Here is a 57,671-nt window from a genome sequence, read left to right as displayed (position 1 = left end):
GTGGTCACCATCCTGGTCATGACGGTGTGGTTGACCGTGTACAACCACCTCTGGGACAGGCCTTCCGAGGCGGGCGAGCGACGCAAGGCGCTGCTGTACAACGTCTCCACGGCAACCACACTGGCGATCGGGGTCGCGTGCATGTACGCGATCCTGTTCGTGCTCGCGCTGCTCGCGGCGGCCGTCCTGGTCGACAGCGGCTATTTCGCACAGACGCTGGGTCATCCGGTCGGTGTGGGCTCGTACCTGAACCTGGTCTGGCTGTGCAGCTCGGTCGGCATCGTCGCCGGTGCGCTCGGGTCGAGCCTGGAGGACGAGGAGACCGTCCGCAACGCGACCTACGGCCGCCGCGAGCGGGAGCGCCAGGAACGAAACCAGCGCCGGCGGGAACAACGGAGGTCCGCGGACAGGAACCACGACAGCTGATGGTCGTTCACCGGGCCACGATGGATTCCTACCGCCCACCGCCGCGGCCGCCCTGGCGAGGTTGGGCGGCGTCTACGCCTCCCGCAGGGCGCGGAGCACCTCCGGGAACATGCCGGCCTTGATCGCGGCGAGCGTGCGGGGGTTCTTGGCGGCCAGCGGGCGGACCCGCTCGACGGCCGTCGCCAGGACCTCGGTCTCGGGGACGGCGGCGTCGACCAGGCCGGCGGCAGTGGCGTCGGTGCCGCCGAACCGGCGGCCGGTGGTCATCGCCTCGACGGCGGCGGCCGGGGTCAGCTTGGCCTGGATGAGCGCGGACATGCCCGGCGTGAACGGGATGTCGATGTCCACCTCGGGCAGGCAGAAGTAGCCGCGGTCGGCGCGCATGACGCGGAAGTCGTGGGCGAGCGCCAGCATGGCGCCGGCGGCGAACGCGTGGCCCTGGATCGCCGCGACCGTGGGTGCCGGGAACTCGAGGACCCTGGCCAGCAGCTCCTGCACCCGGCCGACGTAGCTGGTCAGCTGGTCGCCGTTGCGGCCGAGCCATTCCAGGTCCAGCCCGTTGGAGTAGATCTTCCCGGTCGCCGTGGTGACCAGGGCCCGCGGCGTGGTCTGCTCGACCGTGGCCAGCGCCTCCTCCACCTCGGTCAGCCAGTCCGGGTGGAAGCGGTTCTCCCCGTCGCCCAGGTCCAGGACGAACACGTCGGCATCGCGGGTCAGCGTCGGCATCGGAACACTCTCCTGGGTGGCGGGGCAGGTACGAGCGGTCAAGATACTGGCCGGTAACCTAGTCGGAGCTTATCGTCCCCTGTGTGGTGGGGCCGCCGATCGGGATGGCGCTGGCCAGGGACGAGCGTGACGTCCCCGGGCCCGACCCGCGCTGGAGCTACGAACCGAAGTTCGACGGGTGGCGTGCGGCGGTGTTCACCGCCCCCGGGGTTGTCCAGTCCCGTCGGGACAACGACCTCGCCGCGCGGTTCCCCGAGGTGGTCTCGGCCGTCCGCGGTCTCGGTGACCTCGTGCTCGACGGCGAGCTGGTGGCCCTGCGCGAGGGCCGGCTCGACTTCGGGTCGCTCACCTCGATGCCCCGCGGCCGGGCCGAGGCGGGTATCGCCGTCTACTACATCGCCTTCGACCTGCTCGCCGAGGACGGCGTCGACCTGCGCCCCCAGCCCTACTCGGTCCGCCGGGCGCACCTCGAGCACCGGCTGGCCGGTGTGCGGCCACCGCTCCAGCTGGGCCCCGCCACCACCGACCGAGCTCTCGCCCTGGGCTGGATGCGCCCGGAGCTCGCCGACGTGGGCATCGAGGGCCTGGTGGCCAAGGACGTCACCAGGCCCTACCGCACCGGCCGCACCGGCGACTGGCTCAAGGTCCGGCAGAAGATCGTCGTGGACGCGGTCGTCGTCGGGGTGTCCGGCGCGGTGTCCCGGCCGGAGGCGTTCGTGCTCGCCCGCCCGGACGCCACCGGCGAGCTCCAGCAGATCGGGCTGTCCCTCCCCCTGCCGCCGGCCGTCCGCGACGCCGCGGCGGCGCTGGTCACGCCGACCGACGAGCCGCGCCGCCGGCTGCCGAACGCCGTCCTCGGCCAGCCGGGCACCGAGTACCAGCCGGTGCGCGCCGCCCTGGTCGTCGAGGTCGAGGCGGAGGCGACCGTGCTGAGCTTCAGCGCGCGGCTGCGTCCCCGCGTCCACCGCCTCCGTCCCGACCTCAACCCGGCCGACGTGGCGGTACCGTCACCCGAGACCGAGGGGTGATGGCTGTGCGCGGTGACGGCTCCGTCGAGGTGATCGAGGTGGCGGGACGGGCGGTGCGGATCACCAACCCGGGCAAGGTGTTCTTCCCCGAGCGAGGGGAGACCAAGCTCGACCTCGCCCGGTACTACCTCGCGGTCGCCGAGCCGCTGATGGCCGCCATGGGCGGCCGGCCGGTGCTGCTGGAGCGCTTCCCCAACGGGGTGGGCGGCTCGTCGTTCTTCCAGAAGCGGGTCGCGGCGACCAAGGCCGATCCCTGGCTGACCACCAGCAGGGTGGCCACGCCGAACGGCACCACCGCCGACGCGCTGGTGGCCGCCGACCTCGCGCACGTGCTCTGGGCGGTGAACATGGGCTGCCTCGGCTTCCACGTCTGGCCCACCACCGCCGCCGACCCCGAGCACGCCGACGAGCTCCGCGTCGACCTCGACCCCGGGCCGGGGGTCACCTTCGCGATGATCCAGGAGGGTGCCGCGGAGACGAGGGCGCTGCTCGACGAGCTCGGCATGGCGGGCTTCCCCAAGACCACGGGCAACCGCGGGATCCACGTCTACGTGCGGCTGGCTCCGCGGTGGGACGGCTACGCCGTGCGCGCCGCGGCCGTCGCGCTGGCCCGCGAGCTCGAACGCCGCCGGCCGGACCTGCTCACCGCCGCCTGGTGGAAGGAGGAGCGCGGCGCCCGCGTGTTCGTCGACTTCAACCAGAACGCCCCGCACAAGACGGTGTTCGGCGCCTGGTCCGTGCGGGCGAACCCGCACGGCCAGGTGTCCACCCCGTTCGGATGGGACGAGCTCGCCCGGATCGAGCCGCGGGAGCTCACCCTGGCGAGCGTGCCGGCGCGGCTGGCCGAACGGGGAGACCCGTGGGCGGCCATGGCCGCCCAGGACCTCGAGCCGTTGCTGGTGCTGCACGAGCGGGACCGGGCCGCCGGGTTGCCGGACGCGCCGTGGCCGCCGGTGTACCCGAAGATGCCCGGCGAGCCGCCCCGGGTCGCGCCGAGCCGGGCCAGGAAGCAGTCCTGACGCGCGAGGGCGCCCGCGGTCGGGTGACCGGGCGGGCGCCCTCGTGTGGAGCGGGTCAGGGCTTGGTCTGGAACCCCCCGACGAGCTCGTTGAGCCGGTCCGACATCGCCGACAGGTTCGCCGCCGCGGTGCGGGTCCGCTCCGCGCCGTCGGCGACCGACTCCGCGACCGAGGCCACGTCGTCGATGTAGCCGGTGATGTTCGCCGAGCCGGTGGCCGCGGTGGACACGCTGCGGTCCATCTCCCGCGTGGTGGCGCTCTGCTCCTCGACCGCGGAGGCGATGGCCATCTGGAACTCGTTGATGTTCTCGATGATCTCGCTGATCTCCGCGATCGCCCGGACCGCGTCGTCGGTGCCGACCTGGATGGCCTCGACCCGGCGCGAGATGTCCTCGGTGGCCTTGCCGGTCTCCTGGGCCAGGTCCTTGACCTCGCCGGCGACCACCGCGAAGCCCTTGCCGGCGTCGCCCGCGCGGGCCGCCTCGATCGTGGCGTTGAGCGCGAGCAGGTTGGTCTGCTCGGCGATCGACGTGATCGTCTTCATCACGTTGCCGATCTCCGAGCTCGACGCGCCGAGCCTGCCGATGGTCTCGGTCGTGGACTGGGCCGCGGCGACGGCCTGCTCGCCGACCTTGGCCGCGGCGCTGGCGCTCTGCGCGATGGCACCGATCGCCTGGTCCATCTCCTGCGAACCCGTGGCCACCGAATGGACGTTCTCGGTCACCTGGCTCGCGGCGTCGGCGACCGTGCCGGCGCGCTGACGGCTGGAGCTGGCGTCGGCGGCCAGCTGGTCGCTGGTGCCGGTCAGCTCCCGGGAGGCGCTGTCCAGCTCGGCGAGCGAGGACTCGATGTGGCGGATCGTGTCGTTGAGGCTCTTCGTCGCGGTGTTCAACGCGACCGCCATGTGGCCCACCTCGTCCCGGCTCTCGACGGTGACGTGGGTGGTGAGGTCCCCGCGGGCCATGTTGTCGAGCGCCTGCGACACGTTGCCGAGCGGGCGCACGATCCGGCGGGCGACGGCGAGGGCGAGCCACGCGCCGGCGGCCAGGGCGAGCAGGATCACCACGACCATCGTGGTCCGGCCCGTCGACTCGGCGTTCGCGGCGTCGTCGTGCTGCACCTTGCCCTGCTCGGTCCGCCACGCCTCGAGGGCGTCGAGGTCGTCGGCGGCCTGGCTGATCGCCGGCTTGACCTTGTTGGCGTAGGCCTCGCGCCAGGACGCGGAGTCGCCGGCCCGGGAGGCCGGGATCAGCAGCTCGTTGTAGAGCGAGCGCACCTCGTTCCAGCTCGCCACGAACGGCCCGAGCTCGGTGGTGTTGCCGACCAGCTCGTTGTACGCCTCGACGGCGGCGTCGAGCTCGGCCTCGTCGTCGACGATGTCCTGCTCCCAGCCCGCCTTGCCCTCGGCGGTGGGCTCGTCCAGGTGGGCGAACAGGTCCATCCGGACCTTGATCTCCTGCTGGTGCACGAGGGACTCGTGGAAGCCGGCCGCGATCCCTTCCTCGTACAGCGAGTCGACGTTCTCGCGCATGGTGCCGAGCGCCAGGTGCGTGGTGATCGCGACGGCGATGACACCCACGCTGGCGACGGCCAGCACGGCGAGGATCTTGACACGTACCGGGCGGTCGGCGAGGAGGTTGAACCGGCCTCGCTTGTACTCGCCTTGTGACCGAGGCATACAGCCCTCCCACGGATCTCAGGACACTTGTTGGTGCCTCCATCGGCGTGACCGCGGTCGTGCTGAGAAGTTCGTCTCATCCGATGGCCGCGCGGTATGGCGGGGCACCGGTCTGCCCGAGCGCGGAGGGGTGAACACGCACAGGCGATTGATCACCTGATCGGGTGGTTCTTTCTTACCTCGGCGATGTCTTCTTCAGTCCTGACTCGACAAGTCGGGCGATCCGAAGCAGTGGAAAGTGGACATCTAACTCACGGTCGGTTTACTTCCAGCATTCTGCCCAAAAAGCACGAGGCAGGGGTTGACCAGGGCTTTCGGTATCGGGCGGGTGATTCTCACCGACCGGGCAGGGTGTGGAATTCCAGTCGTCGGCCCGAGCCGGGGTGGATCTTGAACGGCGCTGGGGAAGACTTGCGGCGTTTCGGGTGCTTACTGAACGCTCTCGCCCATGGTCAAACCCACGCTCACGGCCTCCGGACTGTGGCTGCGCACCGGGGAGATCGCCGGACTGCCGCTTCGTGTCCGGGAGGAGGGGGCTTTCCTGCCCAGGCCCCTGCCGGGCGAACTGCCGGTGAGCCTGCGAACCCAGAACCTGCTCTCCCGGGCCCACCACCTCGCCGGCCGGCTCGACGAGGCCGCGGTCCGCCTCACCGACCGGCGCATCCTGGTGCGCACGACCCAGCTGCGGGAGGCGCAGAGCATGCTGGCCCTCAAGCAGGTGATCGTCGCCTTCCGCGAGGTGCTCGCCGCCGAACTCTCCGGCCGCGTGCCGTCCCCACCCGAGGTGCTGGCGGTCCGCCAGTTCCTCCGCGCCAGCGACGAGGCCGCCCGCCGGGTCCACGACTCGCCGGTCGGGGAGACGGTCTTCAGGCTGGCGGCCGCCGTCGCCGACCCCCTGCGCGCGGAGCAGACCGTCCACAACCGCCTCCCCTGGCGATCGGGCCCGCGCTGGTTCGGTGGCGGCCGGGCCGAACACGCCTACCTGCTCGCCGCGCCCCCGGGCGCGGACCTGCGCGGTGCCGCCGAGCAGTGGAAGGTGTGGGTCGACACCACCACCGACATGCAGGTCGTCGCCAAGCTCGCGCTCGGCGCCTACCAGCTCTACACCCTGGCTCCCCTGGAGCACGCGGACGAGCTGGTGTACTCCTACGTGTCCCTGGAGCTGATCAAGGCCGGGCTGGTCGAGGACCAGTGCGTCCCGGTGTCGGTGTTCGTCGACCGCAACCGGGCGCGGTTCGAGCGGCTGCACCGGCAGGTGGTCGACACCGGGGACTTCGACGACTGGGTGGGCTTCTTCGCCGAGGCGATCATCGAGCAGTGCGAGAGCCAACTGATGCTCGTGCACGCGCTGGAGCGGGAGCGCCACCGCCACTTCGAGCGCCTGCCGACCCGCAACGACGCCATCGCGCGCGTGGTCAACGCCCTGTCCGGCAACCCGATGCTGACCGCGCAGCTGGTTGCCCGGCTCTGCCAGATCTCGGTCAAGCAGAGCCGCACGCTGATCCAGAAGCTGGAGGGCTACGGCCTGCTCAAGGAAGTGGGCAGCCGCAAGCGGAACAAGCTGTACGAGGTCCCGACGGTCATGCGCCTGCTCAACCTCTACGACGGCCGGGTGTCCCCACAGGACCGGTCCCTGCCCGACCCGGCCCGCCGCTGAGCCGGCTCGACCCGGGCGTCCGGCAGCGCGGCCTGGCGGGTGCGGACCCGCTCGGCCGCCTCCTCGTCCAGGTCGACGACCAGCGTCAGCGCCTGCCGAAGAAGGGTTCGGGCGGTGTTGATCGTCCCGCGCGCGACGTGGGCCCGGGCGAGCTCCTCCAGAACTGAGGCATGCAGCGGCGCCACCGCCGGGTCCGTGGCCGCGCGGTCGCCGAGCCCGGCGAGCTCCTTCTCGGCGCGCCCGAGGTAGTCGATCGCGGCGTCGGGCCGCAGGGCGTCGGTCAGCGTGCGCCCCACCGCGGCCAGGGCGTCGGCGTGCCCGACCGGGTCCCCGTCGCGCTCCCGGGCCGTAGCGAGCTCGAGCAGCACGTCCACCGTCCGGTGCGGGCGACCCCACGCCTGGTAGGTGGCCCCGAGCAGTGGCAGGGTGGCCTCGAACCGCCGCTGGTCGCCGGTCTCCTCGGCGATCGCGAGGACCCGCAGCCAGTCCAGCTCGGCGCGGGCCCACTCCCCGGTCGCGGCCGACGCGCTCGCCCGCCGGTGCAGCAGCTCGACCACCGGTTCGTCGACACCTTGCACGGAAACCACCCACCACCATCCGCTCGCCGCTCGAGCCACCTCCACGTCCGGAGGGGAGCCATCTGGTGGGAGACGGCGAGCACGTCGCGATGACGCGTCCCGCCGGACGGGTGCGGGTTGCCGGCTGGACGAGTGAACTCGGATCCGGTGGGTATTCGCGGTCCAGGAGAAACGGAGAAGGGAGACAGTATGGCCACCGGTGAGACAGGGTTCGACGATGTGTCCTACGACCTGATCTCGGTGCAGTACCACGCCCTCAAGGCGGGGCACGACTACGGGCAGTACGTCCGCGACGCCGAGAACGCCAACCGCTCCGACATCGCGGACTTCTTCCGCAAGGTGATGGAAGAGGACTCGGCGCGCGCCAAGCAGTGCCACGAGTTCCTCAAGGAGCTTTCCGGCACCTCGGAGTCAGGGCCGGCTCTCTCCTGACGGTCAACCCTGCCGGAGCAGCGTGAGCATCTCGGGCAGGTCGAAGAACTGCGCGATCTGTAGCGCGGAGCGTGGTCCGAGCGCGGGGTCGGCGCCGGCGGACAGCAGGTGGGTGACGCTCTCGGTGGAACGGCGGAAGACCGCCGCCCCGAGTGCCGTCTGCCCGCGGTCGTTGATCCGCCCGGTGTCGGCTCCGCGCTCGAGCAGTGCCAGGACCGTGTCCGGGTGGTCGTGGTAGGCGGCCAGGATGAGCAGGGTGTCGCCGGCGTCGTTGGCCAGGTTCGCCGGTACGCCCGCGTCGAGCGCGGCGGCGAGCTCCTCGGTCCGGCCGGCGCGAGCCAGGTCGAACATCGAGCGGAGGAACTCCAGCTCCGCCTCGGTCAGCGCTTCCGGCACCGCTCGATGGTAGTCCAATGCATGGTCCTCGACACCAGCCAGGAGGGCCCCGCCGGTCGGCGGGGCCCTCCTGGCTGTCCTGGCTGGTGTCGTCGGTCTGGTGGGTCAGGCGACCGAGGTCGGGAACCGGTCCCAGACCCGGTGCTGGCCGAGCAGCGTGACGACCTTGCCGAGCACGCCGGTGCCGGACCGTCCGGTGACCACCCCGGGCGCGCCGGCGCAGCCCGCGAGCTCCAGCACCGCCGTGCCGGGGCCCCACGCGCCGATCGCCTTCGAGTGCCGGAAGCACTCCTGGACCATCAGCAGCACCCGCGGGTCCACGGCGGACGGGCCGGGGTTGCCGGCCTTGGCGTCCCGGCTGGGGATCGCGTCGGCCGCCGGCGGCGGGCTCGCGGCCAGCAACAGCGCGTCGAACTCGACCGAGCGCGCGGTCAGGAAGGTCCGCTGGGCCATCAGGTCCGCGCCGTCGACCGGGCCGCCGGTCGGCGCGACCAGCAGCGGCACCATCCCCGCGGACAGCACGGCCTCCCGCACCTCGCGCACCCCGTCCAGCGAGCTCGGGTCCACGACGATGCCGATCATGCGGCCGTCCGGCGGCCAGGTCCCGCCGACCTGGGACAGCGCCGGGCTGGGCTGCACCTTCCTCGGCCGTACGGCCGGGGCCGGGGCTGGCAGCCCGAGACCGGCCGCCACCTGGGCGCACAGCTCGGCGTCCACGTTGGCCAACACCCTCAGCTGACGCTCCTTGATCGCCTGCTCGTAGCACTTGCCGAGCTCGAAGGTGAACGCGCGGACCGTGTGCTCCTTCTCCACCGGCGACAGGCTCTTCCAGAACAGCCGGGGCTGGCTGAAGTGATCGTCGAACGAGGCGGGGGAGCGCCGCACCTTCGCCGCCTTGGCCACCGGCTGGGCGACCTCCACGAAGGCCCCGTGCTCCAGGTCCGCGGTGAACGGGTTGCCGCCGTCCAGGGTGTTCGGCTTGTAGGGCGCCACACCGCCGTGCACCGCGTGCTGGTGGAACCCGTCACGCAGCATGTCGTTCACCGGGGCGTGCGGCCGGTTGATCGGGATCTGGTGGAAGTTGGGCCCGCCGAGCCGGGTGAGCTGGGTGTCCAGGTAGGAGAACAGCCTGGCGTGCAGCAGCGGGTCGTCGGTCACGTCGATCCCGGGCACCAGGTGTCCGACGTGGAAGGCGACCTGCTCGGTCTCGGCGAAGAAGTTCGTCGTGTTGCGGTTGAGGGTGAGCATGCCGATCGGCTGCACGGGGGCGAGCTCCTCGGGCACGATCTTGGTCGGGTCGAGCAGGTCGATGCCCTCGAAGGTCTGCCGCTGGGTGTCCGGGAACACCTGGATGCCCAGCTCGTACTGCGGGTACGCGCCGGCCTCGATGGCGTCGGCGAGATCGCGGCGGTGGAAGTCGGGGTCGACGCCGTTGATCAGCTGCGCCTCCTCCCAGAGCAGCGAGTGCACGCCGGCCTTGGGCTTCCAGTGGAACTTCGCCAGCGACGTGCCGCCGTCCGCGTTGACCAGGCGGAACGTGTGGACGCCGAAGCCCTCCATCGTCCGGTAGGAACGGGGGACCGCCCGGTCGGACATCTGCCACATCACGTGGTGGGTCGCCTCGGTGTGCGTCGAGACGAAGTCCCAGAACGTGTCGTGCGCGCTCTGCGCCTGCGGGATCTCCCGGTCCGGGTGCGGCTTGGCGGCGTGGATGATGTCCGGGAACTTGATCCCGTCCTGGATGAAGAACACCGGGATGTTGTTGCCGACCAGGTCGAAGGTGCCCTCGCGGGTGTAGAACTTCGTGGCGAAGCCGCGGGTGTCCCGCACGGTGTCCGCCGAGCCCCGCGACCCCACGACCGTCGAGAACCGGACGAACACCGGTGTCTCGGTACCCCGGCCGAGGAAGTCGGCCCGGCACACCTTCGCCGCGGTGCCGTACCCGACGAACACGCCGTGCGCGCCGAAGCCGCGGGCGTGGACGACGCGCTCGGGGATGCGCTCGTGGTCGAAGTGCATGATCTTCTCGCGCAGGTGGTGGTCCTGCAGCAGCGTCGGACCGCGCTCGCCGGCCTTGAGCGAGTGGTCGGTGTCGTACAGCCGCAGGCCCTGCGCGGTGGTGAGGTACTCGCCCTGCTGGCTCTTCGACGTGGCGGGCAGGCCCGTGTCCACCCCGGTCGGCGTCACGGTCCGCGGGGCGGCCTGGTCGGCCTTGGGCGGCAGCGGTTCGCGGGGGAGGACCGGCAGCTCGAGATCGGGTGGTTCGCTCCCCGGAGCGCCGGGGACGGGCGGATCGGTCAGCCCGCTCACCTTCTCGACCGCCTTCTCCAACGCCGCCTTGACGAGCTTTCCGGGCTTCTTGGGGTCCACACATGCCTCCTCGTAGAACGTGGAGGACGACGTACCCCCGCTTGGCCCTTCTCACTCCTTATTGGCCTCTCCTCCGGCCCGACCAGCACGTTCCCGGTCGTACCGCAGGGCCTTGGCGGCCAGCGCGATCAGCGCCGCGGCGTCGACCCGTTCCTGGTAGGGCAGCGCTCCCGGCTGCCGCCGGAAGCCGGTCAGCAGGGCCGGGGCGCCCGTGCCGTCCGGAACCGGCCAGGCGAAGACCGCCGCCACCCCCAGCTCACCGGCCAGCGCGCGGTACCGGGGCCAGCGGTGCCGCGCCTCGTCGAGGTCCGGTGCGCTGACCTCGCCGCCGAGGATCAGCGCGTCGTGGCCCGGCCCCTCACCCGCCGTGGCCTCGAGCTCGGCGGCCCGCGTCGCCCAGCCGTCGGTGGCCGCCGCCAGTTCGCGGGTCCCGTGGGTTCCCCGTGCCGAGATCGCCACCGCGTCGACGTCGAGGCACTCGATCGCGACCTCGCACACGATCCGGGCGCAGTCCCAGGAGGGTGATCCCGTCGAAGTAGGTGCTCCCTCGTCGTGTCCTCCCATGCCTTCCTCCCCGAGAAGTGGTCTTCTTCACCCGTTCGGAGTTGGTTCGGAACGAGTGGGCCGGCGGACTGGCCAGCAGGGGAGGAAACCGGTTACTCAACTGGTTGATGAGGACGCCCCGACCCTCTGTCGTCCACTGTAGAGGGACAACGGAGGGTCGGGGTGAGACGGGAGGACGATCCGTCCGGTAGGGCCGAGTCAGATTCGGCCAACCCCGGCGCCGGCCGTCACCCGTGCCTTGACGCTCGCCGGGTCGTCCAGCGGGTAGTCGTAGTAGTTCCGGGCTTCCTCGACGCTGCCGTCGCACTCGGGCTCGCCGGGTTCCTCGCCGGTGAACACGTTGTTCCGCGCCACGCAGCGGCCGGTGGGACCGGCGTAGTGGTTGCTCACCGGTTCCTCGACGTTCTCGAAGTAGTTGCCCTCGACCAGGCACCCGGCGTCGGCCTGGCAGGCGACGCCGACGTCGGTGTTGTGGAAGTAGTAGTTGTTGAACACGTGCACCGGCTCGCCGAACCGCACCCGGGGGTTGCGCTGCGGGGTCTCGTCGAACCAGTTGTGGTGGTAGGTCACCTTCAGTCGGCCGACGTCCTGGGCGTCGTTGTCGTCGTCGTGCCCGAGCAGCATGTTCTTGGTGTGGTCGTGCGTGTGGTTCCAGGACACGGTGACGTAGCTCGACCCGCGCTTGATGTCGATCGCACCGTCGTAGCCCTCGGCGAGGTCGTTGTGGTCGATCCACACGTGGTGGCTGAACATCTGGACGTTGACGGCGTCGTCCGGCCAGTCGCGGAACACGAGGTTGCGCACGATCACGTTGTGCACCGCGTTGGCCGGCGGCGCGGTGACCCCGTCGGCGACCGGCAGGCCGATGGTGAGCCCGCCCCCGGTGAGGCCGGCCCCGGTGCCGCCGCCGACGATCGTCTTGTCCGAGGTGACGTCGTGCATGGGGCCGGGCAGCGCGATCGTGCCGAGCACGCAGACGACGCGCGGCCCGCTCGCGGCGATCGCGGCGAGGAACTCCGGTGCGGTGTCCACCTCGACCACCGGCCCGCCGGCGCCGCCGGTGGTGCCGTTCTGGCCCCAGGCGTCGACCGAGGCGAAACCGATTGGCCGGTCGGTCGAGTCGCAGGCCGCCGCGGGCCGCGCTCCGTGCGCCCCCGGCGGCGCCACCACGAGGAGCGCGAGCAGGCTCGCGCCGGTCGCCACCAGCGCGGTGAGTTGCCGGCGGGTGGGTGCTGGGTTCGCCACGACGGCCTCCAGTTTGTCCAATGTGGACTCGCTGGTTCCAGGATAGGTACGCCGACGTGGACTATCGCGGACAGTGGGTGGACTTTGCGGGTGGCTTGACAACGGTGGCGCGACAATGCATCCTTTCACTACTTCATTAGTGAAAGGGGGAAGACGTGATCGAGTTTCGCCTCGACCGCGGCTCGGGCGTCGCGACCTACCTGCAGCTCGTGCACCAGGTCAAGCACGCGCTGCGGCTGGGGGTGCTGCGCCCGGGGGACCGGTTGCCCACCGCCAGGGAGGTGGTGGAGCTGTTGGCGATCAACCCGAACACGGTGCTCAAGGCGTACCGGGAGCTCGAGCGCGAGGGGTTGGTCACCGGCCGACCGGGCCTGGGAACGTTCGTACAGCGCTCGCTGGGCGGCGCCTCGGGTGCCGAGCAGACCCGGTTGCGGGAGGGCCTCGCGGCCTGGGTGCGCGACGCCCGGGCCGCGGGGTTGGACCACGAGGACATCGAGGCGCTGGTCGCGTCGGTGGTGCTCGACTCGTTTCGGCTAGGGGAGGACACGGCATGACGGCGCTGACGGCGACCGGGCTCGGCAAGAGGTATCGGCGCAACTGGGTGCTCGAGGGGTGTTCCCTGTCGGTGCCACCGGGAAGGGTCGTCGCACTGGTCGGGCCGAACGGCGCGGGCAAGACGACGTTGCTGCACCTGGTGGTCGGCCTGCTCGAACCGGACGCGGGGAGCGTCGCGGTGCTCGGCGGTGCGCCGGGCGAGGCCGACACCCTGCGGCGGATCGCGTTCCTCGCCCAGGACAAGCCGCTTTACGAGGGGTTCTCGGTCGCCGACATGCTCCGGTTCGGAGCGCGGATGAACCCGCGGTGGGACGGGGAGCTGGCGCGGCGCCGGCTCGCCGAGCTCGGCATCCCGCTGGCGCGCAAGGTGGGACGGCTCTCCGGCGGGCAGCAGGCGCAGGTCGCGCTGAGCGTGGCACTGGCCAAGCGCCCGGACCTGCTGGTGCTCGACGAGCCGCTGGCGAACCTCGACCCGCTGGCCCGCCACGACGTCATGCGTGGCCTGATGACCGCTGTCGCCGAGTCCGGCATGACGGTCGTGCTGTCCTCGCACGTGGTGTCAGACCTGGAGGACACCTGCGACTGGCTGGTGCTGCTCAACCGGGGTCGCATCCAGGTCGCCGGTGACATCGAGGACCTGCTCGCCGAGCACCGACTGCTCACCGGCCCGGCCGACCTGGCCGACGGCCTCGCCGCCCGCGTCGACGTGGTCGACGACAGCCGGACCGACCGGCAGGCGACGCTGCTCGTGCGGACGCGCGGGGAGCGGCAGCCGCTCGACCCGAGGTGGACGACGCGGGGTGTCGACCTCGAGGAGCTGGTACTGGCCTACCTCCGCCGCCCCGACGCGGCGTCCCTGCCGCGCCCCGCCCTCGCCCGGGCCTGAGTCGCATTTTCCGAGGAGATGGTCGAGATGGTGTGGTTGACGTGGCGGCAGCACCGCGCGCAGGCGTTGGTGACGGCCGGTCTGCTGCTGGCGCTGGGGGTGTTCCTGCTCGTGCACGCGCTCGGCACTTCCGGCGCCGGACCGGAGGCGTTGCGGGACCGGTACGAGTCGGTGCAGGTCTATCTGAGCTGGCTCCCGGCGGTGCCGTTGCTGGTCGGGGCGTTCTGGGGAGCGCCGGTGCTCGCGCGGGAGCTGGAGCGGGGGACCCACCGGCTGGCGTGGACGCAGTCGGTGCCGCGCCGGCGCTGGCTTGGGGCGAAGCTCCTCTGCCTGGGGCTCGCCGTGACGGTGGCCGGCCTGGCGCTCGGCATGATCGTAGCCGGCTGGCAGTCGGCGTTCGACGGCGTCGCCGACCGTTTCGGCGATGCGGCGATGTTCGGTGCCACGGGGGTGGCGGCCGGGGCGTGGTGGCTGTTCGCGTTCATGCTCGGCACCGCGGCGGGCGGGGTGCTGCGCCGCACCCTCCCCGCGCTCGCGGTGACGACGGCGGTGTTCCTGCTGGCGCTGTTCGCGGTCCTGGACGCCCGCCCGGCGTACGCGGAACCGGAACGCCGCGTTGTCGAGGACAAGAGCGCGCCGAGCGCCGGTCTGCGTACGGGCTCGATGTGGCTCTCGCCGTCCGGGGTCGAGGTGGAGACGGTCCCCGAGTGCGCCGACGCGTCCGGCGAGGCCTGGCTGTCCTGCCCGCTCGAGGCGGGCTACCGGATGGTGGAGTACTTCCATCCCGCCGACCGGTACTGGCGCTTCCAGTGGACCGAGACCGGCATCCTCGCCCTGGCGACCGTGCTGCTCGCCGGCCCGGTCGTCTACCGGGTGGCGCGTAAACCAATCTGACGTTTCGACGCCGCATTCGGGCGGGAAATGTCGGGGCTCCCCGTGTTTGGGGCCGCGGGGAGCCCCGGAACATGGCCCACTTCCCTGAGTTGAATCACCTCCCCATGCTGGCGAGTAGTTCGCTGCCGAGCTGGCCAACACAGACCGGGCAGCGTTCCAGTCCTTCTGGCGGTTCCCCCGGAAAACACGGTGCGTTGTGGACGGACCAGAGCAGACCGAGTACCGTGTCCGGCGTCGGGTCAGCGCAGTAGTGGACGTATTGAGTTGACGCCACTCCCTGACGCCACATCACCGCGCTGGCCTTCGACGTGAAATGATTCATGACCTCTCCTGCCGCGACTCCCTGTACAGAACGCTAGGCTTTCTTCGGAAAAGGCGCTGGCGCTTACGTGGGTGGAAAGGTAGGTCATGCCGAACAAGCGACAGTCCCCACGTCCACGGGACCGCATTGTCGGTGCTCGGCTCCGCGCCATGCGCAGGGGACGTACCGAGCTGAGTCTCGAGGCGGCTGCCGCTGTACTGGGTTGGTCAGCGGCGACCATGTCCCGCATCGAGAACGGCCAGCGGCGGATCAGCACGGAGTGCGTGGCGATGATCCTCACCGCCTACCACATCCCGTCCGCGGAGCGGGAGGAGATCATCGCCGAGGTCCGGGCGGACAACGCTTCTGGTTGGTGGGACCGGCCGTTGCCCGGGGTTCCGACCGAGATGGGCACTCTGGCCAGCTATGCCGTTGACGCTAATGGGCTGACCAGTTGGGCTGCCACCCTCGTACCCGGACTCTTGCAGGTCGAGTCCTACGCGATGGCGCTCATGCTCTCCGAGGATGTTCCGCGCGACGCGGCCGAGTTGCGTTGGGTCGCGCGGCGCCGACGGCAGAAGATTCTCGGCACCGTGGACTACGTCGCCTTTATCAGCGAGACCGCGATACGGACTCCCTTCGGTGGTCGAAGTGGACATCGGGAGCAGCTCATCCACCTGTTGAACGCGCGGGAGCGTGGCATACCGGTACGGGTGGTGCCAGAACACGTGCCACTCGGATTGATCAGCCATTCCTGGCTCTACATGACGTTTCCTCACACCACGCCGGTGGTCAACGTGGAAGTAGCCGCAGGAGGGGTTTATCTGCACGATGAGCAAGCTGAGCCGTACCTGGCGATGATCGCGAAGCTGGATCGCGTCTCCCCCTCCGTCTCGCAGAGTTGCGATAGGCTGCGATCGATTCTCAAGGAGGCATGACATGGAGTGGCGCAAGTCGAGTTTCTCCGGTGACAGCGGGGCATGTGTCGAGATCAGGCGGGACCTGGCAGCGGTCCGCGACAGCAAGTGCCACACCACTGTCATGCCGGTGTCGCCGGCCGCGCTGGCCGAGTTGCTCGAGGTCGCTCGGCGCCGGTAGTCGCCTGGGCCGAGGTATCTGGGGGGCCGCGCCAGTACTCATGTATGCGTGGATCACACCGGGGAACGCCGCCATCGGCCGTGGGGGGTCGGATGGGCGGACCTGCCGCGGCCGCTCGACGTCGAGGTGCCGCGGCTGCGCCTGGTTGAGCTCCTCGCCAGGCGGTGGGACCACCCGGTCACCCTGCTGGTCGCCGGACCGGGGTTCGGCAAGACGACTGTCCTCGCTCAGGCGGTCCGGTCGCACCTGCTGGCGCCGCGCGGTGTCGACGCGTGGGTGAGCTGCTCGCCAGCCCACGCCGACCGCGCCGAGCTCAGCGCGGCCGTCCTCGACGCACTGCCGGGTGCCCGCGCCCGGACCGTGCTCGACGCGGTGATCCGGCTCGCGCCGCTCGAGGTCTGTCTCGTCCTCGACGACGTGCACGAGATCCCCGCCGGCTCGCCCGGGGCCGAGCTCCTCGGTGAGCTGGTCCGGTCGCTGCCGGCGACCGGTCATCTTGTCCTCAGTGGACGGATGGTGCCCGAGCTGCCGCTCGCCCGCCGCGAGGCCGCCGGCGGGGTACTGCGCATCGGCACCGACGAGCTGTCCTTCACCGACGTCGAGGTGCGTGCGCTGGGGCGGCGGCTCGGGCGGGAGGCGGCCATCGCCGAGTCGCTGCGGGGCTGGCCGGCGCTGGTGCGGCTCGCGTTCGCGGCCGGGCCCGGCGCACCCTGGCGGTACGCGCGTGAGGAGATCCTCGCCCGCGTGCCGGACGGGTGGCGGCTCGCCCTGGCCGCGCTGGCGGCGCTGGGAACGGCCACGGCGGCCGAGGTCACCGAGGTCACCGAGGAACCGGTCGACCTCGACGAGCTCGCGAGCACGATCCCCCTGGTCGGAGTGCTCGACGACGGCCGCTACCGCGCCCACGAGCTGTGGACCGAGGCGCTGTCCCGGACACTGCGCGCCGAGCAGGCGCGGGAGCTGCACCGCCGCGCCGCCGCCGTGCTGAGCGCCAGGGGCGATCTCGCCCGGGCCGGCGACCTGGCCCGCGACAGCCGGGACTGGGCGCTGCTCGCCGACCTGTCCGTCGAGCTCGTCGCCACGACGCTCTCCGCGCTCCCGTCCGCGATTGCCCGCCGCTGGCTCGACGCGGTTCCCCCCGCGGACGCCGACACCCCGGCGTTCCTGCTGCTGCGGGCCGCCGTGCTGTACGCGGCGGACTTCGCCGACGGGCGGATCGACACCCTGCTCGACCGGGCCTGGCAGGCGATGCGCGAGGCCGGTACCGCCGGTCCTGGCCCGAGCGCCGTCCTCGCGCAGGCCGCGATCGCCGCCCACTCCCGGGCCGACCTGGCCCGGCTGGTCGAGCTCGGCGAGCGGGTCGACCAGCTCGCCGACCCGTCCGCCCCCGTCGTCCGTTGCCTGCGCCACGGCGTGGCGGCGATCCTCGCCGAGGTGCGGGGCGACCCCGAGACCGCCCTCACCGAGATCGTGCGCGCCCCCGTGCTCGAGGTCCCGCGGGCGCTGGCACTGGCCACCGTCCGGTTCCACTACCACTGCCTCGACATCTGCGGTCTCGGTGCCGCCGCGGCCGAGCTCGCCGACCACACCGCCGGCGACACCGCCGACGAGAACGTCCGGCTCGCCGGTCCCCTCGCCCGCTGGTTCGACGGCGACCCGACCGACCTGGCCCGGCTCCGCGAGGCGGCGGCGCGTCCGGGGTCCGATCTCGGCACGGCCCGGGACGCGTTCGTCACGGCGGCCTTCCTGGCCGTGGTCGCCACCTGCCTCGGCGAGGACCCGACGCCGTGCGGAGACCCCTCCGACCACGACAACCCGCGCGACGCCGTCCTCGCCTGCGCGGCAAGCGCGGCGGCGGCCGTCGTGGGGGGCGACGAGGCGGCCGCCCGCCGCGCCTACGCGGCCCATCTCGCCCGGTGGCCGGTGGACGAGCCGTTCAACGAGCGCCACCTGCGGCGCTTCCTCGCCCTCGGGTACGTGCTCAGCGAGCGCCTGCGCCGACGCTGGGAGCGGGCCGAGCTCGGTCCGTCCCACCGGCGGGCCCTGGCGGCGGCGCGAGCCCTGGTCTCGGCCCGGGCCGGGCAGCCGGACGCGGCTCTCGCGCCCGCGCACGCGCTGTGCCACCTGCCGTTGCCCTGGTCGGTGGAGCTCGCCGCGCGGCTCGCCGGCGCCGACGAGGCCGCCGGGGTCGAGCTCGGCCGCTCACTGGCCGACACGGTGGGGCCGGCGGTGCACCGGTGGCTGCGGTGCCACGGGCAGTCGTCCGACCGTCCGCTCGCGACGGGCGCAGCGCGCCTGCTCGCCGCGCTGCCGGCCCCGCCGACGTCGGGCACCGCGATCGAGGTGCTCGGTCCGATGCGGGTGAGCCGGGGCGGCCGCCCGGTCGACGCCCCGCAGCTGCGGCGGACCAGGGTCCGCCAGCTGCTCGCCGCGTTGGTGCTGCGTCCGGTGCTGTCCCGGGACCAGGCGGTCGAGCTGCTCTGGCCGGACCTCGACCCGGTCGACGCCGCGCGCAACCTGCGGGTCACGCTGACCCACCTGCGGCGCCTGCTGGAGCCGGACCGCTCGGCTCGGGACGCGAGCGTCCACCTGCGCACCGACGGGGAGCGGATCCGGCTGGTGCGCTCGCGCTGGCTGCGGGTCGACCTGTGGATCTTCGACGAGCTGGGCGGGCGGGTCGACCGGGCACGGGCCGCCGGCGACGTCGACCTGGCGGCCGAGCTGCTCGCCGGGGCGGTGGCGTTGTGGCGGGGCGAGCCGGTGCCGGACCTGCGCTGTATGCCCGACCCCGAGGTCGCCATCGAGATCGACCGGGTCCGGGTGCGCCACGTCCGCAACCTGCTCGAGCTCGGCGAGCTGCGCCTGGTCGCCGGTGACCCGGCCGAGGCGGCCAGGTTGGCCGTCCGCGCGCTCGCCCTCGAGCCCTACGAGGCCCGTGGCCACCGGTTGGCGCTCGCCGCGGCCATCAAGGCCCGCGACCCGGCCCGGATCGAGGCGGTGCGCACCACGGTGCTGACCGCGCTGGGGCAGCTCGGCGCCGCACCCGACCCGGCGACCGAGCTGCTGCTCCGGCAGGCGCCGCCCCCGCGCCCGGTGCGACGGGGGCGGCACCCGGACCGGGTCAGCAGCTGATCACGAATTCCGTGTTGGGGCAGCTGTCGGCGTCGGCGCCGCCGTTGCCGCGGTCGCCCTCCAGGTGCGACTGGCCGTTGAGGACGTCCTTGCCCAGGCCACCGGCCATGTCGTCGTCGCCGCCCTGGCCGCGGACCTCGTCGTCGCCGGGGCCGCCGGTGACCCGGTCGTCGCCGTCCCCGGCGCACACCAGGTCGTTCCCGCCCTGCGCGTGGATCGTGTCGACACCGGAGGTGCCGACGATGACGTCGTCCCCGGCGTTGCCGAAGGTGACCATGTTCGGTGCCGCGACGACGATCGTCGCCGGGACGCCGGCGCAGAACTCCTGGGCCGGCGCCGCGGCGGCCGCCCCGGCGGTCACGAGCAGCCCGAGACCCAGCGCGGCCGCGCTGGCGATGGCGGTGAGCGGGGTGTTCAGACGCATGAGGGATACCTCCGTTGCCGTGTCGGTGCCGTCCGTCCGGACGACCACGGCGACGACCCTCCGCGCCGGCCGTTAACCCGGCGCTACCGCCGGCGTCGGCTCCCGCGTCGTCCGGACAGCACCCGGTTAACGCCGCCCTGCCACCGTCGCCGGCACCATTCGCGACGACGAGGAGGAACGACGATGGCGACACTCGAGCTGGTCAACCTGCACTGCCACCGCAAGCAGGACGTCAGCGGCTCGGACGAGCCGCGGCTCAAGGTCGACGGGGTTCCGGTGTGGAACGGGGTGATGGACAAGGGCGACGACCGGAATCTGCGCCCGACTAGCGTCGAGTTCGACGACACGACGAAGGTCGCCCTGGAGGAGCTGAACGGCAGCAAGGCCAAGCAGATCGGCGCCGATGTGACCATCCGGGAGAGCGGCAACCCGAACACGGTCCACTTCAAGACCTCCGGCGCCTGGTACGAGCTGTCCTTCGAGGTCTCCTGACCGAGCGCCCAACCGGCCGGGCACGACGGTCCACAAGGCCGTCGCGCCCGGCCGGTACCCCCAGGTTCCCCCCGGGTACTACGGACGCTGGTCCACCGCGTCCACGACGGCCTGCTCGACGACCGCCGACTCGCCCGCGATGCCCAGCAGGGCGTGGGACTCACGGTCGAAGACGAGCATCACCTCGTTCTGGTCGGCGGGTTGCGCCCAGGTGAGACCGATCCCCGGCCGTCCGGCGCCGTCGGTCGCGTTCTCGTCGATGGTGAGCCCGGGGAAGTCGGCCATCACCTCGAACAGGGCGGCCAGGGCCCGCGGTGGCAGGTACTTCTCGGTGAGCCCGAAGTGGACGAGAACGTCGAAGTCGATCTCGCCGCGCTCGGGCTCGAGCTCGGCGCGACTCAGGTACTCCCGCATTCCGGCGGCGTCGGTGGGCAGGTCGGACCGGTCGGCCGGCTCCGGCGTGCACGGCTCGGTTCGAGTGGTGTCGACCTCGCCGCGCATGACCGCCCGCCGGCCGTCCCGGCATCCGGGCATCGGGATGCGCAGACCGTCCTGGCGGATCAGCCCGTCGTGGGTGCCGTCCGCGGAGAACCAGCTCTCCCGGACGCTGCCGTCGCCCTGCCGGGTTCGCGTGTAGACGAACTGTTCGGGCCGCGGTGGCGTGGCCGGCAGCACCCGGGCCGCGTCGGCCGCCTCGTGCAGGAACGCCACCGCCTCCGCCTGGGGCGGTGCGACCCCGAAGGGCTCCAGCCCGCCGAAGGCGACGACGGCCGTGATCGCGGCGGCGAGACCCGTGGCGGTGAGGCTCGGGATCAGCAGCCGCCGTCGCCGCCTAGGTACGGCCGTTTCCGCGGCAGCGACGGGGAACACGGCCGCCAGGCGGGCGCGGGCCGGCGCGAGGTCCGCCGCGGGCGGCAGCGGGGTCTTCTCGCCCATGTCCTTGAGCAGTGCGAGCTCATCCACGGTTGGCGCACTCCTTCCGGGTCGATGCGGTGAGCGCGGCGCGAACCTGGCGCCGCGCGCGGTTCAGTCGGGATCGGACGGTGCCGATCGGGATGCCGAGCACCTCGGCGACCTCGTGGTAGCTGAGCGCCTCCCAGGCGACGAGCAGCAGCACGTCCCGGTCGCCGGCCGAGAGCTCGGCGAGCGCGGCGGCCAGTGGCCGGTGCATGGCGCCGGCGCTGACCTGTGCCACGACCCGGTCGGCGTGGCCGTCGATGTCGGGTTCCGGTGCGACGGACGCGCGCAGCCGGTACTCCCGGACCTCCTCGCGCTGGTGCTGCCGAACGAGGTTGGTGGCGATGCCGTACAGCCAGGGGCGGGCGTCGGGCCGGCCGAGGTCGTAGCGCGACCGCTTGCCGAACGCGACCAGGAAGGTCTCGGCGACCAGGTCGTCCGCGACCTGCCGGCCGAGCCGGCGGGCCAGGTAGCGCTGGATGTGCGGGGCATGGCGGTCGAAGATCGCGGCGAACCGTTCGGGTCGGCGCAGCGATCCCCCGATGATCGCCGCGTCGTCCTCGTCGGGTTGGTGCATGGGCTCCTCTTTCGCCGGCTGCGGGGTCACCAGCTATCCGCGGTTTGCCGCGGATGAGTTCACGCTGGACTCCCGCCCCGCCGTGATCAGCGAGTTTGCCCTCCGCTGCAAGGGTTCTACCCTTCCGCGCCGCCCGGCCCGATGCTGGTGGGGCGCGCCGACCCCGAGCGGTGTGGCGTCCGGAGCCCGCCTGGGGGTGGGCTCCGGACGTCACCCCCGGTCGGCGTCGAGCAGTGTCCTGCCGAGCGGGGTCACCGCGTGCAGCACCGCGGCTCCGTCGCGGTCGCTGCGCACCAGGCCCGCCTCACGCAGGACCGCCGTGTGCCTGCTGACCGAGGCGAGTGAGATCGTCAGCCGCCGCCCGAGCTCGGTGGTGGTGGCGCCGGCGCCGATCCCCCGGAGCACCGCGCCCCGGGTCGGCCCGAGCAGCTTGTCCAACGCACCTGGCCGGCGCTCGACCGTGCTCCAGGCGAACTGCTGGGCGATCGGGTAGACGAGCACCGGCGGCAGGTCGGGGTCGGCGAGCGAGACCGGGACCCGGTGGCAGAAGTAGGACGGCACGAACCGCAGACCGCGGCCGCCCAGGTGGAGCTCCCGGTCGACGCCGTAGTCGACCTCGAGGACGGGCGGGCGCCACCGCATCACCGGCCGCATGCTGGCCAGCAGGCCGTCGACGCCCCCGTTGACCAGGCTGTGCACCCGCAGCGCGTGGTCGGCGGCGATGCTCTGCTCGATGAGCTCCGCGAACGGCGCGACGGCCGCTTCGTGGTACGCGCGCAGGGTGCCGGCGAGCCGGCTGAGCGCGTCCTGGTCACCCTCGGCGAGCGGCCGGACCCAGCCCGGAAGGGGCCGCCGGGTGCCGAGCCGCTCCAGCTGCCGGTACAGCTCGCGGCGGGAGGTGCCGCGCAGCGAGTCCAGACCCGCGGCCAGGCCCTGCCGCCCCTCGGGCGGGGTGAGGAAGTCCGGGAAGTACGGGCCCATGGGGGCGAGCACGTCCAGCACCGTGTAGCCGGCCCGCACCGACGCGGTGCGGGCCTGGGGGATCGACCTCAGCGCCCGCGCCCACGGCCGGTGGATGACCGTGCGCTGGCGCTCGCGCAGCCGGAACCCGCTGAGCAGGATCTCCCAGAGCGGGTCGGGGCTCGGGGACACGGTCGTCCGCGTGAGGTCCTCCGCCGTGAAGTGGATCCGGAGCACGGGTGGTCAGCGGGCGGGCCGCGCCGTGGGCGCGGCGGGTCTGGTGCCTCTCATCGCGCTCCTCAACGATCGGGTGCGATGTCGATTATGGTCCGCTCCGCGGTCCGCCGGTACCGGAATCGCCCTGTCCGGCCCGGGACCGAGCCGCTCAGCGTCCACCGAGGATGCTCCTGGTCAGCGTCTGCCGTTCGGCCATCAGTTCCGCCAGGACACCGTCCACGACCGCCTCGTCCAGCGGACCGCCCTGGTCGGCCTGGCGCAGGACGGCCCGGCGCACGAGCTCCTTGATGAACGAGGCCGTCACACCGTCGGTCGCGGCCACCAGCGCCTCGGCCGAGGGCAGGTCCAACGGAGTGTCCGCGGCGTACAGCCGCAGCAGGCGTTCGCGGCACTCGGCGTCCGGTTTGGGCACCTCGACCGCCAGGTCGACCCGCCCGGGGCGCTGGGTCAGCGCCTCCTCCATGCTGTCCACCCGGTTCGTCGTGAGCACGAACGTGACGTCCGCCTCCGAGCCGATGCCGTCCATCTCGTTGAGCAGCTCGAACAGCACCGGGTTGCCCTCGGTCATCGCACGGTGCTGCGCGATCAGGTCCACGTCCTCCACGACGACGACCGACGGCGCCAGCCGGCGCGCCAACGCCGTCGTCGTGGGGAGGTAGCGGATCATCGCGCGGCCGCTGAGCACGAACACCGTGCACTCCGGCACCCGGCTGAGCAGATACCGCACGGTGTGGGTCTTGCCGGTGCCGGGCGGACCGTAGAGCAGCAGGCCCCGCTTGAGGTGCTGTCCGTACCGCCGCAGCACCTCGGTCTGGGCGGCGGTGCGCACGATGTGCCGCTCGATCGAGGCCAGCACACCGTCCGGCAGCACGACTTCCTCGGCCCGCAGCGCCGGCCGGGGGAGGAACGTCAACAGCGTGTTGCCGTGGTGCTCGTTCATCCCGAGCGAGAGCACCTGACCGCGGAAGGCGTCGTGCTCACGCGTCAGGCGCTCGATCTCCTCGCGGACCGCGGCGGCCGTCGCACGGTCGGCGGCGAGCACCTGGAGGTGGCACCGGTGCTCGCCGCGGTCCTCCAGGGCGCCCTGCACCCCCAGCACCACCGGCGCGCCGTCCGGCGCCGCCGTACACACCAGACCGACCTGCACCGCCTCGGTCCAGGTGTTCGGGCCGGTGGCCACCGTGGTGTAGTCGACGGCGCCGAGCTGGTGGCTGCCGCTGTTGGCGGCCTCGGCCAGCATCTCGATCAGCGTGCTGAAGTACCGCGTTCCGGAGATGCCGAACCAGCCGGCGTCGGGCGTGTGCTCGGCGAGGTACGCCTCCACGCCGCGTTGCAGGTTCACGTGCTCGAAGCTCGGCAGGTGCAGTGCGACGTTGGGGATCTCGCTCAGCGGGCATCCGAGATGATCGGTGACCCGCTTGGTCAGCGTCGACTCGGCCGTGTCGCGCAGCGTCTGCTGTGCGGACTCGAACAGTCCCTTGACAGCGCGTCCCAGTTCACGGGCTTCGGTGGGGTCCACCTCTCCACGATGCCCGGTTCGGCGACGCTCCGCTTCCGGGATCGACCCTAGGGGAATCCCACGTTCGGTCAGCAGATGTCCACCTGAAGGGGTCTTGCGAGGCTACTGAGGGGTGAAAGCGCTCAAAATACTGCACAGCGTCGCCAAAACTGCGCCTGCTCGTGTGATCTGTAATTTCTCGGTTTCTCCTTAATGTCTTGGGATATGTGTGGTCGCGTAGCGGTTTCGTCATGACCGCGAACCATGGCGCTCACGGAGCGGGACGGTTGGTTCGGGCGACGGTGTCGGCCTTGGCCGTGGCACTGGTGGCGAGCGTGGTGTCGCTCGTCGCGCCCGGGGTGGCGGAGGCCGCGGTCCGCGAGCCCTTCAACGCCGTCTACTCGGCCGAGGAGAACGGGGCGATCACCCTCATCGGCGCCAGCTCGATGACGTGTCCCACGGCCGCGTCCGGGTGCGCGGCGGCGAGGACGGCCACGGCGAGCGGCACGCAGAACAACAACAACGTCTACAACATGGTGTTCGCCGACGTCGACGCGGACGCGACGACCTCGAACTCCTCCACCGCCACGCTCGCCCTGCCCAGCGGTTCGACGGTGCTCCACGCACGCCTGGTCTGGGGCGCGCGCACGGGCGCGGGCACGAACGGGACGGGGGCGGCCACCCCCATCAACTCGGTCAGGCTGCGCACCCCGGGCTCGAGCGGCTACTCCACCGTGACCGCCACGACGGTCAACCAACCCGCGGCGCTCATCTCCTCCACGACCGACCGGGGTCCCTACCAGTCCTCACTGGACATCACCCAGCGGGTCCGCACCGCCGGCAACGGCGCCTACACCGTCGCCAACATCTCGGCCGCGACCGGGCAGGACAGGTATGCCGGCTGGTCGATGGTCGTGGCGTACCGCAACCCGGCGTTGCCGCTGCGCGACCTGCGGGTGTTCGAGGGGTTCGCGGACGTGACGCCGTTCGAGGGCAACGACGTCGTGGACATCCCGGTCTCGGGGTTCCTGACGCCGACGACCGGTCCCGTCAACGCCTCGGTCGGTGTCGTCGCGTGGGAGGGCGACTTCGGCACCACCGGCGACAGCCTCCGGCTGGCCGGCACGACGCTGAGCGACCCGACCCACCCCGCGACGAACTTCTTCAACTCGCGGATCAGCGACGGCGGCGTCGAGCAGAGCGGGCGCAACCCGGCCCACGTGAACAACTTCGGCGTCGACATCAGCCGCATCGCCACGACCGACGTGCTGCCGACCGGCAGCACCTCGACCACCATCCGGCTGTCCACGACGGGTGAGGCGTACTACCCGGGCATCGTCACGAGCCAGATCGACCTGTTCACCCCCCAGTTCGACCCGGTGAGCAAGTCGGTGGTCAACCTGTCCGGCAACGCCCCGGCCCGTCCCGGCGACGTGCTCGAGTACCGGATCTCCTACACCAACTCGGGCGGGGACGCGGCCGACGCCTCGGTCATCCGTGACGTCGTCCCGGCGAACGTCACCTACGTACCGGGCAGCCTCGCCGTCATCGCGGCTCCCGGCGCCACCGCCGGTCCGCGCACCGACGCCGCCGGGGACGACACGGCCGACTACACGGCGGGCGACCGGACCGTCCGCTTCCGGGTGGGAACCGGGGCGAGCGCCACCGCCGGGGGCACCCTGGTTCCCGGCGCCACCGCGTCGGTGCGGTTCCGGGTGACCGTCGCCAGGGCGGCGGCGGGCGGCACGATCACCAACGGCTCGTTCCTCGACTACCGGGCCCGCACCATCAACCGGTCCTTCACCTTCGCCGGCAACGAGGTCAGCACCCAAGTACTCGAGGTGGCCGACCTGGTCGCCGCCAAGACCGCCTCGGCGGCGACCCTCGAAGCCGGCCGCCCGCTCACCTACACCGTCTCCGCCAGGAACGACGGGCCGAGCACCGCCACCGACGTCGTGCTCACCGACCAACTGCCAGCCGGGACGACTTTCGAGTCGGCGGCGGCGCCCGCGGGCACCACCTGCACCCCGAGCGGCCAGACCGTCACCTGCCGGGTGGCCTCGCTCGCCGCGGAGGCGACCGTGTCGGTCCCGATCGTGGCGCGGGTCGGTCCGGGCACCGCCGAGGGTGTGCTCACCAACGCGGTCCAGGTCTCGGCCGCCACCGCCGACGACATCGCCGCGAACAACGTCGCGACGGCGTCGACCAGCGTCACCCGGGCGGCGGACCTGGCGGTCACCGCCTCGCTCGCGCCGGACCCCGTGGTCCCGGGCACTCCCGCGACGCTCACCACGACCGTCACCAACCGCGGACCCTCCTCCGCGCGGGCCGTGGTGCTGAGCACGCCCCTGCCGGCGGACATCACCTCCGCGTCGGGGGAGGGCTGCTCGGTCGCGGCCGGCACGGTGACCTGCACCGTCGGCGAGCTCGCCCCCGGTGCGAGCCGCACCGTGCGCGTGCGACTGGACGTCCCCGCCAACGCCCAGGACACCACCCTGACCACCAACACCGTCGCCTCGTCCGGCACGCCCGACGCCGAGCCCACCAACAACGCCGCGACCGCCGCGGCACCGTTGGCCCCGCTCGCCGACGTCCAGGTCGCCACGAGCGCGCCGGCCGGCGCGGTCGCCGGTACCGAGACCACGGTCACGGTCACGGTCACCAACGCCGGCCCGTCCGACGCCGCCGACGTCAGGCTCACCCACTCCGTCCCCGAGGGCGCCGAGGTCGTCCTCGCCACTCCGCAGGCCGGTTCCTGCTCGGTGTCCGAGGGCGTCGCGGAGTGCCTGCTCGAGACCCTGCCGGCGGGCACGTCCACCACCATCGTGCTGCGGATCCGGATCGCGCCGGACGCCGAGGGCCTGCTCGTCAACGAGGCGCGGGCGACCACGGCGACCCGTCAGGACGTCACCGGCAACGACTCCGCGTCGAGCACCGTGACCGTCAGCAGGGTGAGCGACCTCGAGCTGGACGTCACGGCCACGCCGCGTCCGGTGATCGCGGGTGAGCCGCTGACCTACACGGTCACGGTGACCAACCACGGCCCCTCTGCGGCCGACGCCGTGACCGTCGAGGACATCCTGCCGGCGGGCCTGACGCTCATCTCGGCGAACTCGACCCAGGGCAGCTGCGGCGCGGTCGACGGGGCCGTCTCCTGTGCGCTGGGAACGCTCGCCGCCGACGCCGTCGCCACCATCACCGTCACCGCGGCCACCCCGGGCACGGTCCCGCCCGGCGGCTTCGCCAACACCGCCACGGTGCGGTCGGCCAGCACCGACCCGGAGTCGACCACCAACGCCGCGACCTACGTCGCCTCGGTCGACATGCAGGCCGAGGTGTGGGTGAGCACGACCGCGGGCGACGACCCGGTCGTCGCCGGGGAGTCGAGGACCTTCGTGGTGACCGTCGGCAACGAGGGCCCGTCCACGGCGCGGTCCACGGTCCTCACCCAGACGCTCGCCCCGGGGCTCAGGGCCCTGACGGCAACCCCCTCGGCCGGCAGCTGCACGGTCGAGGACGAGCGGGTCCGCTGCGAGCTCGGCGACCTCGCCGACGGCGAGGAGGTCACGGTCTCGATCACGACGGCTGTGCCCGCCGGCCAGCCGGAGGGAGAGGTCACCGAGTCGGTCTCGGTCACCTCGGACACGTTCGACCCGAGCGAGTCGAACAACGTGACCGCCGCCAGCACCGTCATCCGGACCGCGGCCGATCTACGGGTGACCGGGGTCCAGTACCCCGAGCCGTTCACCGCCGGCGAGGAGTTCACCGCCTCCGCGACGTTCACCAACGCGGGTCCCTCCGACGCGCGGGACACGGTGTTCGTGTTGGACCTGCCCGAGGGGATGTACGAGATGGTCGCCTCGGTCGGGGGCGTGCCGTGCACCATCTCCGGTCAACGGGTGTTCTGCTCGGTGGGAACGGTCGCCGTCGGCCAGACCGTCGTCGTGGAGGCGGCGGGCCGGGTCGACCCGTCCGGTCGCAGGGAGTCCTCGCCCTTCGGGCTCACGCTCAGCTCGGCCGCCCCGGACCCGGTTCCGGAGGGCAACCACATCTCGGGCGTCGCTCACCTGGTCACCGCCGCCACGGTGGACCTCGCCATGCGGGCCGACCAGGAACGGCTGGTGGCTGGTGCCCGGGCCATCTACCGGATCACCGCGACGAACGCCGGACCGTCCGACGCCACCTCGGTACGCATCACCGACACGGTGCCCGAGGGCGTCACCGTGGTCTCCGCGACCAGCGCCCTCGGCTCGTGCACGGTCGCCGACCGGGTGGTGACCTGCGACGTCCCCCGGCTGCCCGCGGGCGCCGTCGCCGAGGTCGTCCTGGTGGTCGACGTCGCCGCGGACGCCGAGGGGCCGCTGCTCAACTCGGCCGAGCTGACCAGCGCGACCCCCGCTCCCGGCGGTACCCGCACCGCCAGCGTCGAGTCGCCGGTCGAGTGGCGGGCCGACCTGGTGCTCACCGGCTCCGCGACGCCGGCGCCGGTGCGCGCCGGTGCCGCGGTGACCTACACCCTGACCGTCACCAACGCCGGGCCCTCGGCGGCCGAGGACGTCGTGCTCTCCGACGTGCTGCCCGAGGGGGTGACGCTGCTGCCGGGCGGCGCGCAGGCGGAGAACGGCACCTGCACGACCGCCGGCCGCGACGTCTCCTGCGTGCTCGCCGGTCTCGAACCGGGACAGTCGACGACCGTGGTGCTGACCGCGGCCGTACCGCAGGCCCTCGCCGCGGACACCGTCCTGACCAACACGGCCACCGTGGCCTCCCCGACACCGGACCCGACGCCGGCCGACCGGCGGCTCGAGCTGGCCACCTCGGTGGTGACCGAGGCGGACCTGGCGGTGGTGGCGAGCACGGCGACCAGCAACCCCGAGGCGGGACGCGAGCTGCAGCAGGCGGTGACCGTGACCAACAGCGGACCGTCGCTCGCGCGCGCGGTCACCGTCACCGTTCCGATCCCGGCCGGCAGCACGTTCGTCGAGGGGACGACCGGCTGCACGGCCGACGCCGACGCCGTGCGCTGCGAGCTGGGCAACGTCGGTCGTGGGTCCATCCGCACCGTGCGGTACACGCTCCTGCTCGCACCCGACTACCCCGGTCCGACCCTCACCAGCGAGGTGACGGTCCGGTCGGCGACCGCCGACGCCACCCCGGCGGACAACACCACCACGACGACCCAGACCATCAGCGCGAGCGCGGACCTGGTGGCCGGGCAGGAGCTCACCTCCGGGACCCCCGTCGCCGGGCGGCAGGTCACGTACCGGATCAGCGCCGTCAACGCCGGTCCCTCGCAGGCGCCGCAGGTCATCCTGACCGACTCGCTGCCGCAGGGCGCCACGCCGCTGTCGGTGGCCCCCTCGGCCGGCGGGGAGTGCGTGGCCGACGCGAGCACGGTGCGCTGCACCTGGCCCACCCTGGCCGTGGGCGCGTCGGTCGCCGCCGAGGTCACCGTGCTCCTCGCGAGCGGCACGCCGGCCGGCTCCACGCTGACCAACACCGTCACGGCCACCGCGGCGGTCGCCGACGTCAACCCGAGCGACAACGTGGCCACCACCACCGCCCCGGTCGCCACCGTCGCCGACGTGTCGGTGCTGACCCGGCTCAGCTCCGGCCCCCCGGTCGCCGGCGGGCGGGCCACCTGGCAGGTCGTCGTGCACAACGGCGGTCCCTCCGCCGCCGCCGGGGTCGTGGTGGACGACCGCGCGCCGGCCGGGGTGCGGTTCGACCGGGTGGAGACCACTCTCGGCAGCTGCACCAGCTCCGCGACCGCCGTGCGGTGCACGGTCGGCGCGCTGGCCGCCAACGAGTCCGCCACCATGACCGTGTCCGGGGTGTTGGCGGCGGACTACGTCGGCACCCGGGTCACCAACACCGCGTCGGTCACCGCGACGACGACCGACCCCGACCCCTCGAACAACTCCTCCTCCGCCGACTCGGACACCACCAGCAGCGCGGAGCTGGCCCTGACCATGGCCGCCACCCCGGACCCGGTCGTTCCCGGCCGGGCGGCCACCTGGACCATGACCGTCGACAACGCCGGCCCGTCCGCCGCCCGCGACGTGGTCGTCACCACCGAGCTGCCGGCCGGGGTGACGGCCCGACCGTCGGCCGGGTGCGAGATCGCCGGGCAGCGCGTGACCTGCGCCCTCGGCGACGTGGCGGCGGGGTCCTCCGCCGCGGTCGAGGTGTCCGGCCTGGTGTCCGCGGGCTTCGTCGCCTCCGCCGTGACCGCCACGGCGACGGTCACCAGCGGGACCGCCGACCACGACCCCCGCGACGACACCGCCACCACCTCCACCTCGGTGCGCCCCGAGGTCGACCTGTCGGTCGACGTCATCGCCCCGGAGAGCATCGCCGCGGGTTCGGTCAGCAGCTGGACGGTCCGCGTGCTCGGGTCGGGCCCCTCCGACGCCAGGGCCGTCGCGGTCCGGGTGCTCCTCCCGCGCTCCCTGACCAACGTCCGGGCGAGCTGGGCCGACGGGCAGTGCGCGATCGACGACGCCGTCGCCGACTGTGCGCTGGGCGTGGTGCCCGCGGGCAAGACCACCGACATCACGGTCACCGGGTCGGTGCCCTCGACCCACACCGGCAGCATGGCGCTGTCGGCCGAGGTGAGCGCCGCGGGGGTCGACCCGAACTCCTCGAACAACACCGGGGGAGCCACGCAGACCACGATCAGCTCGGCCGACCTGGCCACCACGCTCACCGGTCCCGACGCGGTGGTCCCGGGCCGGCCGCTCACGCTCGTCCTCACCACCCGCAACTTCGGGCCGTCGACGGCGACCGGGGTGGAGGTCGTCCACACGTTGCCCGCGCAGCTCACCGACGTGGTCGCCAGCACCACGGCGGGTTCCTGCACGGTCAGCGGGCGGGAGGTCACCTGCCCGGTCGGCGACCTGGGGCCTGGTGCGACGGTGCTCGTGTCGATCACCGGCACGCCGTCCTCGGCCCTGACCGAGGCCACCCTCGACAGCACGGCTCGCGGCCGGTCGAACACCGAGGACCCCGACCCGGACGACAACGCCGCCGCCCTGTCCATCCCGGTCACGCCGGTCACCGACCTGCGGTTGGCCACGGCGGTCACCTCGGGTCCGCCGGTCGCCGGCGCCCCCATCGAGTTCCTCGTGGAGGTCGCCAACGCCGGTCCGTCCGACGCCCGGTCGGTGGTGGTGACCGACACCGTGCCCAGCTCGGTGGGGGCGCTCACGGCGACCACGCCCGACGGGGAGTGCTCGGTCACCGGGCAGGTCGTGCGCTGCGAGCTGGACGGGCTCACCGCCGGGGACACCCCGTCCACCATCACCATCCGGGGGATCGTCGCCGACGGCACGACCGAACCGATCACCAACGTGGCCGCGGTGACCAGCGCCACCAGCGAGCTCACCCCGAACGACAACACCAGCGCGGTCACCGCGTCGGCGACCGACTCGGCCAACGTGGCCATGACCGTCGACGTCGTGGAGTCCGTCGTGGCCGGTCAGCCGCTGACCTACACGGTCACGGTCACCAACGCGGGACCGTCGACGGCCCGCGATGTCGTGCTGGTTCCGGAGGAGGTCCCGGGTCTGCTCGACATCGGCGTGGACCACCCCGGTTGTACGTCGCCGACCGGCTGCGCGCTGGGCGACATCGCCCCCGGTGAGTCGGTGGTGCTGCGCGTGCACGGGGTCGTCGACCCGGACAGCCGGGCCACCGCGCTCGTCGCGCGTGCCTCGGTCTCGGCGACGACACCCGACCCCGACGGGCGGAACAACGCGATCAGCTCCCGGGTGGCCGTGTCCAGGTCCGCGGACCTCGCCGTCGAGCTCGTCAACGACCCGCGCCCGGCGGTGCCCGGCCAGACCGTCCTCTACACGGCCACCGTCACCAGCCGGGGCCCGTCAGCCGCCCAGAACGTCGTCACGCTGATGGAGCTGCCGGCCGGCACCGACGCCAACGGCGAGATCAGGACCAGCCAGGGCTCCTGCACGCAGATCATTCGCAGCATCGTCTGCGACCTCGGCTCGGTGCTGCCCGCGGAGCCGGTGACGATCACGATCCCGATCGTGCTGAGCCCGTCCTTCACCGGCGACCGGCTGGACACCACGGTGACCGCCCAGTCGGTGACCCCCGACCCGGACCCGGCCGACGACTCGGCCACCACCCAGGAGAGCGTCACCCCGCTCGCCGACCTGTCCGTCGAGGTCGCCGGGCCCGCCGACGTCGCTCCCGGCGGCGCCGTGCGCTGGACGCTGACCGTCCGCAACGCCGGCCCGTCGGACGCCCCGGCGGAGCTGGTCTACACGCTGCCGGCAGGCGTCGGCGAGGTCGCGGCGGTCGCCTCGGGCGGCTCGTGCTCGGTCGACGGGCGCGAGGTCCGGTGCGTCTTCCCGACGCTCGGCGTCGGCACGGAGACGACGGTCACGGTCACCGGCGTCCTGGCGCCGGCCGCGACGGCCGCGACCGTCGTCGGCACCGCCACGCTCACCTCTCCGGTTCCCGAGCCGGCACCGACCGAGCCAGACGGCAGGTCGGCCAGTGCGACGACGGAGGTCGAGGCCAGCTCCGGGGTCTCGGTCAACATCAGCCCCGACCACGCGTCGGCCTCGCCGGGTAGCCCGTTCAGCTGGACCGTGATCGTGACCAACGCCGGCCCCTCCACCGCTCGTGACGTCACGGTTCGCGTCACCGCACCCGAAGGCGTGACCGGCCTGGCCATCACCGCGCCGGACGCGGTGCAGGACTGCGACACGCCGGATCGGTGCGTCCTCGGGAACCTGTCGCCCGGACCCCACGGCGCCGTGCGGCTGACTGTGCGCGGCACGGTCGCGCCGGGGTTCACCGGGCCGGTCCTGCCGGCGGTCGCGACGGTGTCGACCAGCACCCCCGACCCCGACCCCGGTGACAACAGCGACGAGGCCAGCACGCTGTTGGCCGTCTCGGCCGACGTCGGGGTCGCCCTGACGCTCACGCCGACGACACCGGTCGCCGGAGGCGCGCTGACGCTCACGGCGACCATGGAGAACGCGGGGCCCGCGGACGCCGCGGGGCTGACCGTCACGTTCTCGCCGCCGGCCGGCATGCGGGACCTGGAGTTCGTCGCCCCGGCGGGCGTGACCTGCCGCGGTCTCGTCTGCACGGCGCCGACGCTTCGGGTGGGGGAGCGGGTGGAGATCGTGCTGCGCGGGTCGCTCGCGCCCGACGCCGTGGGTGCCGTGAGCGCCAGCGTGTCGGTGACCGCCGACACGGCCGACCCGAACACCGCCAACAACACCGCGGCGGTGGGGGAGCCGGTGGAGGCCCACGCCGACCTGTCCGTCACGAAGACCGGGCCGGCCGAGGCCGTCGCCGGGCAGACCGTGACCTGGCGGCTCACGGCCAGCAGCGCGGGCCCGTCCCGGGCGACGGACGTCGTGGTCACCGACGTCCTACCGGAGGGCGTGTCGTTGGTGTCGACCGATCCCGCCTGTGCGGCGCAGGACCGTGTGGTCCGGTGCGCCGTGGGTGCGCTCGATCCCGGCGAGAACCGCGTGGTGACCATCGCCGGCCGGGTGGCCCCCGACACCGGCTGGCGGCAGCTCACCAACATCGCGTCGATCACCTCCCCGGTCGCCGACCCGCGGCCGGCCGGCAACACGGCCGAGGTCACGACCGCCGTCGGCCAGTCGGCCGACCTGTCGCTGACCAAGACGCTGCGGCCCGACCCGATCGTGGCCGGCGAGCCCGCCACCTTCACCCTCACGGTCGCCAACGCCGGCCCCTCGACGGCACCGACGGTGCTGCTGACCGACCCGGTCGCGGCCGGGATGTCGGTGACCGAGGTGACCAGCCCGGACGGTGACTGCGGGGTCGCCGCCGAGGTGGTGAGCTGCCAGCTCGGACCCCTCGCGCCGGGGGCGAGCGCCACGACGACCGTCACGGTGGCCGTCGACCCGGACGTCGCGCCGGGCGAGGTCGCGAACAACGCGGCGGTGCTGGGCGACGTGCCCGACCCGGACCTCACCAACAACGCGGCGGTGGTGGCCGGCGGCGCCGCCACCCGGGCCGACCTGAGCGTGACGAAGGTGGCCGACCGGGTCGAGGCCGAGTCCGGGGACCCGCTCACCTGGACGGTGACCGTGGCCAACAGCGGTCCGTCGAGCGCCGACGAGGTGGTGATGGTCGACCTGCTGCCGGCCGGCGTCGAGGTTTCGGAGCCGCCGACCGGGTGCACGGTCACCGGCCGGACCATGCGGTGCCTGCTCGACCAGCTCGCGCCCGGCGCCACCAGGACGCTGTCGGTGGCCAGCCAGGTCCGGCCCGACGCCGACACGGCCGACATCGTCAACGCGGTCTCGGTCCTGTCGACGACGGCGGAGGGCAACCCCGCCAACAACGTCGCGGACGCGATCACGCCGCTTCGGTCGGAGGCGGACCTCTCGGTCGCCAAGAGCGTCGAGAGCGGACCGGTCGTCCCCGGCGAGCAGGTCACGTGGATGGTAGAGATCGCCAACGCGGGCCCGTCCACGGCCGACGACGTGCGGCTGACCGACCCGCTGCCGGCCGGTGTCCGGTTCGTCTCCGCCGACGTGGACTCCTGCACGGTGACCGAGGGCGTTCTCGAGTGCGCGGTCGACGCGCTCGCGGCGGGCACCACGACGCGGGTCCGCGTCGTCGGCGAGGTCGACCCGTCGGTGGCCGGCGAACAGCTGACCAACACCGCGGTCGTCGCCTCGGCCACGCCCGACCCCGAGACCGGCGACAACACCGCCCTGGCCGCGGCCGACCTGCGCCGCGAGGTGGCCCTTGCCCTGACCAAGACGGCCGACGCGGCCCGAGCCCAGGTCGGCACGCGGCTGACCTGGACGGTGACGGCCACCAACGACGGCCCGTCCTCGGCGCCGGGGGTCAGCGTGCTGGACCGGCTGCCGGCCGGTGTCACGCTCCTGTCCGCCCGGGCGGACCGGGGGGAGTTCGACCCGGCGACCGGGTTCTGGGCGCTCGGCCCGGTGGCACCGGGAGACTCCCCGTCGCTGACCCTGACCGTGCGGCTGGACCGGGTCGGTCAGCTGACCAACACCGCCACGCTGACCGCGGCCGGGGTCTTCGACGCGACCGCCGACGACGACACGGCGAGCAGCGTGACCGAGGTGACCGCCACACCACCGCCGTCTCCGGCACCACAGGCGCCTCCGGGGTCCGGTGGCGGGGGACAGGTGCCCTCGGACGACGACGAGCCGCCGCTCGCCTTCACCGGGTACGCCGTCCTGCGCTGGCTCGCCGCGGGTCTCCTGCTCGTCCTCGCCGGCGTCGGGTTCGTGCTCGGCGGCCGGCGGAGGTCCCGACGACGCGCACGGACGTCGTGACCCCTGCCCGCGGTCGGGTCCGGAACCCGACCGCGGGGAGGGGACGAGGTCAGCCCATGCTCTTCGCCCCGTCGAGCGACTCCCGGATGATGTCGGCGTGGCCGGCGTGCTGCGCCGTCTCCGCCACGATGTGCATGAACACCTGGCGGACCGACCACGTCGAGTCCTCGAACCACGGTGCCTTGGGCAGGGGCTGCCGGGCGTCCAGGTCGGGCAGCCGCACGAGCAGCTCGTCGGTGCCGCGCGCCGCCTCCTCGTAGTCGGCGAGCACGCCCTCCAGCGTCTCGCCGGGCAGCATCCGGAAGACGTCGCCCCACTCCGCCATGTCCTCCTCGGTCATGTCGGCGAAGTCCTTGCCCGGGCCGTTCACGATGAAGTCGCTCCAGTTCCGCTCGACCGAGGTGACGTGCTTGACCAGCCCACCCAGGCACAGCTCGCTCACCGTGGTGCGGAGTGCGGCCTGCTCGTCGGTCAGGTCCCGGGTGGTGAACCGCAGGAAGTGCCGCGCCTTGCCCAGCGCCTCCAGCAGGTCGGCCCGCTCGCCGGTCACCACGGTCGCCTCCAGCTCGGTCACGTTCACTGTCTTCTCCTTCGTCCTCAGGTCGTTGAGACCAACGCTAGAGGGCATTCCGGCCACCTTTTGACCGCAATGCGCGGAGAATCGAGCACATGGCGAACACCAGCTCCCGGATGCTGCGGCTGCTGTCCCTGCTCCAGACCCACCGCTTCTGGCCGGGTGGGGAGCTGGCCGACCGGTTGGACGTGTCGGTGCGGACCCTGCGCCGCGACATCGACCGCCTCCGCGAGCTCGGCTACCCGGTGGAGGCGCAGCGGGGTGTGGACGGCGGGTACCAGCTCGCGGCCGGCGCCGCGCTGCCCCCGCTGGTCGTCGACGACGAGGAGGCCGTCGCGCTGGCGGTCGGCCTCCAGTCCAGTGCGCACAGCGCTGTCGAGGGCATCGCCGAGAGCTCGGTGCGGGTGCTGGCCAAGGTGGTGCAGGTGATGCCCGTCCGCCTGCGCCGTCGGGTCGAGGCCCTCCGGGCGATGACCGTCCCGCTGGACTGGCAGGGCTCCTCGGAGGCGGGCGTGGACCCCGGCGTGCTCACCACCGTCGCCCTGGCCTGCCGCGACAGTGAACGTCTCCACTTCTCCTACCGGGCGGCCGGCGGGGAGCTCACCGAGCGCGACGTCGAGCCGTACCGCCTGGTCCGGGTGGGGCGGCGCTGGTACCTCGTCGCCTACGACCTCGGCCGGCACGACTGGCGCAGCTTCCGCGTGGACCGCCTCACCGGTCTTGGCCGGACCGGCGCCCGGTTCCGCCCCCGCACCCTGCCGGCCACCGACGCCGCCGAGTTCGTCCGGGAGCGGCTCGAGAACCTGCCCCGCTCCTACCAGGTGGAGGTCCTGGTCGAGCTGCCGGCCGCCGACGCCCGGCAGCGCGTCGGCCGCTGGGCGACGTTCGAGGAGCTCGACCAGAACCGCTCGCGACTGCGGATGACGACGGTCTCCCTGGACTGGGCGGTGATGGCGTTGGGCGTCCTGGCCGCCGACTTCCAGGTGCTCGGCCCGCCCGAGCTGCTCGAGGAGGTGCACGCCTGGGGAGCCAGGTTCGTCCGCGCGCGGGGGAGTTGACCTCCAGCAAGGTAGAGGTTGCAGGCTTGCCTGGACGGTTCTCGGGCGATGCGGGGTGGGTATGCGGGTGGTGCGGGCGGTCCGGTTCGGGGGACCGGAGGTGCTGGTGCCCGACCAGGAGCCGGAGCCGGTGGCCGGGCCTGGGCAGGTCGTGGTCGAGGTGTCGGTCGTGGCGATCGACTTCGTCCAGACCCAGCTGCGCAGTGGCTGGACACCGGGGCCGCCGCTGCCGACCCCGCCCTACGTGCCGGGCTCGTCGATCGCCGGCCGGGTGGGCTCGGTGGGGGAGGGGGTGGACCGGGCCTGGCTCGGCCGGCGGGTGGTCACCCACACCGCGAGCGGTGCCGGCGGCAACGCCGAGGCAGCGGTGGCGGCTGTCGAGGAGTTGGTCCCGGTGCCCGCCGGACTGGGGCTGCCCGAGGCGGCGGCGCTGCTCGACGACGGTGCCACGGCGCTGGGCCTGGTCCACCGGGCCGGCGTCCGCGCGGGGGAGTGGGTGCTGGTCGAGGCGGCGGCCGGCGGGGTCGGCGGGCTGCTCGTGCAGCTCGCCGGTGCCGCCGGCGCCCGGGTGGTCGGTGCCGCCCGCGGCGCGGCGAAGCTCGAGGTGGCCCGCGCGCTCGGTGCCGAGGCGGTGGTCGACTACTCCGAGCCCGGCTGGTCCGAGCGGGTGCGCGCGGCGACCGGTGGCCGGGGGGTGGACGTGGTGTTCGACGGCGTCGGCGGCCGGATCGGGCAGGAGGCCCTCGAGGCGACGGCGCCGAATGCGCGGTTCTCGGTGCACGGCGCCGCCAGCCGCGCGGTCACGGTGGTCGACCCCGCCGAGGCGCGCCGACGAGGGGTGTCGGTGATCGGCCTCGAGCAGCTCCGGAGTTTCCACGTCGGGGCGCGGGAACGCGTCGAACACATGCTCGCCGAGGCCGCCGCGGGCCGGGTCACCCCCCGCATCGGCCGCACCTTCCCCCTGGAGCGGGCCGACGCCGCCCACGCCGCGATCGAGGCCCGCGAGGTCCTCGGCAAGACCCTGCTGTTCGTCTGACCGTTCTCCCGAGGAGTCCCATGCCGTTCGCCGACACCGAGCTCGAGTACCTGGCCGCCCAGCCCCTCGGCCGCCTGGCCACCGTCCACCCCGACGGCACCCTGCAGGTGAACCCGGTGGGCTTCGCCTACAACCCCACCACCCAGACGATCGACATCGGCGGCTTCAACCTGGCGAGGAGCCGGAAGTTCCGCAACGTGGCCGACAACGGCCGGGTGGCGTTCGTCGTCGACGACATCGCCTCGGTGCAGCCGTGGCGCGTGCGCTGCGTCGACATCCGCGGCCACGGCGAGGCCATCGACAAGCCGGTTGACTCCAAGGCCCCGGTCGGCGGGCCGATCATCCGCGTGTACCCGCACCGGATCATCAGCTTCGGCCTCGACGACCTCGACACCGAACCGCACGACCTGGTCCCCAACCGCCGCGACGTGCCACGGCCCTCCGCACGCTGACCGGTCCACCTGACACTCGGCCTGCTTCCGTCCGTTGTGGAGCATCGCGCGTTCGCACGTGCCTGTTCGGGCCCGGCTTGACCGCCTGTCGGCAGGAAAGGTTCACTGGGTTTCGGTTCAACTCGCCGTGCTTACCGTCGAGGTAGGGGTCTCCCATGAGCAGAACCGAGTCGGAAGTTGGCTGTCACCACCTTTCGATGGTGGAGCTCGCCGCCGCCGTCCGCCGGCGTGAGATCTCTCCGGTCCAACTCGTCGAGCATTACCTGGAACGCATTGAGCGCATCGACGCGAGCATCGGCGCCTACCTGACGGTGGCCGCGGAATCGGCCCTGCACCAGGCCGAGGCCGCCGAGCGGGCGTTGGCCGGCGAAAAACCAGCGGCCGCACTGCCGCCCCTGCTCGGCGTCCCCGTCGCGGTCAAGGACCTCACCAATGTCGCGGGGATGCGGTGTACCTTCGGCTCGCTTTCTTTCGAGGACTTCATCTCCCCGATCGACGACAACGTGGCTACTCTGCTGCGCCGGGCCGGCATGGTTGTCCTGGGGAAGACCAACACGCCCGAGTTCGGGCTGGCCTGCCACACCGAGAACCGGGTGGCCCCACCCGCCCGCACCCCCTGGGACCTGTCCCGGTCCGCCGGTGGGTCCAGCGGCGGCGGTGCGGCGGCGGTCGCCGCGGGGTTGGCACCGGTGGCCCAGGGAAACGACGGAACCGGCTCGAACCGCATCGCCGCCAGCGCCTGCGGGCTCGTCGGGCTGAAGCCGAGCCGAGGCCGGGTGAGCAACGGGCCGGGCTTCACCGAGGCGACCAGTTTCGGCCTGACCACGCACGGAATGATCGCACGCACCGTAGGAGACTGCGCGGCGCTGCTCGACGCCATCGCGGTACCGATGCCAGGCGACCCGTACCCCATCGCGTCGCCCGCCCCCGGCCGGACCTTCCTCGACCACTGTGGACGGGAGCCGGGGCGGCTGCGCGTCGGGCGGCACCTCGCGCCGGTCTTCACCGAGGCCGACGTGGATCCGGAATGCGTTGCCGCGTACACGCGGGCGAGCGAGCTGTTGGCTGAGCTCGGACACGACGTCGAGGACATCACGCCCGCGTTCGACCCGACCGTCGTCGCCTCGATCGAACCGGTCTTCTCGATGCTCGCCCTGCTCGCTCCGGTACCGCCAGACCGGGAAGGCATGCTCATGCCGCTGACCCGGTGGCTGCGTGGCCGGGGTTCGACGCTCTCGGCCCTCGACTACGGCCGCGCACTGGCGGCGACCGAGGCCGTCTCCCGCACGCTCCTGGAACACAGCTGGTCCTACGACGTCATCCTCACCCCCACGGTGACCCGACCGTCTCCAGCGGTCGGCGCGATCCGCGACGACGAGGACCCCGCGCGGGAGTTCGAGGAGATCAAGAGGTTCACTCCCTACACCGCGATGTATGCCAGTACGGGACAACCCGCGATCAGTCTCCCGATCCACTGGACCCCGGAGAACGTCCCTGTCGGGGTCATGGTGGTGGGGCGGCCCGGCGGGGAGTCCGTCCTGTTCTCACTCGGCGCGCAGCTCGAGGCCGTCGTCCGGTGGCAGGACCGCACACCCGCTCTCTTCGGCGGATGATCCGGCGGCCAGGCGAGACCGGCCAGCGCCGCCGGTGATGCCGATGGTGTCAGGACTCCGTGTCCCCGAGCTGGTCGAGGCGGTTCGCGAACTCGTACCACGCCCTGCTGGTTCCTCTGGCGAGCTCCGCGACGAGCGGGCGCGAGTACGCCGGTACCGAGTCGATGAGCCGCTCCCACTGCTGGACGTCCGCGGTGTGCAGGACCAGCCACCGGAGCAGCTCACGACCGCTGTCGCTGAACCGCAGTGAAGGATCGGTTCGCAACCGCCGCAGGATCGGCGCGATCTCGGTCGTGGGGATCCGCCTCGGGCAGCTCGTCATCGGTTGATCGGCCGCCTTGCCCGTCGTCGAGGACTCGACGTCGTCGCCGGTCCGCTGCCTCGGCGGAACCGGGTGCTGGCCCTGGCGAATGCGCTTGCGGACGTCGTGGGCGGTGGACACGGAGATCCCGGCCGCCTTGGCGACTTTCCGCAGCGACAGCTCCGGGCGCTCGCTCATCAGTTCGCCGGCGAGCGTCCGGCCGGAGGAGTTGTTCACCGGGCGTGCCCTCTTGTCCCGACCGACACGGATGTTCGACTGTGTGAGGCCTTCGTTCGAACGCCGGCGGATCGATCCGACGGTAGTGGCGGCGAGCCCTGTGATCTCCGCGATCCGCCGGTCGGACCAGTCGGTGTGGGAGGCGACGATGCGGGCCGCCGCCGCCGTGCGATCCGGCAGCGACAGCGGCAGACCGTGCACGATGTTGGCCGCCACGGCGTGCACGAACGCGTCATCCTCTGTCCCGTCGAAGAACCGCGCCTCGATCCGGTCGTCACCGCGCAGCCTCGCGGCGCACAACCGGTGCATCCCGTCGATGACGCGCATCGTGGCGCGATGAACCGTGATCGGCGGGAACGGTGCCTCCATCTCGTTCAGCACCAGCACGTGCTCGATATCCTCGCCGGCCAACCGCGGCGAGTCCGCCCCGCGCAACGATTCGACCGGAAGCCAGACGGTGCTGCCGTGCTGTCCGATGGCCGACGGGCGAGCATTGCTGTAACCGGCCATCAACCGCATCCCCCAAGGTTGTGCACCAGCGGCTTGCCCATACCTGAATGACGATCCGCAACGACACCGATCACGACCGGCGCTCGACATCCCTTGTGCGGCGTCACACGATCAGGCGAGTGTATCGGCCTCGTGCGGCTGCCGGAAGAAGTTCACCCGCACCATCGGCGCAGGCAGCCCGGGTCGCGCGCCTCGTTCGGTTCGGCGCGGGCTGACACGGTGAGAGGGTTGTGCTTGACTCCCAATCCTGGGACGAGGGTTTGGGTTCGTAATCATGGCAAAACGCAATGTGGTCGTCACCGGCGCCGCCGGACTGGTCGGGGCCGAGGTCGTGGCCCGGCTGCTCGCCGGTGGGCACGCGGTTGTGGCGGTTACCCACGACAATGGCGAACTGGTTCGAAACAATGGGCGTCGCATTCGGACGAAACCGTTTCGCGGGGATTTCGAACCCGAGTCGGTCGTCGTCGTACGTGGCGACATAACCGACCCCGGGTTGGGCCTGTCCTCGGAAATCCGCCGCGTCGTCGCGAACCGTTCCGATCTGGTCGTGCACAACGCCGCCGTCACCGACTTCGGTCTGGACCCGGCCCGGTACGAGTCGGTCAACGTCACCGGCACTCGTCACCTGCTCGGCTTCCTCACCGCCGGTTCACGGCGCATTCCGCTGGTGCACGTGAGCACGGCCTACGTGTGCGGCGACCGAACGGGCGTGGTCCGGGAGGACGAGCTCGATCTCGGACAGCGGCACGGGAACCCCTACGAGGCGAGCAAGTTCCACGCGGAGGTGGCTGTCGCGGAGGTGCGGGCCGATGGCTGGCCGGTGGCGGTGGTGCGGCCCTCGGTCGTCGTGGGGAACCAGCGCACCGGTGCGATCCGGGAGTTCAGGAACATGTACATCGTCATCAAGGTGCTCACGCAGGGCCGGCTACGCGCCATCCCGGGCCTGTACGACGCCGTGATCGACCTCGTGCCCATCGACCGCGTCGCGGACGTGATCGCCCGCGTCAGCGACCGGTTCGATACCGCGGCGGGAAAGACGCTTCACGTGACTGGCGCCAGTCCGCTGACCCTCCGCGACTTCAGTGATGTGCTCGCCGAGTACCCGAACTTCCACGTGCCACGCTACATACCGCCGGCGAACTGGCAGCTGGACCAGCTCACGGCCGCGGAGCAGCGGTACTACCGCAGCATCATGGTGCTGTACGAGGACTATTTCCGCCGCCGCGCGTTCTTCGACACCACCGTGGCGCGGGAGATCGCCGGCGGAAAACCCGCGATCGAAGGCCGTGCACATCTACGGAAGTTGCTCGACCACGGGCTTCGGGTCGGCTACTTCGGCCCGCCGCCCCGCACCGTGTCCCGCCGAACCGCGCAGCTTCAGGGATCCTGAACGGAGGTCGACGATGGCGAGCGACGAAAACACGGTCATGGACATCGACCTGTCCGACACCGAGTTCTGGAGCCGCTCGCTCGCGGACCGGGAGGCGGCCTTCGCCGAGCTCAGGGCACAGCCTCGGCCTCGCTTCTACGCCGAGCCCGACCTGTCCGAGATCGGCTTCCCGCCCGGCGCGGGCTACTACGCCCTCGTGCGGCACGCGGACGTGGTCGAGGCCAGCCGAAACGCCGAGGTGTTCTGCTCCTCCTGGGGAGGCGCCACCAACATCGCCGACATGCCAACGGAGTTCGCGCAGTACTTCGGCTCACTGATCAACATGGACGACCCCGAACACGCGCGGCTGCGGCGCATCGTGTCACGGGCTTTCACCCCGAAGATGACGGGGCGGATCGAGAGCGATGTGCGACGGATCGCCGCGGGACTCGTCGACGCCATCGCCGAGCGCGGCGAGTGCGACTTCGTCGCCGAGGTAGCGGCCAGGCTCCCGCTGATCGTGATCTGCGACATGATGGGCATTCCGTCGTCCCGTCACCAGTTCGTCATCGACCGCTCGGTACGCATCCTGGGCGGTTTCGACCCGGAGTTCCTCACCGATCCCGCCGGCATCGGCAGCCGCATGCTCGGCGCGGCCAACGAGCTGGTCGAGCTGGTCACCGACCTCGCCGCCCACCGGCGCGAGCACCCCACCGAGGACCTCGTCTCGGTACTGGTCAACGCCGACGTCGACGGCGAGCGGCTGACCCACCAGGAGATCGCGTCCTTCTTCATCCTGCTGGTGGTCGCGGGCAACGAGACCACACGCAACGCGATCGCACACGGGCTGACACTGCTCACCCACAACCCGGACCAGAGACAGCTGTGGCTCGCGGACTTCGAGCGGCACGCGCCGACCGCGGTCGAGGAGATCGTGCGGATCAGCTCGCCGGTGATCTTCATGCGCCGCCGCGCCACCCGTGACCACGTCATGAACGGCATGCGGTACCGCCGTGGCGACAAGGTCCTGCTCTTCTACTGGTCAGCCAACCGGGACGAGTCGGTCTTCCCCGACGCGGCGCGCTTCGACATCCGCAGGCAGCCGAACCCGCAGGTGGGGTTCGGTGGTCCGGGACCTCACTTCTGCCTCGGCGCGCACCTCGCGCGGCGGGAGATCACCGCGGCCTTCCGCGAGCTGCTCGCACGGCTACCCGACATCTCGGCGGGTGAACCGGAGCCGCTGCTCGGCAGCTCGTTCATCAACGGCATCAAGCGGCTGCCGTGCGAGTTCACCCCCACCGCGGCCCGAACCGGAGCGCGGCGCCGATGACCGCGCTGGTCGCGACGTTCCGCTCGCCGTACGAGGAGGTGTCCGTCGACGCACGGGCGACCGAGCTCACCGCCCTTCCCGGGCTCGAGCAGCTGCGCTGGGGAATCGCGGGCAAGACCGTCGCCCCGCCGATCGACCGGCTCTTCGGCATCACCCTGGAGGCAGTGGACAGCGGCACAGCCGCCTACCGCATGCCGGCGACGGGCTGGTTGGACTGGCGCGGCGGGGTGATGACCGAGGGCGTCCTGGCGGTCGTGCTCGACTCCGCACACCTCGGTGCCGTCTACACCACGGTGGCTCCCGCGACCGGGTTCGTGACCGTGTCGACCTCCATCCAGCTGGGCGACCGGGTACGACCGGGTTCCGGTCCGCTCACGGCGAGCGGGCACGTGCTGCACACCACGGCCACCCACGTGCTGTCGACCGCTGCCGTCCGGGACGGCGACAACCGGCTCGTCGCCCGGTCGACATCCCGCTCCGCGCTCTTCCCGCTGCCCGCACCGGCGTGCACGCCGCCGTCGAACCCGGCCACCATTCCCGACGCCGCCGTCGGGTTCAGGCCGCACGAGCTTCCGGTGCCGGAGAGGTGGCACCCGTCACCCGGCAGCCTGTCCGCCGAGTTCGCGACCGCGCCGCTGGGGCGACTGACCGGACTGCGCATTCTGTCCTTTGAGGACGGTGAGTTCTCGGCCGTTCTCCCGGCCAACGCGTGGTTCTCCTCGCCGCTGGGCAACATCCAGGGCGGGGTGCTGGCGTTCCTGGCCGAACGCACGGCCTACGGGGCCGTGCGCACCGCACTGCCCAGCGGCACGACGGCGGCCACCCAGGACATCGCGCTGTCCTACCTGCGACGGGTACCCGTCGACGACGCGGAGCTGCGCGCCGACGGCGCGGTCGTCGCGACCGGCAGGACCGTCGCGCACGCCGAGGTGCGGATCCACGACGGCAAGGGCAGGACGGTGGCCGCCGCTCTCGCCACCCACGGCGTCCACCAGGACACCTGACATCCACGACTTCCCGGGGAGAAGGCGGATGAACGACACCGTCGGAGGCGCACGGACGGGCGGTCCACGGACCGGGTCGGTATCGCGTGCGGTGCGGGGCTACCTGGCGTCCCGGTTTCCCCTCCCGACCCAGGGAACGGCGATCGTGCTGACGTTCGTGTCCGCGCAGCTGCTCCTCGACCGTGCCGTCGGCCCCGTCGGCCTGCGGTGGACGGGCGTGCTCGGCGTCGCCTCGTTCGTGCTGCTGTTCCTCCAGCTGCGTCTCGTCGACGACATCGACGACCTGGAGCAGGACGGCGGTGCCGCCGGGCACACCCGGAGCGGGCTCACGTACGGGTGGCTCACCGTCGTGGTCGGGATCGTGGCACTGAACCTGCTGTACCCACCGGCGCTCGGCGGCGCTCTCGCCGCGGTGGCCCTGACGGTGCTCACCCCGTTCTGGGTCAAGCGCCGGCTGACGACCCGACGGGTGCCGCTCGCCGTGTGCTACGAGACCATCCCCCTGGTGGTCATGGCCTACCCGGTCCTGTTCTGGCTCTCCGAGGGCGGAGTCGCGCCGGCGGCGGCACCGACGGCGGCTGTGGTCGTGTTGTTCTGGGCGGCCTACGAGTTCTGGAAGTTCTCGCGCAAGGCGCCCGACCTCGACTACCGGCCCTATCGCCTCGGGCGCGACGGCGTGCGTGCCGTCCTGCTCGCGCTGCTGTGCTGCGCGGCCGCGTGTGTCGCGACCATCGTCGTCACCCTGCCGGTGACCTGGTTCTTCATCATCTACCAGAGCGTCCTCCTCGGACTGCTCATCGCCTGGACGGCAGGGGAGTGGGCGATGGCCCCACCGGCCGCCCGGGCGAGTCGGCTGGCCCGGGCCCTCGGGCTCGCCGGTCTGATCTACGCCGTGCTCCTCCAGTTCGGCGTCATCGTCGAGGCGCTGCTGTGGACCGTCGGCTGACCGCGAGGGGAGTAGTTCCGATGTCCGTCATCACCAGCGAGACACCGAGCGCCGATGCGGCCCGGTTGGCCGGCGCCAAAGGCCACACCCTTCACCGGCTCACCGAACACGGGGCCGACGTGCCGGAGTGGGCGGTCATCGGCGTCGACGTGTTCGACCGGTTCCTCCGCGCCAACGGCCTGGTGGAGAAGGTCCGGGAACACCTCGTGGGGGTCACCGCCGACACGGCGGACCTCGTCGCGGTGCGGATCGAGGAGCTCGTGCTCGGCACCACCCCGGAGCCCGACCTGCTCGCCACCGTCCGGCGGGCCTACGAACACGTCGGTGCCGGCCGGGTCGCCGTGCGTTCCTCGGGGGCCGAGGAGGACGGCGCCCGCTACTCGTTCGCCGGACAGTTCTCGACGTTCCTCAACATCGGCGGTCTCGACTCGGTGGTCGCACACGTCAGGCGGTGCTGGGCGTCGGCGTACTCCGCGCAGGCCCTGCGGTACCGACTGGCGCACGGGCTGCCCTGTGAGACCAGCGGCATGGCCGTGGTTGTCCAGCGCATGGTGCCGGCCGACAAGAGCGGTGTGTTGTTCACGGCCAACCCGCTCGGCGGCGACCCCGACGAGTACATGATCAGCGCGGTGCTCGGGCTCGGCGAGGGGTTGGTGTCGGGGTTGGTCGACGCCGACACCGTGCTCGTCGACCGGCGGAGCGGCGCGGTGCGGGAGGTCGTCGTCGGCGACAAGCGGGAACGGGTCGACCCGGACGAGCACGGCGACGGCAGCGTGACGACCGTCGTCGGGGCCGAAGCACGAGCGGCCAGTGCGCTCTCCGGCGAGGAGGTCGCTCGCCTGGTCCGCGTGGCGTCCGACGTCGTCGCCGCGTTCTCCGGGCCGCAGGACATCGAGTGGGCGATCGCGGACGACTCCGTCTGGATCCTGCAGAGCAGGCCGGTCACCGGCCCTGTGCGGGGGGCCGACCCGTCGCCCCGGGGTGAGCTGCGGATCTGGGACAACTCGAACATCATCGAGAGCTTCAGCGACATCACCTCGCCGATGACGTTCAGCTTCGCCGCCCACGTCTACCACCAGGTCTACCGGCAGTACTGCCAGTTGCTCGCCGTGCCCCGCCACGGCATGCGGCAGATGGACGAGTGGCTTCCCACCATGCTGGGTTACTTCCACGGTCGCGTCTACTACAACCTGCTGAACTGGTACCGGGTCATCCGGCTCGCTCCGTTCTACCGGGTGAACCGGCAGGTGCTCGAGGTGTCGATGGGGCTGGCGGAACCGCTGCCCGACGAGCTGGCGATGGAGCTGCGACCGTTCAGCTCACGGTTCCGGTGGCAGGAACGCCCACACCGCGCCGTCATCGTCACCGCGTACTGGCGACGGTTCCTCGCGGTCGACCGGACGGTTCGTGACTTTCTCCGGCACTTCGCCACGACCTACCGGGAGTTCGACGACGTCGACTTCGACGCGTTGCCGGCTGACGAGGTGTACCAGCTGTTCAGGAAGCTGGAACGGACGCTTCTGGATCGCTGGGGCGCCATGATCGTCCTGGAGGCCGTCATCGGGCTCTCCTTCGGCCTGCTGCAGAAGCTGACCGAACGATGGCTTCCCCCCGACGTGCCGCGGTGGCTCCCGTGGGCAGTGGCGAACCCGGCGGGCGTGCTGGAGTCGGCCGAACCGGCGTACCGCTTCGAACGGCTGGCCGCGACGATCCGCGCGGACGAGGAACTGTCCCGCCTGGTCAGGGAGACCGCGCCGGAACAGCTGTACGCCACGCTGGCCGACCGCGGGCTCCGGGAGCTGGTCGGCGAGATCGACGCCTACATCGCCGACTTCGGGTACCGGAGCGTGAACGAGCTGAAGCTGGAGGAGCCGGACCTTCGCCAGGACCCGTCGCGGCTGTTCGTCATGCTGCGCGGCGCACTGGCCTTCGCGCGGCAGAACGGGAACGACAGCCAGGCCGCCGAGCGGATCCTCGACAGACACCTGCACGGCCTGCGTCGGATCGTGTACCAGCAGGTTCGCCGGCGGGTCCGGCGCTCCCTCGCCGATCGAGAGCGGGTGCGGTTCTGCCGGACCAGGGCGTTCGGCATGGCCAGGAGGATGATCCGGGCGATGGGCGCGAGCCTGGCCCGCCTCGGGGCGCTGAACGACGAGCGGGACGTCTTCTACCTCCGCCTCGACGAGCTGCGCGGCTGTTTCGACGGGACGATCGCCCACCGGGAGCTCGCGTCGCTGGTGGACCTGCGCAAGCGGCAGCACGCCCAGGACCGGGAGCTGGTTGCGCCGCCGAGGTTCACCACCTACGGGCCGGTGTACTGGGGCGGCAACCTCGAGCGTGCCGGCTGGGACCCGTCTTCCGCCGGCGGTGCGGTGGTCTCTCCGCGGTCGGAGGTGCTGCGTGGCGTGCCGTGCGGTCCGGGCGTCGTGGAGGGCGAGGCCAAGGTCGTCACGGAGCCGCACGACGTCGAGGGCGCGATCCTGGTCACCTACCGCACCGATCCCGGGTGGATCGCGGCACTGCCGGCCGCGAAGGCCCTCCTCATCGAGCGGGGCAGCCCGCTTACCCATGTCGCGATCGTGGCGCGCGAGCTCGGGATTCCGTGCGTCGTACAGATAAGGAACGTCACCAGGGAGATCGCGACCGGCATGCGCCTGCGCGTCGACGGTGGCGAGGGCACGGTGCACGTCCTGTCGGACGAGAACACGGTGTCCTGACACTCATCGGGGAAATTCGGGGAACAGAGGAAGCCAATGAACAGCAGGGAGAACTCCTGTGTCGACGTGATCGTCGGACTGCAGGCCGGCAGCGAGGGCAAGGGGAAGGTCGTCGCATATCTCTCGGACCGCTACGACGTCGCGGTGCGGTCGGGCGGGCACCAGGCGGGGCATACGGTGCACTTCAACGGGGAGCCGTTCGCGATGCGGGTCCTGCCGTGCGCCTGGATCAACCCCCGGTGCGAGCTCGTGATCGCACCCGGTGCGTTCTTCGGCGAGGAGATCCTGCGCAGGGAGATCGCGATGGTCGAGCAGGCCGGCGTCCACGTGCGACACCGGCTGCGCATCGACCCCCGGGTCGTCATCGTCGACAGCAGACACGCCGACACGGCGGCCCAGGAGAACCGGTGGGAGCGGTACGGGTCGACCCTCCAGGGGGTCGGCGCCGCACGGATGGACAAGCTGTCCCGCGACACCGCCATCCGCCGGGCCGACGACGTCGAGTGGCTGAAGCCCTACCTCACCGACACGATCGGGTTCATCGGGAACTACATCAACGAGAACCGGCCGGTCCTGCTCGAAGGACACCAGGGCAGCCTGCTGTCGATCGTGACCTCGCCGTACTACCCGATGACGACCAACTGCGATCCCAACGCCGCGGGGGTGCTGTCCGATGCGGCGGTGAGCCCGCTCGCGGTTCGCGACATCATCGGCGTGTTCCGCACCTACCCGATCAGGGTGGCCGGCAACTCGGGCCCGCTGGCGGGCAGGGAGATCAGCTGGGAGACCGTCACCCGGCGCAGCGGATCTCCGGTCTCCATCCTCGAGAGGACCACGGTCACCGGCCGGGTGCGTCGCGTCTTCGAGTTCGCCGAGGAGGACCTCAAGCAGGCGCTCGCGATCAACCGTCCCAGCAGGGTGGCCCTCACCTTCCTGGACTACCGGAACTGGCAGGACTACGGCAAGAGGCGGCTCGCGGATCTCTCCGCCCAGACGCTTGACTGGCTGAGGGACGTCGTCGAGCGCTGCGACCTGTCCGGACGCCTCAGCTACGTCAGCACGGGCCCGGAACCCGACATGATGATCGATCTCAGCGGCGACACCGGGCTCCTGTCGTGATGCTGGCCCGGCACGACGTCGGCGAGGCGCTGCTCGGCGAGCTGCGCACGCAGCCGTTCCGGTGTCACACCGAGCTGTGGTGGCACGGTCTGCGCGTCGAGCTCGTCGCGCCGCGGCCGGAGCCGTTGGACGCGGTGGCGGCGCTCGCCGGTCCGTCGCCGCCCGCCGACGACGGCTCGACGGTGCACGTGTGGTGCCTGCCGTCGCTCCCGTCCGGCGCGTCGGCGGCGTTCGACGCGCTCATTCCCGACTCCGAGCGGATCGCGGTGTTCGGCGGGGCGGACACGGCTCGGCGACGGGCGCTCGGCGACGTGGTGCTCGTCGAGACCGAACGGGACGGCACCCGGGTCATCGTCCACCTCGGACGACGGGAGGTCGTGGTGTGCCAACCCCGGCCTTGGGTTCTCGAGGCCGACACGGTCAGCGTGGTGCGGGGTCAGGTGCTGATGCCGTGGTGCTCTGCGACGGCGACGATCGTCCACGCCGGCGCCTGTGTGCTGGACGGCCGCGGTGTGCTCGTCTTCGGTGAGAGTGGCGACGGCAAGACCACCACACTGCTCCACCTCCTGGTACACCGGGGAGCGGAGTTCCTGTCCAACGACCGGGTGGTGGTCCGCGCCGGACCCGGCGGCGCAGTGTCCCACGGTCTGCCGTATCCACTGACCGTGGGACGCGGGACGGCCGAACTGTTCCCGGAGCTGGGACCGGCACCGGACACCGACGTGCGGGCGAAGATCGTCGTGCCGCTCGACCAGTTGTCCAGGCTCTACGGCGTCCGGCGCTCCGCGCCGGTCGGACTTGTCGTCAGGCCGCTGCTGGACCGCCGCGTCGGGCCGCCGTCGGTCGAACCGGTGAGCGCGGCGGTGGTCCGCGACGAGCTGACCGGCAACGTCGCGGCCTTCCGGCAGGAGCTGGCGCCAGGCAACTGGTCGGGTCTTTTCGCCGGCGGCCCGGCGTCGGAGCGGGAGGCGAAGGTGATCGACGCCCTGAGTCGGTGCGTGCCGCACCACTTCTTCCTGCGCCGGGAGCACACCCGCGGCCAGGTGGCCGAAGCCCTGGAGGTACTCGCCCGGAGGGTGGCGACATCTCGTGTCTGACGTGGACGGTTATCCCCGCTTCGACTTCGACGACGTGTCGCCGCTGGACTACCGCTACTACAAGGGAATCCGCGGAGTCTACGACCGGGCACGACCGTACGCCTCGGAGAGCGCGCACATCCGCTACCAGCTCAAGGTGGAGGTCGCCCTCGCGCGTGCGCTGGCGAAGGCCGGGCTGTGCACGGCCGAGGTGGCGGACGAGATCGCGGCGGCCTGCCACGAGGTCACCCCGGAGGAGGTCTACCTCGAGGAGCTGCGGACCAAGCACCACGTGCGTGCACTGGTCAACTGTGTCGGGAGGCGGGTCTCCGAGCCCGCCCGCCCATGGGTGCACCTGCTGTTGACCTCGTCTGACGTGACCGACACGGCCGCGGCGCTGCGCCTGCGCGACCTCACGATCGAGGTGCTGCTGCCGGACCTGCTGGACCTCGCGCGACTGTTGATCGACTGGGCGCGGGCCACTGCGGAGCTCCCCCAGGTGGGCCGGACCCACGGGCAGTTCGCCGTCCCGGTCACCTTCGGGTTCACCGTGGCGGGGTACGTGCACCGGCTCGGCAACCGGATCGAGGCAGTCGAACGGGCGGCGCACTGCCTGAAGGGCAAGGCGTCGGGTGCGGTCGGCGCCTACAACGCGCACACACTCCTCGGGGACCGCACGACGTTCTCGCCCGAGGAGCTCGAGCAGGCCGTCCTGGGCGAGCTGGGCATCGCGCCCGCGGCACACGCCACCCAGATCGTGCCGCCGGAGTACGCCGGCGACCTGGCCTGGGCGGTCACGTCGTGCTTCTCCGTGCTGGCGAACATCGCCGACGACGTGCGGCACCTCATGCGCAGCGAGATCGGTGAGCTGGGAACCGCCCCGGACGCGACGGAGGTCGGGTCGTCGACGATGCCGCACAAGACGAACCCGTTCCGCTTCGAGATGGTGAAGAGCCTGTGGAAGTCGTTCGCGCCCCGCCTGGTCACCACCCTGCTCGACCAGGTCTCCGAGCACCAGCGGGACCTCACCAACGGCGCCTCGGCCCGGTTCGCCGTGGAGCTGTTCGTCGCCTTCTCCTGCGCCACCACCGTCCTGACCCGCGCTCTGGCTGCGGTGCGGGTGAACCCCGCGCGAATGCGCCGCCACCTCGACGCGGCGGGCGAGCAGGTGACGACCGAAGCGCTGTACGTGCTGCTCGCGTTGTCCGGCCATGCCGACGCCTACGATCTCGTGCACGCCGCCGTGCGGCGCGCGCAGTCCTCCGGCGAGGCACTGTCCGGTGTGCTGCGTGCGGACGACCGCCTGGCCTCGTCGCTCGGCGGGCTGTCCGACGTCCTTGTCCACCCCGAGAGCTACACCGGACTCGCGGCGGAACGCACCGAGTACGTGTGCGGGTTGTGGGAGCGGCGGCTGCTGGGTTCCGACGGAATGGCCGCGCGGCTGGCCCGCGGGAACCGGCCTCGCGCTGCGGAGGTGACGCCGTGATCCTGTCCCACGACCACCTCCAGCACCTGCTCACCCTCGCGACCGAGGGGATCGACGTACCGGAGGGCACGGCGGCGGTCATCGAGGGATCGATCGCCGAGGGTTTCGGCAACGACTCCTCCGATGTGGACTTCCTGTTGTTGGAGGCCGGCGACCACGACTTCCCGACGATGCCCACCATCGTGTTCGTGGAGGGACGCCGGGTCGAGGTCCGCGTGCGGTCCGTGCGGCAGGCCGAGGAGTTGGCGCGCGCGGTCGCCGGCTCCGCCAGGTCTGGCCCCCGAGGAGTCGCCGGCATCCCCGAGGACTCGTTGAACCGGGTCCAGCGGCTGGTCCGAGCTGTTCCGCTGCGCAACCCTTCGTCGCTGAAGGCCGTTCGGGACATCCTGCCCGAGGACGAGCTGGCCCGGATCGTCGTGGTCTGGTTCCGCCAGCGTGCCCGGCAGTCCGCCCGGTACGCGACGGCGCTCGCTGGACTCGGGGCCGTGGACCGCGCCGCGAGCTGGGCCCGCACCGCGCTGATCCAGGGCGCCAAGTCCTGGGTCGCCGAGCGCGGCGAGAGCTACCTCGAACGCAAGTGGATCTCCCAGCAGCTGGCGCGTGTCGACGGCTCGGCGCCGGTCCGCCGGATGCTCGAGACCGCCGAGCGCTCGGACCTGCCGCCGGAGCAGTACGTCCGGCACTGCGTCGGCTCGCTTCCCGAGCTCGGCGTCGACGGGGCCCCGCTCGACCCGGCACGCGTACTGCTCGCCCGGGTCCGGGGCGTCACGACCTGGCCACTGGGCCGGCACCTGCACCTGCTGCGCGGCCAAGACGTGTTCACGCTGAACGAGAAGGCGGCACACGTCTGGCGATCGCTGCGTTTCGACACACCGCTGCCGGAGGTCGTGACGGGTGACGCGGGCGAGGTCATCGCCGAGTTCCTCCGGGTCGGTCTCCTGCGGTTGCGCTGGCGGGGCGGCGGTCTGGTGCGGGGGTACGCGGTCGCGTCCCCGCCGCCGACAGCCCGCCGGCCGATCCTGTCCCTGCACGGGGCGCCGGTCACCGAGCACGACCCGTTCGTCACCCTCGTTCCGCTGGCGGCGCGGCGGTTCGCGGAGGCGGGCATGTCGTTGGTCTGGGCGAACATCATGGTGGAGAACGCACGGGAGGACGCCGAGGGCGCGGCGCGGCGTCGCCAGTGGCCCGTGGTCGAGACGACCTCGCGCCGCATGTTCCGGCAGGCGTGCCTGGCGGTGCTGAGCGCGTTCGGCGTGAGCCCGCAACCTCCCGCCGAGGAGTCACTCGACTGGCTGTCGCGTCTGCCGGAGCTCCCGCGGCCCATCGCGGAGTCCGCGCGAGCGGTCGAGTTCCGCGTGGCGAACGCCGACCAGGCGGCCAGGCTCCTGACCGACCTCGAGGACCTCGTCACGGCCATGCGCGCGGCGGTGGGGGTGGAGCTGTTCCCGTCCTCCTTCGCGTCGATCGCCGAGTGGCGAAGTACGCTCGACATCGGCTATGACTGGACCAGGCTCGGGGGCTATCTCAACGCCGCTTTTCCCATCCAGGAGGCACAGGACTTGATCGCGACCGCGGGTCGGCAACCGCACGGGTCGGGCGGTTGACGCCGATGGACGACGAGCGTCCGGCGCTGCCGTACACCATCTGCTTCTGTGTCCACAGGGAACGTGTCCTCATGCTCCTGCGGGCGAGGCCGCCCTTCGTCGACCGCTGGAACGGTCTCGGCGGGAAGCGCGTCGGTTCGGAGACGCCGCAGCGGTGTGTTCGCCGGGAGGTCCGGGAGGAGGCGGGGATCGACCTCGCCCACGCCGACCGGCTCCGGGCGGTCGGCACGGTGACCTGGCCCGCCGGAGCGAGCCGCACCGGGATGTACGCCTACGTCGCGGAGTTCGTCGACGCGGACGTGACCTGGCCGGGTAGGCGTGCGGTACCCGAGGGACAGCTCGAGTGGCTCCCGTCGGCCTGGGTCTGCGACCACGGCAACCGGGCGGTGGTGAGCAACATCCCCTGGTTCCTCCCCAGAATGCTCACCGACGAGCCCCCGGTGGAGTACCACTGCGACGACCCCGCCGACAACCTCGAGCGGATGCTCCTGCGCCCCCTGCCCACCACCAGCAGCTAGTCGTCATGCGGTACCGGTCGGCCCCTCGAAGGTCAGCATGAGCGGCCGCCGTGGGCCGAACGTGATGTTGCGTGGCACGGCAGGGGGGATCCGGCGACCCCGTTCCCGCTCGGGCATCGACAGCGTGGCCATGCAGACCACCGTGCCCAGTGCGATGCGCAGCTCGTAGTCGCCGAACGCCGCGCCGAGGCAGCGCCGGTGCCCGCCCCCGAACGGCGCGAACGCGAACCCTCGTGGTTCGCGGTCCAGGAACCGGTCCGGCCGGAACGTGAGCGGCTCGTCCCAGACGTCGGGGTTGTGGTGCAGCAAGGAGGTCGCGACGGCCGCCGTGTCGCCCGGGGCGAGGTCGACGCCGCGGAACCGCCAGGGTGCGAGCAGCCGCCGGGCGACCATCGGTACGACCGGGTGCAGCCGCAACGCCTCGTGGCACACCGCCCGCAGGAAGGGCAGCTCGGCCAGCTCCGCCGGTGGTGGCGGATTACCGAGCGGCGCCAGTTCCTCGATCAGCCGCCGCACCAGGGCCGGTTCCCGGTAGAGGTGGTACAGCGCCCAGCCGAGCGTCGTCGCCGTCGTCTCGTGGCCGGCGACGACCATCGTGCGCAGCTCGTCCAGCAGATCCGAAGTGGACAGCTCGCTGCCGTCGTCGTAGCGGACCGACAACAGCAGTGACAGGATGTCCTCCCGGTCGGCGACGCCGGTGCCGCGTCGGTTCTCGATCTCCGCGGCGAGCAGCGAGTCGAACGCGGCCAACCGCCGCCGCAGCCGCGCCTCCGGGCCCAACCGCCCCACCGTCCGCCGCAGCGCCGGCACCGACAGCATGGGCTTGTACCCCTGGAGCAGCTGTGCCGTCGTGGTGGCAAAGTGCTCACCAAGCGAGCCGCCGTCGACGCCGAACACCGCGCGGACGATCACCGACAGCGTGACCGCCTGCCCGAACCGCTGGGCGTCCAGCCGTTGCCCCGGCCGCCACGAGCGCACCTGGTCGAGCACCGCCTCCTGGATGATCGTCCCGTAGGCCCGCATCCGCTGTCCGCCGAAAGGGGGCGTGAGCACCCGCCGCTCACGTCGGTGCCGTTCGCCGCTCAGCATGATCAGCGACCCGGTCCCCAGCAGCGGCTCCACCGGGTTGGGACGGGGGACGTCGAACAGCTCGACCGGCCCGCCGAACAGCTCCCGGGCTGCCTCGGGATCTCCCGAGACCACCATCCGCCCCGCCGCCCCCGGCACCCGGACGATGACCGGGTCACCGCCGCGAGCGCGACGCCTGCGCAGGTACCCCTCGGGGTCGAACGGCGCGGTGACCGCGTTCAGTCCCCCGGCGGCACGGTCGAGAACACCACGTGTCGGCCTCATGGCCCCACCGTTGCGCTCGTTGCCCGGCGATGCAACGGGTTCCGGGGGAAGAACGCGGCCAGCAGGAGAACGACGAACACGGCCAGGTTGAGGATCCACCGCGGGTCCTCGACGTGGAAGGCGGCCGCGAACTCCTCCCGCTGGGCGGCGGTCAACGGCGTCGTCGACCGCTCCGCCTCGGTGAGGTCGAGGCGGTCGCCAGCGAACACGAGGTAGGTCCACACCCGGAGCACGAGGTAGAGCCCCGCGGCGACGACGACGAGAACCCGACGAGGTCCCCGACGCCAGCCCAGGACCAGCAACCCGGGGATGACGACCAGCTCGGTGGGCAGGTTGGCCGCGATCGCGATGGGGATGCTGGGCAGGAACATCAGCACCATGGTCTCGCCGCTGATCGACGAGCTGTCCAGGGCAAGCCCCAACATCATCAGCCCGATCGCTCCGCCGAACGCGAACAGCGCCATCGCCGTGACACCGAGAGCGACCAGGACGTCCTCCACCCACGCACTCAGGCGCGCGTGTCGCCTGACCCACAGCGCAGCGAGGTCGACCACCACCGCCCACGCGGCGGCGGCCAGCAGCGCCAGCAGCACGGGAAGGAACTCCACGAGGGACAACCCCTGGACCACGACGGTGAACGCCGAGGCAAGGCCGAGCGGCAGGATCCGGTCAGTACGTCGTTGCATGGTGACGGCAAGCTCCTCATCGTCGTCTCGAGCGAGTGCCCGAGGCTAGGGAGCGGACCGCCGGCCGGGCGTCGGCCGAAAGGCAGATCCGGGGTTTAGTGGGGGTTTATTTTCGGCTGTGGGTCGAGCAGCCCCGCCTCCCGGGCGTGCGCGATGGCCTGGAGGCGGCTCGCGGCGTCCAGCTTGCGGAAGATGTGGTTGAGGTGCGCCTTGACCGTGCCGGGAGCGACGAACAACGCCCTGCTGATCTCCTGGTTGGAGCGTCCCGCCGCCAGCTCCCGCAGCACCTCCACCTCACGTGGGGTGAGCGGTTCGGCCAGAACCCTCCCGGCGGTGACCGGCGCGGGAGACGAGGCCGAGGGCGGCGGGGACGCCTCCTGCGCCGTTCCCGTCCGCCCGGTGGGCGTGCCGCGCGCCGCCACCACGGCGACGACCAGCACGAGCAGACCGAACAGCGGCACGACCCACCACTGCCCGTTGCCCCGCTCGACCATCGCGAACGACAGCCCCATGACGACCATCGCCCAGAGGAAGCAGCCACCAAGGACCGCGGCGACGAGCACACCGCGGCGAGACGACGACGAGAGCAGCCGGCGGAGAGCTCGCATGACACCTCACTGATCACCACGGGGGCGCAGAGCATATCCGCCCGGTCGTGGTCAGGCCGCTACACCAGCGCGTACCCCATGATCGCCGTCGGCTTCTGGGCGTTGCCAGCGCTGCCGGTCACGGTCGACCGCAGCGAGACGAACCAAGCACCCACGGGGTGGACGACGACCGGGATGGCGAACGGGATCATCGTGGTCAAGCTCGAGGCCATGGAGACCCGAGGCTGAGGGAGTGTGTCGTCCTGGGGCCATGCGTGATTCCGGCTGCGCACAGCGCGGCACCAGCGGGCAGGATGGTCAGGTGCCCGAGCCGGTGTGGGCTGACGTGACGGTGCGGGGGACCACGGTCGAAGACTCTCTGCGGACGAGGTCACGTTCGACGTCGATCCGCGCGAGCTCCAGGGACAGGACGGGGTCGATGTCCTCTGTGGCTTTCTGGCCGTGCTCGGGCGCGAGTTGAACAAGCCGGTGCTGCTGAGCCCCGGAGGGGGACGGGGGTCACCCGGTGCTGGGGTTCGATCCCGTGGCCGACCGCGTGGTCCTGCTGTCGGACCCCGAGCTTTTCACCGGCTGGTCAGGCGATGCCGAGGGGGAGGCCGGTGGTGGTGGTGTGGGCG

At 72.1% G+C, this 57,671-nt stretch carries 45 protein-coding genes (1 of these 45 running past the window's edge); 28 read left to right on the top strand and 17 right to left on the bottom strand.

Annotation, left to right across the window (positions count from 1 at the left end; all coding sequences use genetic code 11):
- On the top strand, positions 1 to 426 hold the 3' portion of the coding sequence (locus tag BU204_RS18920; protein WP_075127096.1) for a hypothetical protein. The gene continues 708 nt to the left of window position 1, outside the view; the window shows 426 of its 1,134 coding nt (coding positions 709–1,134); its start codon lies beyond the left edge, outside the window; its stop codon occupies positions 424 to 426.
- A gap of 72 nt (positions 427 to 498) precedes the next feature.
- On the opposite strand, the gene BU204_RS18915 is transcribed toward BU204_RS18920, so the two are convergent.
- Positions 499 to 1,152, bottom strand: coding sequence for an enoyl-CoA hydratase-related protein (locus BU204_RS18915; protein ID WP_075127025.1), 654 nt, complete (start codon positions 1,150 to 1,152; stop codon positions 499 to 501).
- Positions 1,153 to 1,235: 83 nt separating this feature from the next.
- On the opposite strand from BU204_RS18915, the gene BU204_RS18910 reads away from it, so the two are divergent.
- Positions 1,236 to 2,180: an ATP-dependent DNA ligase gene (locus BU204_RS18910; RefSeq protein WP_083661428.1), complete on the top strand. Its 945-nt coding sequence runs from the start codon at positions 1,236 to 1,238 to the stop codon at positions 2,178 to 2,180.
- Positions 2,180 to 3,199, top strand: coding sequence for a non-homologous end-joining DNA ligase (ligD, locus tag BU204_RS18905; protein WP_075127024.1), 1,020 nt, complete (start codon positions 2,180 to 2,182; stop codon positions 3,197 to 3,199). The genes BU204_RS18910 and ligD overlap by 1 nt, the downstream gene beginning before the upstream one ends.
- 55 nt (positions 3,200 to 3,254) lie before the next feature.
- On the opposite strand, the gene BU204_RS18900 is transcribed toward ligD, so the two are convergent.
- On the bottom strand, positions 3,255 to 4,877 hold the full coding sequence (locus BU204_RS18900; protein ID WP_075127023.1) for a methyl-accepting chemotaxis protein: 1,623 nt from the start codon (positions 4,875 to 4,877) through the stop codon (positions 3,255 to 3,257).
- A gap of 448 nt (positions 4,878 to 5,325) precedes the next feature.
- Between BU204_RS18900 and BU204_RS18895 the strand changes: the two genes are divergently transcribed.
- Positions 5,326 to 6,534 carry a Fic family protein gene (locus BU204_RS18895; protein WP_075127022.1) on the top strand — a complete coding sequence of 403 codons (1,209 nt, stop codon included), beginning with the start codon at positions 5,326 to 5,328 and terminating at the stop codon, positions 6,532 to 6,534.
- Here BU204_RS18895 and BU204_RS18890 read toward each other — a convergent pair.
- Positions 6,477 to 7,112: a tetratricopeptide repeat protein gene (locus tag BU204_RS18890; protein WP_143229588.1), complete on the bottom strand. Its 636-nt coding sequence runs from the start codon at positions 7,110 to 7,112 to the stop codon at positions 6,477 to 6,479. The genes BU204_RS18895 and BU204_RS18890 overlap by 58 nt on opposite strands.
- 189 nt (positions 7,113 to 7,301) lie before the next feature.
- Here BU204_RS18890 and BU204_RS18885 point away from each other — a divergent pair, with 189 nt between their 5' ends.
- Positions 7,302 to 7,544 carry an acyl carrier protein gene (locus BU204_RS18885; protein WP_075127020.1) on the top strand — a complete coding sequence of 81 codons (243 nt, stop codon included), beginning with the start codon at positions 7,302 to 7,304 and terminating at the stop codon, positions 7,542 to 7,544.
- 3 nt (positions 7,545 to 7,547) lie between these two features.
- Here BU204_RS18885 and BU204_RS18880 read toward each other — a convergent pair whose 3' ends face one another.
- From BU204_RS18880 to BU204_RS18865, 4 genes are all read right to left on the bottom strand, one after another.
- Complete coding sequence (locus tag BU204_RS18880; protein ID WP_075127094.1) at positions 7,548 to 7,940, bottom strand: ankyrin repeat domain-containing protein; 393 nt, start codon at positions 7,938 to 7,940, stop codon at positions 7,548 to 7,550.
- Between the two features lie 105 nt (positions 7,941 to 8,045).
- Positions 8,046 to 10,310 (bottom strand): catalase, encoded by a 2,265-nt coding sequence (locus BU204_RS18875; RefSeq protein ID WP_075127019.1) that lies wholly within the window; start codon positions 10,308 to 10,310, stop codon positions 8,046 to 8,048.
- A 51-nt stretch (positions 10,311 to 10,361) separates the two neighbouring features.
- On the bottom strand, positions 10,362 to 10,874 hold the full coding sequence (locus tag BU204_RS18870; protein WP_143229587.1) for a hypothetical protein: 513 nt from the start codon (positions 10,872 to 10,874) through the stop codon (positions 10,362 to 10,364).
- 198 nt (positions 10,875 to 11,072) lie between these two features.
- Positions 11,073 to 12,119: a pectate lyase family protein gene (locus BU204_RS18865; protein ID WP_233160406.1), complete on the bottom strand. Its 1,047-nt coding sequence runs from the start codon at positions 12,117 to 12,119 to the stop codon at positions 11,073 to 11,075.
- A 155-nt stretch (positions 12,120 to 12,274) separates the two neighbouring features.
- Between BU204_RS18865 and BU204_RS18860 the strand changes: the two genes are divergently transcribed.
- The 6 genes from BU204_RS18860 (at position 12,275) to BU204_RS18835 (ending at position 18,985) form a co-directional block, all read left to right on the top strand.
- The gene (locus tag BU204_RS18860; RefSeq protein ID WP_075127017.1) at positions 12,275 to 12,673 is read left to right on the top strand and encodes a GntR family transcriptional regulator; all 399 of its coding nucleotides are present in this window, start codon (positions 12,275 to 12,277) and stop codon (positions 12,671 to 12,673) included.
- A complete protein-coding gene (locus BU204_RS18855; protein ID WP_075127016.1) occupies positions 12,670 to 13,560 on the top strand; it encodes an ABC transporter ATP-binding protein in 891 nt (296 codons plus the stop codon). Before BU204_RS18860 ends, BU204_RS18855 begins: the two co-directional genes overlap by 4 nt.
- Before the next feature lie 27 nt (positions 13,561 to 13,587).
- Entirely contained in the window at positions 13,588 to 14,454 is an 867-nt protein-coding gene (locus tag BU204_RS18850; protein WP_075127092.1) for an ABC transporter permease subunit, read from the top strand.
- A 408-nt stretch (positions 14,455 to 14,862) separates the two neighbouring features.
- Positions 14,863 to 15,693 carry a helix-turn-helix domain-containing protein gene (locus BU204_RS18845; RefSeq protein WP_083661427.1) on the top strand — a complete coding sequence of 277 codons (831 nt, stop codon included), beginning with the start codon at positions 14,863 to 14,865 and terminating at the stop codon, positions 15,691 to 15,693.
- Position 15,694: 1 nt separating this feature from the next.
- Positions 15,695 to 15,853 carry a DUF397 domain-containing protein gene (locus BU204_RS18840; RefSeq protein ID WP_083661426.1) on the top strand — a complete coding sequence of 53 codons (159 nt, stop codon included), beginning with the start codon at positions 15,695 to 15,697 and terminating at the stop codon, positions 15,851 to 15,853.
- Positions 15,854 to 15,901: 48 nt separating this feature from the next.
- Positions 15,902 to 18,985 carry a BTAD domain-containing putative transcriptional regulator gene (locus tag BU204_RS18835; RefSeq protein WP_075127014.1) on the top strand — a complete coding sequence of 1,028 codons (3,084 nt, stop codon included), beginning with the start codon at positions 15,902 to 15,904 and terminating at the stop codon, positions 18,983 to 18,985.
- On the opposite strand, the gene BU204_RS18830 is transcribed toward BU204_RS18835, so the two are convergent.
- On the bottom strand, positions 18,975 to 19,409 hold the full coding sequence (locus tag BU204_RS18830) for a calcium-binding protein (RefSeq protein ID WP_143229585.1): 435 nt from the start codon (positions 19,407 to 19,409) through the stop codon (positions 18,975 to 18,977). The two genes, BU204_RS18835 and BU204_RS18830, sit on opposite strands and share 11 nt — an antisense overlap.
- Before the next feature lie 183 nt (positions 19,410 to 19,592).
- On the opposite strand from BU204_RS18830, the gene BU204_RS18825 reads away from it, so the two are divergent.
- A complete protein-coding gene (locus BU204_RS18825; protein ID WP_075127012.1) occupies positions 19,593 to 19,901 on the top strand; it encodes a hypothetical protein in 309 nt (102 codons plus the stop codon).
- Positions 19,902 to 19,979: 78 nt separating this feature from the next.
- On the opposite strand, the gene BU204_RS39195 is transcribed toward BU204_RS18825, so the two are convergent.
- The 4 genes from BU204_RS39195 to BU204_RS18805 form a co-directional block, all read right to left on the bottom strand.
- Entirely contained in the window at positions 19,980 to 20,864 is an 885-nt protein-coding gene (locus tag BU204_RS39195) for a CU044_5270 family protein (RefSeq protein WP_075127011.1), read from the bottom strand.
- Positions 20,857 to 21,435, bottom strand: a complete 579-nt coding sequence (locus tag BU204_RS18815; protein ID WP_075127010.1) for an RNA polymerase sigma factor — start codon at positions 21,433 to 21,435, stop codon at positions 20,857 to 20,859. The genes BU204_RS39195 and BU204_RS18815 overlap by 8 nt, the downstream gene beginning before the upstream one ends.
- Positions 21,436 to 21,645: 210 nt before the next feature.
- Complete coding sequence (locus BU204_RS18810; RefSeq protein ID WP_075127009.1) at positions 21,646 to 22,632, bottom strand: ArsR/SmtB family transcription factor; 987 nt, start codon at positions 22,630 to 22,632, stop codon at positions 21,646 to 21,648.
- Between the two features lie 148 nt (positions 22,633 to 22,780).
- A complete protein-coding gene (locus BU204_RS18805; RefSeq protein ID WP_143229584.1) occupies positions 22,781 to 24,151 on the bottom strand; it encodes an AAA family ATPase in 1,371 nt (456 codons plus the stop codon).
- Positions 24,152 to 24,381: 230 nt separating this feature from the next.
- Here BU204_RS18805 and BU204_RS39190 point away from each other — a divergent pair, with 230 nt between their 5' ends.
- Positions 24,382 to 35,457 (top strand): CARDB domain-containing protein, encoded by an 11,076-nt coding sequence (locus BU204_RS39190; RefSeq protein ID WP_143229583.1) that lies wholly within the window; start codon positions 24,382 to 24,384, stop codon positions 35,455 to 35,457.
- A gap of 49 nt (positions 35,458 to 35,506) precedes the next feature.
- Here the strand turns inward: BU204_RS39190 and BU204_RS18795 are convergent, their stop codons facing one another.
- A complete protein-coding gene (locus BU204_RS18795) occupies positions 35,507 to 36,085 on the bottom strand; it encodes a DinB family protein (protein ID WP_075127007.1) in 579 nt (192 codons plus the stop codon).
- Positions 36,086 to 36,126: 41 nt separating this feature from the next.
- On the opposite strand from BU204_RS18795, the gene BU204_RS18790 reads away from it, so the two are divergent.
- The 4 genes from BU204_RS18790 (at position 36,127) to BU204_RS18775 (ending at position 40,190) form a co-directional block, all read left to right on the top strand.
- Entirely contained in the window at positions 36,127 to 37,089 is a 963-nt protein-coding gene (locus tag BU204_RS18790; RefSeq protein ID WP_075127006.1) for a helix-turn-helix transcriptional regulator, read from the top strand.
- Between the two features lie 61 nt (positions 37,090 to 37,150).
- Entirely contained in the window at positions 37,151 to 38,125 is a 975-nt protein-coding gene (locus BU204_RS18785) for a zinc-binding dehydrogenase (RefSeq protein WP_075127005.1), read from the top strand.
- 20 nt (positions 38,126 to 38,145) lie between these two features.
- On the top strand, positions 38,146 to 38,577 hold the full coding sequence (locus BU204_RS18780; protein ID WP_075127004.1) for a PPOX class F420-dependent oxidoreductase: 432 nt from the start codon (positions 38,146 to 38,148) through the stop codon (positions 38,575 to 38,577).
- 197 nt (positions 38,578 to 38,774) lie between these two features.
- Positions 38,775 to 40,190, top strand: a complete 1,416-nt coding sequence (locus BU204_RS18775; protein WP_083661424.1) for an amidase — start codon at positions 38,775 to 38,777, stop codon at positions 40,188 to 40,190.
- A gap of 49 nt (positions 40,191 to 40,239) precedes the next feature.
- Here BU204_RS18775 and BU204_RS18770 read toward each other — a convergent pair whose 3' ends face one another.
- Positions 40,240 to 41,238, bottom strand: a complete 999-nt coding sequence (locus BU204_RS18770; protein WP_075127090.1) for a ParB/RepB/Spo0J family partition protein — start codon at positions 41,236 to 41,238, stop codon at positions 40,240 to 40,242.
- Between the two features lie 274 nt (positions 41,239 to 41,512).
- Here BU204_RS18770 and BU204_RS18765 point away from each other — a divergent pair, with 274 nt between their 5' ends.
- The 10 genes from BU204_RS18765 to BU204_RS18720 are packed head-to-tail and all read left to right on the top strand — an operon-like array spanning position 41,513 to position 54,407.
- Positions 41,513 to 42,628 (top strand): SDR family oxidoreductase, encoded by a 1,116-nt coding sequence (locus tag BU204_RS18765; RefSeq protein WP_075127002.1) that lies wholly within the window; start codon positions 41,513 to 41,515, stop codon positions 42,626 to 42,628.
- Positions 42,629 to 42,641: 13 nt separating this feature from the next.
- Positions 42,642 to 43,937, top strand: a complete 1,296-nt coding sequence (locus BU204_RS18760) for a cytochrome P450 (protein ID WP_075127001.1) — start codon at positions 42,642 to 42,644, stop codon at positions 43,935 to 43,937.
- Positions 43,934 to 44,941, top strand: a complete 1,008-nt coding sequence (locus BU204_RS18755; protein WP_075127000.1) for a PaaI family thioesterase — start codon at positions 43,934 to 43,936, stop codon at positions 44,939 to 44,941. Before BU204_RS18760 ends, BU204_RS18755 begins: the two co-directional genes overlap by 4 nt.
- Positions 44,942 to 44,969: 28 nt before the next feature.
- Positions 44,970 to 45,887, top strand: coding sequence for a hypothetical protein (locus tag BU204_RS18750; RefSeq protein WP_075126999.1), 918 nt, complete (start codon positions 44,970 to 44,972; stop codon positions 45,885 to 45,887).
- A gap of 20 nt (positions 45,888 to 45,907) precedes the next feature.
- Positions 45,908 to 48,604 (top strand): phosphoenolpyruvate synthase, encoded by a 2,697-nt coding sequence (locus tag BU204_RS18745; RefSeq protein WP_075126998.1) that lies wholly within the window; start codon positions 45,908 to 45,910, stop codon positions 48,602 to 48,604.
- Between the two features lie 36 nt (positions 48,605 to 48,640).
- Positions 48,641 to 49,723 (top strand): adenylosuccinate synthetase, encoded by a 1,083-nt coding sequence (locus BU204_RS18740; RefSeq protein ID WP_075126997.1) that lies wholly within the window; start codon positions 48,641 to 48,643, stop codon positions 49,721 to 49,723.
- A complete protein-coding gene (locus BU204_RS18735) occupies positions 49,720 to 50,820 on the top strand; it encodes a phosphoenolpyruvate carboxykinase (ATP) (protein ID WP_143229582.1) in 1,101 nt (366 codons plus the stop codon). Before BU204_RS18740 ends, BU204_RS18735 begins: the two co-directional genes overlap by 4 nt.
- Positions 50,813 to 52,285 carry a lyase family protein gene (locus BU204_RS18730; protein ID WP_083661423.1) on the top strand — a complete coding sequence of 491 codons (1,473 nt, stop codon included), beginning with the start codon at positions 50,813 to 50,815 and terminating at the stop codon, positions 52,283 to 52,285. The genes BU204_RS18735 and BU204_RS18730 overlap by 8 nt, the downstream gene beginning before the upstream one ends.
- Entirely contained in the window at positions 52,282 to 53,889 is a 1,608-nt protein-coding gene (locus BU204_RS18725) for a hypothetical protein (RefSeq protein ID WP_075126994.1), read from the top strand. The genes BU204_RS18730 and BU204_RS18725 overlap by 4 nt, the downstream gene beginning before the upstream one ends.
- Positions 53,890 to 53,894: 5 nt before the next feature.
- Positions 53,895 to 54,407 carry an NUDIX hydrolase gene (locus BU204_RS18720; protein ID WP_075126993.1) on the top strand — a complete coding sequence of 171 codons (513 nt, stop codon included), beginning with the start codon at positions 53,895 to 53,897 and terminating at the stop codon, positions 54,405 to 54,407.
- Between the two features lie 3 nt (positions 54,408 to 54,410).
- Here the strand turns inward: BU204_RS18720 and BU204_RS18715 are convergent, their stop codons facing one another.
- The 3 genes from BU204_RS18715 to BU204_RS18705 all read right to left on the bottom strand — a co-directional run bounded on the left by BU204_RS18715 (position 54,411) and on the right by BU204_RS18705 (position 57,054).
- Complete coding sequence (locus BU204_RS18715; RefSeq protein WP_075126992.1) at positions 54,411 to 55,760, bottom strand: cytochrome P450; 1,350 nt, start codon at positions 55,758 to 55,760, stop codon at positions 54,411 to 54,413.
- Positions 55,757 to 56,446: a hypothetical protein gene (locus BU204_RS18710; protein WP_075126991.1), complete on the bottom strand. Its 690-nt coding sequence runs from the start codon at positions 56,444 to 56,446 to the stop codon at positions 55,757 to 55,759. Before BU204_RS18710 ends, BU204_RS18715 begins: the two co-directional genes overlap by 4 nt.
- A 95-nt stretch (positions 56,447 to 56,541) precedes the next feature.
- Positions 56,542 to 57,054, bottom strand: coding sequence for a response regulator transcription factor (locus BU204_RS18705; protein ID WP_198942916.1), 513 nt, complete (start codon positions 57,052 to 57,054; stop codon positions 56,542 to 56,544).
- A 78-nt stretch (positions 57,055 to 57,132) separates the two neighbouring features.
- Between BU204_RS18705 and BU204_RS40130 the strand changes: the two genes are divergently transcribed.
- Positions 57,133 to 57,282 (top strand): hypothetical protein, encoded by a 150-nt coding sequence (locus tag BU204_RS40130; protein ID WP_158073478.1) that lies wholly within the window; start codon positions 57,133 to 57,135, stop codon positions 57,280 to 57,282.
- Positions 57,283 to 57,671: the final 389 nt, after the last annotated feature.

Origin of the sequence: Actinophytocola xanthii, assembly GCF_001921205.1 — a bacterium.
Lineage (GTDB): Bacteria > Actinomycetota > Actinomycetes > Mycobacteriales > Pseudonocardiaceae > Actinophytocola > Actinophytocola xanthii.
This window is presented reverse-complemented; position numbering and strand designations above follow the sequence as displayed.

Bases quoted from the DNA above. Each gene is read 5' to 3' on its own strand.
- BU204_RS18720 (WP_075126993.1), top strand. From the start codon at position 53,895: ATGGACGACGAGCGTCCGGCGCTGCCGTACACCATCTGCTTCTGTGTC.
- BU204_RS18775 (WP_083661424.1), top strand. From the start codon at position 38,775: ATGGTGGAGCTCGCCGCCGCCGTCCGCCGGCGTGAGATCTCTCCGGTC.
- BU204_RS18745 (WP_075126998.1), top strand. From the start codon at position 45,908: ATGTCCGTCATCACCAGCGAGACACCGAGCGCCGATGCGGCCCGGTTG.
- BU204_RS18715 (WP_075126992.1), bottom strand. From the start codon at position 55,760: ATGAGGCCGACACGTGGTGTTCTCGACCGTGCCGCCGGGGGACTGAAC.
- BU204_RS18830 (WP_143229585.1), bottom strand. From the start codon at position 19,409: ATGCGTCTGAACACCCCGCTCACCGCCATCGCCAGCGCGGCCGCGCTG.
- BU204_RS18780 (WP_075127004.1), top strand. From the start codon at position 38,146: ATGCCGTTCGCCGACACCGAGCTCGAGTACCTGGCCGCCCAGCCCCTC.
- BU204_RS18750 (WP_075126999.1), top strand. From the start codon at position 44,970: ATGAACGACACCGTCGGAGGCGCACGGACGGGCGGTCCACGGACCGGG.
- BU204_RS39190 (WP_143229583.1), top strand. From the start codon at position 24,382: ATGACCGCGAACCATGGCGCTCACGGAGCGGGACGGTTGGTTCGGGCG.
- BU204_RS18770 (WP_075127090.1), bottom strand. From the start codon at position 41,238: ATGGCCGGTTACAGCAATGCTCGCCCGTCGGCCATCGGACAGCACGGC.
- BU204_RS18740 (WP_075126997.1), top strand. From the start codon at position 48,641: ATGAACAGCAGGGAGAACTCCTGTGTCGACGTGATCGTCGGACTGCAG.
- BU204_RS18870 (WP_143229587.1), bottom strand. From the start codon at position 10,874: ATGGGAGGACACGACGAGGGAGCACCTACTTCGACGGGATCACCCTCC.
- BU204_RS18900 (WP_075127023.1), bottom strand. From the start codon at position 4,877: ATGCCTCGGTCACAAGGCGAGTACAAGCGAGGCCGGTTCAACCTCCTC.
- BU204_RS18815 (WP_075127010.1), bottom strand. From the start codon at position 21,435: ATGCACCAACCCGACGAGGACGACGCGGCGATCATCGGGGGATCGCTG.
- BU204_RS40130 (WP_158073478.1), top strand. From the start codon at position 57,133: ATGATCGCCGTCGGCTTCTGGGCGTTGCCAGCGCTGCCGGTCACGGTC.
- BU204_RS18705 (WP_198942916.1), bottom strand. From the start codon at position 57,054: ATGCGAGCTCTCCGCCGGCTGCTCTCGTCGTCGTCTCGCCGCGGTGTG.
- BU204_RS18760 (WP_075127001.1), top strand. From the start codon at position 42,642: ATGGCGAGCGACGAAAACACGGTCATGGACATCGACCTGTCCGACACC.
- BU204_RS18850 (WP_075127092.1), top strand. From the start codon at position 13,588: ATGGTGTGGTTGACGTGGCGGCAGCACCGCGCGCAGGCGTTGGTGACG.
- BU204_RS18765 (WP_075127002.1), top strand. From the start codon at position 41,513: ATGGCAAAACGCAATGTGGTCGTCACCGGCGCCGCCGGACTGGTCGGG.
- BU204_RS18710 (WP_075126991.1), bottom strand. From the start codon at position 56,446: ATGCAACGACGTACTGACCGGATCCTGCCGCTCGGCCTTGCCTCGGCG.
- BU204_RS18825 (WP_075127012.1), top strand. From the start codon at position 19,593: ATGGCGACACTCGAGCTGGTCAACCTGCACTGCCACCGCAAGCAGGAC.
- BU204_RS18840 (WP_083661426.1), top strand. From the start codon at position 15,695: ATGGAGTGGCGCAAGTCGAGTTTCTCCGGTGACAGCGGGGCATGTGTC.
- ligD (WP_075127024.1), top strand. From the start codon at position 2,180: ATGGCTGTGCGCGGTGACGGCTCCGTCGAGGTGATCGAGGTGGCGGGA.
- BU204_RS18855 (WP_075127016.1), top strand. From the start codon at position 12,670: ATGACGGCGCTGACGGCGACCGGGCTCGGCAAGAGGTATCGGCGCAAC.
- BU204_RS18845 (WP_083661427.1), top strand. From the start codon at position 14,863: ATGCCGAACAAGCGACAGTCCCCACGTCCACGGGACCGCATTGTCGGT.
- BU204_RS18895 (WP_075127022.1), top strand. From the start codon at position 5,326: ATGGTCAAACCCACGCTCACGGCCTCCGGACTGTGGCTGCGCACCGGG.
- BU204_RS18885 (WP_075127020.1), top strand. From the start codon at position 7,302: ATGGCCACCGGTGAGACAGGGTTCGACGATGTGTCCTACGACCTGATC.
- BU204_RS18785 (WP_075127005.1), top strand. From the start codon at position 37,151: ATGCGGGTGGTGCGGGCGGTCCGGTTCGGGGGACCGGAGGTGCTGGTG.
- BU204_RS18795 (WP_075127007.1), bottom strand. From the start codon at position 36,085: ATGCCCTCTAGCGTTGGTCTCAACGACCTGAGGACGAAGGAGAAGACA.
- BU204_RS18790 (WP_075127006.1), top strand. From the start codon at position 36,127: ATGGCGAACACCAGCTCCCGGATGCTGCGGCTGCTGTCCCTGCTCCAG.
- BU204_RS18755 (WP_075127000.1), top strand. From the start codon at position 43,934: ATGACCGCGCTGGTCGCGACGTTCCGCTCGCCGTACGAGGAGGTGTCC.
- BU204_RS18915 (WP_075127025.1), bottom strand. From the start codon at position 1,152: ATGCCGACGCTGACCCGCGATGCCGACGTGTTCGTCCTGGACCTGGGC.